Genomic DNA, 52,727 nt, shown 5'->3' with positions numbered 1-52,727 from the left:
TGAAGCTTCCCCTTGATCGTGGACACCTGGAGACTGGGATCTGAGGTTCCAGAGGAAGTAGCACCAGGTGGGAAGCAAGTACACGAAGCGGTACACCGAGGAGTTCAAGCGGGACGCGATCGCGCTCGTCGACTCCTCGGGCAAGACGGTCACCGCCGTCGCCCGGGAACTCGGCATCAGCTCCGAGTCCCTGCGCGGCTGGTACCGCCGGGCCAAGGCCGACCAGGGCGAGGGCGTCCCGGGCGAGCTGACCAGCGCGGAGCGTGAGGAACTCAAGCGGCTGCGGCGGGAGAACCGCGAACAGCAGCAGACGATCGAGATCCTGAAAAAAGCGACGGCCTTCTTCGTGAAGGAGAGCGACCGGTGACCATGTTGTACCGGTTGATCCATGCGGAGAAGGCGAACTACCCGATCGTGCTGTTGTGCCGGGTGCTGCACGTGACCCGCTCCTCCTACTACGCCTGGCGCGAGGGCGAGGCCGCCCGCCGAGAGCGCCAGGCCACCGACGACGCGCTCGCCCACGAGATCACCGTGCTCCACATCGCCTCCCGTCGCACCTACGGCGTCCCGCGCATCCACGCCGAGCTGCGGCGTCTGGGGCGGCGGGTGAACCGCAAGCGCATCGCCCGCGTCATGCGCGAGCGCGACATCCGCGGCGTCACCCGCCGCAAGCACCGCTCACTGACCCGGCCGGACAAGAAGGCGAAGCCGGCCCCGGACCTGATCGGCCGCGACTTCCACGCCGCGCGTCCCGGGATCAAGCTGGTCGGCGACATCACCTACCTGCCGACGGCCGAGGGCTGGCTCTACCTCGCCTGCTGGCTGGACCTGGCCACCCGCGAGGTCGTCGGCTACGCCATGGCCGACCACCACCGCGCCGAGCTCGTCGTCGACGCCCTCGACATGGCCTACGGCCGAGGCGGCCTGGAGCCGGGATGCGTGATCCACAGCGATCGCGGCAGCGAGTACACATCGACGCAATTCAGAGATCGAATACGGGAGTTGGGGCTGCGACAGAGCTGCGGACGCACCGGATCATGTTTCGACAACGCCGCGGCGGAGAGTTTCTGGGCCCTGCTCAAGGAAGAGATCGGAACCCGGACCTGGCCCGACCGGGCCACCGCCCGCGCCGAGGTCTTCACCTTCATCGAGACCTTCTACAACCGCCGCCGCCTACGCAAGCACAAGATCTTCGGCTACCTCACCCCGGCCGAGACCAGACAGCGGCACCAACACGCCCTCGCGGCATAACGAACGAGTGTCCGAGATCACGGGGAAACTTCAATCCCGTGCTTCTCGAATGCTGGCAGCAACGTGAGCTGGACAGATGGGCTCCGACTCGACGCCCACCCAGTTACTGGGATGAGCCTGGCCGCTGGTGACGATCAAGGTCGTTCCCGGCCGGCTGTCGTCGGCAACTTCGACCGCGTAGGTCATCGGTGTCCAGCAGAGTCCCTGCATGAAAGAGGGCTTCCTGCGGATCCGCCAGCGGTACTCGATCCCGTCGACGGTTATGCCCCGGGAACCCTTCTTGTTCAGCGCCATCTTCCCTCCTCCGCTGTCGGACTGTAGCGCCGTGCGACAGATCGATTCGACCTCGCCCGCCAGAGACTGGCGCTCGCCGAGGCTGCGTCCGCCGAACCGAAGCTGCGGCAGTTGTATCCGTTCACCAGCCACTGGTCGCAGCACTTCACGACCTACACCGGGTTCCCGTATTCATGGAACGTGCCGTTCGTCGATCCGCTGGGCGACGGTCGATATCGCGTCTGCGGTCCTTCTCGTGGAACGGTCATAGGTGAAGGCGACACCGCGGCAGCAGCCATCTCCATGGTGGTCGGGGCGCTTCTCGGCGAACTGCGGGCCTGCTGTCGCAGGCATCGCAAACGATCAGCGTCAGGGCTGACTCGCGATCTCAACGGGTGTAGGTTCTCGCTTTCGGTGTCATGCGCCGACGCTGTGCCCTGGGTGTCCCTCTTCAGTCTCACGACGTGTCGGCCAGCGACTGTCTCAGATCGGTGTCATTTCCTCAGGCTGCCCAGCGGGCTGCACCACTGCCAGGGGCGTCACGAACCTGCTTCGACACCCATCCGTTCCACCCACTCACGCACGGACACTGCTCGCTCGATGCGGCCGACGATGTCTTTCTTGGACGCTGTGTCCAGGGTCTCCGGGATCTTCTCGAAGGTGCCGGGAAGGACGTCGAGCAGACCCAAGATCTGCTCTCCGGTGTTGACGGTCAACAGTTGCTGGCACCTCCACTGCAGCGGCATCTCGGGACGGTGCGTAAGCCGCTGCACGATCGTGGGGAACAGGTAGTGCGTCGCCTCCGCGTCGAGGTGCTCCCGGAGCCAGTCGACCGGGAGCCGCTGGCTGAAGCCGTGAATGGCGGCCTCCTGGGCCAGGTCCAGGAGATGAGCTGTGTCGACGGCTCGGACAGTACGGGGAAGCGTCGGAGTCATGTCGCGATGATGCCAAGAAGTCTCCGCGGGGCCGAGAGGTCAGCTGGGCCGGGATGCAATCTGGCGACGGGCAGACCCCCAGACTTCCTCGAACTCCTCGGCGGTGAGTTGTTCGGGATCGTGGCCCTCCCATTCCGAGACGGGCAGCTCGGCTGTGATCCCGAACCTGCTGTCGTACTCGTCGAGGCGCCCTGCGTCGCGGGCCCGCTGCCACTCGGCGAGGGAGGCAGCCGCGATCGGGATCAGCTCAGGCCCTTCGAGTTCGACCTGCCGGATCACCCAGCCTTCGGCGTCGACCTCGACGTAGAACCAGGTGTCTTCCTCGTCCCAGTAGCAGCGCATCCATGTCTTCACGAGCACCCATACGAGTGAGCGACTTGACCTGCCAGTCTCAGATTCGTTTCAGATATGCCATCGTTTGGCCATCGCTCGTGAGATTTGGCCACGAAATCTGAGGCCCTACAGGGCCGGATCACGTCTGGGCCATGTCCACGAAGCGCGAGTAGTGGCCCTGGAAGGCCACCGTGATGGTGGCCGTCGGGCCGTTACGGTGCTTGCCGACGATGATGTCGGCCTCGCCGGCGCGGGGCGACTCCTTCTCGTAGGCGTCCTCGCGGTGGAGCAGGATGACCATGTCCGCGTCCTGCTCGATCGAGCCGGACTCGCGGAGGTCGGAGACCATCGGCTTCTTGTCCGTGCGCTGCTCGGGGCCACGGTTCAGCTGGGAGAGCGCGATGACCGGGAGCTCCAGCTCCTTGGCGAGGAGCTTGAGGTTTCGCGACATGTCGGAGACCTCCTGCTGGCGGCTCTCGGCGCGCTTGGAGCCGCCGGACTGCATCAGCTGGAGGTAGTCGATGATGACGAGCTTGAGGCCGGCGCGCTGCTTCAGGCGGCGGCACTTGGCGCGGATCTCCATCATCGACAGGTTCGGCGAGTCGTCGATGTAGAGCGGGGCCTGCGAGACGTCCGGCATGCGGCGGGCCAGCCGGGTCCAGTCCTCGTCGGTCATGGTGCCGGAGCGCATGTGGTGCAGCGCGACCCTGGCCTCGGCCGAGAGCAGACGCATCGCGATCTCGTTGCGTCCCATCTCGAGGGAGAAGATGACGCTGGGCAGGTTGTGCTTGATGGACGCGGCCCGCGCGAAGTCCAGCGCGAGCGTGGACTTACCCATGGCGGGACGGGCCGCGATGATGATCATCTGACCGGGGTGCAGACCGTTGGTGAGCGCGTCGAGGTCGGTGAAGCCGGTGGGGACACCGGTCATCTCGCCGCTGCGCGAGCCGATCGCCTCGATCTCGTCGAGCGCGCCCTCCATGATGTCGCCGAGCGGCAGGTAGTCCTCGGTCGTGCGCTGCTCGGTGACCTGGTAGATCTCGGCCTGGGCGCGGTTGACGATCTCGTCGACGTCGCCGTCCGCCGCGTATCCCATCTGCGTGATCTTGGTGCCGGCCTCCACGAGGCGGCGCAGCACGGCCCGCTCGTGGACGATCTCCGCGTAGTACGCGGCGTTGGCGGCGGTCGGCACCGACTGCACGAGCGTGTGCAGATAGGAGGCGCCGCCGACCCGGGTGATCTCGCCGCGCTTGGTGAGCTCGGCGCCGACCGTGATGGGGTCGGCGGGCTCGCCCTTGGCGTAGAGGTCGAGGATCGCCGCGTAGACCGTCTCGTGGGCCGGCTTGTAGAAGTCGTGGCCCTTGATGATCTCGACGACGTCGGCGATGGCGTCCTTGGACAGCAGCATGCCGCCGAGGACGGACTGCTCGGCGTCCAGGTCCTGCGGAGGAACCCGCTCGAAGCCGGAGAGGCCGCCGTCCCAGCCGCCCTCACTGCCGCGCTCGTGCTGGTCCTCCCGGCCGCGCCCGCGGCCACGGCCTTCGCGGGTACGCGTCGGGAGCCGGTCACCTGGTCCGCTGTCGGCCCAGGGATCGTCCATGGGCTCGGGCATGCTCACCCAAGCCACCTCCTCCCGTCCGCTCCGCGGACCTCGCCGTGCCCCTCTTTCTTACGCCACGCCTCCGACAAGAAAGGGGCTTTGGCTCCGCTTCTGGCGCGTCGGGCGCCGGACCACGGTAGGCCCCCGGGCACCGTCAGCCAATCTGGTTATCCACAGGCCCTGTGGGTGAAGGCCCAGATGCTGTGGAGAACTCGCCGGAAGCTGTGCACGGACCGGGGGACAGCCATGTGGACAAACTCATAAGCCACCCCATCAGACCCTTCTGACCTGCTGTTTTTACATCCACGGGCTGTGGGGGAGAAAAACTTCTTCGCCCGGGCCAAGATCAGAACAAACGGCGCACACCCGAAGGACCTCTCGCCGTAAAAGTAAGGGTCACACTCCCATTGCATCGCTTACCTGTGGAAGATTAGATTGGGCCCATGCATCAGGCTCCCGCGACCCCCAAGGCCGTCCGACGGCAACACGACCGCGAGATCGTCTCACTCGCCGTCCCGGCCTTCGGCGCGCTCGTCGCCGAGCCCCTGTTCCTCCTTGCCGACAGCGCCATCGTCGGCCATCTCGGCACACCGCAGCTCGCCGGTCTCGCCATCGCCTCCGCGCTGCTGTCCACAGCGGTCAGCGTCTTCGTCTTCCTCGCCTACGCCACCACCGCGGCGGTCGCCCGCCGGGTCGGCGCAGGGGATCTCAAGGCCGCCATCCGCCAGGGCATCGACGGCATCTGGCTCGCCCTGCTGCTCGGCGCTGCCGTGGTCGCGGCCACCCTGCCCACGGCGCCCTGGCTCGTCGACCTCTTCGGGGCCTCCGACACCGCCGCACCCTACGCGGTCACGTATCTGCGGATCTCCATCCTGGGCATCCCCGCCATGCTCGTCGTCCTGGCCGCCACCGGTGTCCTCCGCGGCCTCCAGGACACCCGCACCCCGCTCTACGTCGCCATCGCCGGCTTCACGGTCAACGGCGTCCTGAACGTGGGTCTGGTCTACGGCGCCGGCCTCGGCATCGCCGGATCCGCCTGGGGCACGGTCATCGCCCAGTTCGGCATGGCCGCCGCCTACCTCTTCGTGGTCGTCCGCGGGGCCCGGCGCCACGGTGCCTCGCTCCGCCCCGACGCCGCCGGCATCCGGGACAGCGCCCAGGCGGGCGCCCCGCTCCTGGTCCGCACCCTCTCGCTGCGGGCCGTCCTGATGATCGCCACAGCCGTGGCCGCTCGCCTGGGGGACGCCGACGTCGCCGCCCACCAGATCATCCTGTCCCTGTGGAGCCTGATGGCCTTCGCCCTCGACGCCATCGCCATCGCCGGTCAGGCCATCATCGGGCGCTACCTCGGCGCCGACGACGCGGACGGCGCCCGCCAGGTCTGCCGTCGCATGGTGCAGTGGGGCGTGCTCTCCGGTGTCGCCCTCGGGGCACTGCTCGTGCTCACCCGGCCCCTGTTCATCCCGCTCTTCACCGGCGATCAGGCGGTCCAGGACGCGCTGCTGCCCGCCCTCCTCGTCGTGGCGCTCTCCCAGCCCGTCTCCGGCGTGGTCTTCGTCCTCGACGGCGTCCTGATGGGCGCGGGCGACGGCCCCTACCTCGCCTGGGCCATGCTGCTGACGCTGGCCGTCTTCGCGCCCGTCGCCCTGCTCATCCCGGTGACCGGCGGCGGTCTGACCGCGCTGTGGGGAGCGATGACCTTGATGATGACGGTGCGCATGGCGACGCTGTGGTTCCGCGCCCGTTCCGGTCGCTGGATCGTCACCGGCGCCACTCGCTGAAGGTTTCACGTGAAACGGCCTGTTTCACGTGAAACAGCGGAAGGGCCGCACCCGAGGGGTGCGGCCCTTCCGTACTGCTGAGCGCGAACTGCCCATAGGCAGCGTTACGCGGCGACGACCTCGACGCCGAGCTTCGCGGCAACCTCGGGGTGCAGACGCACGGACACCTGGTGCGAGCCCAGGGTCTTGATCGGCGAACCGAGCTCGACGCGACGCTTGTCGACCTCCGGGCCACCCGCGGTCTTGATCGCGGCAGCGATGTCGGCCGGGGTCACGGAGCCGAAGAGACGGCCGGCGTCGCCGGAGCGAACGGCCAGGCGCACCTTCGTGCCCTCGAGCTGGGCCTTGATCTCGTTGGCCTGCTCGATGGTCGCGATCTCGTGGATCTTGCGGGCGCGGCGGATCTGCGCCACGTCCTTCTCGCCACCCTTGGTCCAGCGGATCGCGAAACCACGCGGGACCAGGTAGTTGCGAGCGTAGCCGTCCTTGACGTCGACGACATCGCCGGCGGCACCGAGGCCGGAGACCTCGTGGGTGAGGATGATCTTCATTGTTCGGTCACCCTTCCCTTATCGCGCGGTGGACGTGTAGGGCAGCAGCGCCATCTCACGGCTGTTCTTGACGGCCGTGGCGACGTCACGCTGGTGCTGCGTGCAGTTGCCGGTCACGCGACGGGCACGGATCTTGCCGCGGTCGGAAATGAACTTCCGCAGCATGTTCGTGTCCTTGTAGTCGACGTACGCGACCTTGTCCTTGCAGAACGCGCAGACCTTCTTCTTAGGCTTGCGCACAGGCGGCTTCGCCATGGTGTTTCTCCTGTGTGATCAAGAAGTGGGGATACGAGCCGCTTCCGGGGCGTGTGCCCTAGAAGGGAGGCTCGTCCGAGTAGCCGCCGCCGGAGTTGCCACCCCAGCCGCCACCGCCGCCGCCCTGCTGGCCGCCGGACGGAGCGCTGGAGCCCCAGGGGTCGTCGGAGGGAGCTCCGCCGCCCTGCTGGCCACCGCCGGAGTTACCACCCCAGCCGCCACCGCCGCCGCCCTGCTGGCCGCCGCCGCCGTAGCCGCCCTGGCCACCGCGACCGGTGGTGCGGGTGACCTTGGCCGTGGCGTTGCGCAGGCTGGGGCCGACTTCCTCGACGTCCAGCTCGTAGACCGTGCGCTTGACGCCCTCGCGGTCCTCGTACGACCGCTGCTTCAGCCGGCCCTGCACGACGACGCGCATGCCCTTCTGAAGCGACTCGGCGACGTTCTCCGCCGCCTGACGCCAGACCGAGCAGGTCAGGAACAGGCTCTCGCCGTCCTTCCACTCGTTGGTCTGACGGTCGAAGGTGCGGGGGGTGGACGCGATGCGGAACTTCGCGACCGCCGCACCGGACGGGGTGAAGCGCAGCTCGGGGTCTTCGACAAGATTGCCGACGACCGTGATGACGGTCTCGCCTGCCATGGGTGAACCTCTCGGCGGGATTGCTTCTGGCTGCTAACTGCTACTCGGACCCGAGTCCCTGTGAGCGAAGGCTCAGTGGGTCTCGGGGCGGAGGACCTTGGTCCGGAGGACCGACTCGTTCAGGTTCATCTGGCGGTCGAGCTCCTTGACGACCGCAGGCTCGGCCTGCAGGTCGATGACCGAGTAGATGCCCTCGGGCTTCTTCTTGATCTCGTAGGCGAGACGACGACGGCCCCAGGTGTCGACCTTCTCGACCTTTCCGTTGCCCTCACGGACGACGGAGAGGAAGTTCTCGATCAGCGGGGAGACAGCGCGCTCCTCGAGATCGGGGTCGAGGATGACCATCACCTCGTAGTGACGCATGTGGAACCCACCTCCTTTGGACTCAGCGGCCACGGTCGTTCCGTGGCAGGAGGGTCGTGATGCGTGAGCAACGGTATCCGCCGCCTCTGACAGTCCCCCTCGGCAAGCGAGGCGGACGCCGTCGGGTCCATGGACGGACCTGGGCAGACACCGGTGCAGACCGTACAGAGTACCCGTACATCGCCCTGCGGTTGAAATCCTGCGGTGAGGGGACGCAATCTGTACACATCGGATGTGGGCGGCGTCACCATGGCGCCGCCCTCCGGACGGCACTCCAGGAGGTGCCCCATGGCACAGGCAATGCGGCCCGACCCCGGTCACTCCCTCTTCGCCACGGACGGCAAGCCCCACCCGCTCCAGGACACCCTGGTCGCCGTCACCCTCGTGCTCGGTCTCCTCTCCTTCGTCACGGGGTTCTTCGACCACCTGCACCTGCTGGCTTCCTGGTCGGGGCTGATCGGCATCCTCAGCGGCGCCTACGGCCAGTTCATCTCCGCGACGACCCGCGAGCGCTTCGCCCTGATCGTCGGGCTCGGGGCCGCGGGCGTCGGCTTCTACCTCGGCATGGCCCACGGTGGCCTCTTCGGCTGAGTGATCGGCCGGCCGCACGCCTGCCACATGGGACGGAAGGGCCCACGCGGCCATCCGGGGCGCTCCACGGTCGCAGTAGGCTTCGGCGCGAGAGCCGGAGCCCCTGAACCGATGGGGACACACCTGCCGAGGAGCGCCCCGCATGAGCCTGACCCTGAGGACCATCAGTCGTGAGCAGCATCTGGCATTCATCCAGAGCCAGCCCGCGGCGAGCCACTGCCAGGTCCCGGCATGGGCTGATGTGAAAACCGAGTGGCGCTCGGAGAACCTCGGCTGGTTCGACAAGTCCGGCGAGCTCGTCGGCGCGGGCCTGGTGCTCTACCGCCAGCTGCCGAAGATCAAGCGCTACCTGGCCTATCTGCCCGAGGGCCCGGTCATCAACTGGTACGCGCCGAACCTCGACGAGTGGCTCCAGCCGATGCTCGCGCACCTCAAGCAGCAGGGCGCCTTCTCCGTGAAGATGGGCCCGCCGGTCGTGATCCGCCGCTGGGACGCCGCCGCGATCAAGTCCGGCATCCAGGACCCGGACGTCAAGCGCCTCAAGGACGTCCAGGCCACCCACGTCGAGCCGCGCGCCTTCGAGGTCGCCGACCGGCTGCGGAAGATGGGCTGGCAGCAGGGCGAGGACGGCGGCGCCGGCTTCGGCGACGTCCAGCCCCGCTACGTCTTCCAGGTGCCGCTCGCGAACCGCTCGCTCGACGACGTCCTCAAGGGCTTCAACCAGCTGTGGCGCCGCAACATCAAGAAGGCCGAGAAGGCCGGCGTCGAGGTCGTCCAGGGCGGCTACGAGGACCTGGCCGAGTGGCAGCGGCTGTACGAGATCACGGCCGTCCGCGACAAGTTCCGCCCGCGCCCGCTCTCGTACTTCCAGCGCATGTGGACCGTCCTCAACAACGAGGACCCCAACCGCATGCGGCTCTACTTCGCGCGCCACAACGGGGTGAACCTGTCCGCCGCGACCATGCTCGTCGTCGGCGGCCACGTCTGGTACTCGTACGGCGCCTCCGACAACATCGGCCGTGAGGTCCGGCCCTCGAACGCGATGCAGTGGCGGATGCTCCGCGACGCCTACGCGATGGGCGCCACCGTCTACGACCTGCGGGGCATCTCGGACTCCCTGGACGAGACCGACCACCTCTTCGGCCTGATCCAGTTCAAGGTCGGCACGGGCGGCGAGGCGGTGGAGTACGTCGGCGAGTGGGACTTCCCGCTGAACAAGCTGCTGCACAAGGCCCTGGACATCTACATGTCGCGTCGCTGACGCGTCCGCGAGGCTTGCGTAGTCTCGTACACATCTCTGACTCACCGCAGCCACCAGAAAGGTTCCGGGCCGGCCATGGCGCTCTCCCTCTATGTCGACACCGCTCGTTGGCGGGCGCGCCAGAAGACCGTGATCGACCAGTTCCCGGGTCTCGTGCCGGTCTGCAAGGGCAACGGCTACGGCTTCGGCCACGAGCGGCTCTCCGACGAGGCCGCGCGGTTCGGCGCCGACATGCTCGCGGTGGGCACCACCTACGAGGCCGCGAAGATCAAGGACTGGTTCGGCGGCGACCTGCTCGTCCTCACCCCGTTCCGGCGCGGTGAGGAGCCGGTGCCGCTGCCCGACCGTGTCATCCGCTCCGTGTCCTCCGTGGACGGCGTGCACGCCCTGGTCGGCGCCCGCGTCGTCATCGAGTGCATGAGCTCGATGAAGCGGCACGGCGTCAAGGAGGCGGAACTCCCGCAGCTGCACGCCGCCATCGAGGACGTACGGCTCGAGGGCTTCGCCCTGCACCTGCCGCTGGACCGCACCGACGGCACCGACGCCGTCGAGGAGGTCATCGGCTGGATGGACCGGCTGCGGGCGGCCCGGCTGCCGCTGCACACCATGTTCGTCAGCCATCTGCGGGCCGAGGAGCAGGCCCGGCTCCAGCAGCAGTTCCCGCAGACCCGCTTCCGTGCCCGGATCGGCACCCGGCTGTGGCTGGGCGACCACGAGGCCACGGAGTACCGCGGCTCGGTCCTGGACGTCACCCGCGTCGCCAAGGGCGACCGCTTCGGCTACCGGCAGCAGAAGGCCGCGTCCGACGGCTGGCTGGTGGTCGTCGCGGGCGGCACCTCGCACGGCGTCGGCCTGGAGGCCCCGAAGGCGATGCACGGCGTGATGCCGCGCGCCAAGGGCGTGGCGCGCGCCGGTCTCGCGACCGTCAACCGGAACCTTTCTCCGTTCGTCTGGGCCGGCAAGCAGCGCTGGTTCGCCGAGCCGCCGCACATGCAGGTGTCGATCCTGTTCGTGCCGGCCGACGCCCAGGAGCCGCGGGTCGGCGACGAGCTCGTCGCGCACCTGCGGCACACCACGACGCAGTACGACCGGCTCGTCGAGCGCTGAGGCGACGGACGGACGAAGCCCCCGGGAGATGTCCCGGGGGCTTCGTCCGTCGCCTCACAGGCGCGACCGGCCTCGTCTCACTCGCGGGGCACGCCCCACTCCACCCGCGGCCCCTCGACGACCGGCGCCGCGTGCCGGGCCGGCCGCGCCGCCCTGCCCAGCACGAAGACGTCCTCCGCACCGTCCAGGACGCCGCCGGCGGGGTCGTCCGAGCCGTCCTTGCGCACCCCGTCCCGGTCGGGCGCCAGGATGTCCCGTACGACGAGCGCGCACAGGTAGAGCGTCCCGAGCAGGTGCAGCACGATCGCGAACTGGTAGCCGTCGGTCGGCAGCCCCTGCTTGTTGCCGCTGCTCGTGTAGGCCAGGTACAGCCAGATGCCCAGGAAGTACATGACCTCGCAGGCCTGCCACACCAGGAAGTCCCGCCACCGCGGCCGGGCGAGCGCGGCCAGCGGGATCAGCCACAGCACGTACTGCGGCGAGTAGACCTTGTTGGTGAGCACGAAGGCGGCCACGATCAGGAAGGCCAGCTGGGCGAGCCGGGGCCTGCGGGGCGCGGTGAGGGCCAGGTAGGTGAGCCCCGCGACCGCCAGCATCATGAGGAACAGGGCCCAGTAGTTCGCCGTCTCGGGCCGGATCTGCTCGCCCGTGGTCTGGCTGATGAGCAGCCAGAAGGAGCCGAAGTCGACGTTCCGTTCGGTGCTGAAGACGTAGAACTGCTTCCAGCCCTCGTTGGCGAGCAGCATGACCGGCAGGTTCACCACGAGCCAGGCACCGGCCGCGCCCAGGACGGCCGTGCCGAACGCCCGCCACCGGCCCGCGCGCCAGCACAGCAGCAGCACGGGCACGAGCAGCAGAGCCGGGTAGAACTTGGCGGCCGTCGCGAGCCCGAGCAGGATGCCGAAGCCGAGCGGCCGGCTCCGCGACCACATCAGCAGCGCGGCGGCCGTCAGCGCCACCGCCAGCAGGTCCCAGTTGATGGTGGCCGTGAGCGCGAAGGCGGGCGCGAGCGCCACGAGCAGACCGTCCCAGGGCCGGTTGCGGTGCGTCCTGGCCACGCAGACGGCGAGGACGGCCGCACAGACCATCAGCAGGCCCGCGTTGACCAGCCAGTACGACTGCTCCTGCGAGGTCAGGTCGCCGCCGGGCGTCAGCCAGGCCGCCACCTGCATGAACAGGCCCGTCAGGACCGGGTACTCCAGGAACGGTATGTCGCCGCCCAGCCGGTCGAAGTAGGGGAGCAGGCCCTCCGCGAAGCCGCGTCCGGCGAAGAGGTGCGGGATGTCGGAGTAGCAGGCGTGGGTGTACTGCGAGGTGCTGCCGCGGAACCACGCCCAGTTGTAGCAGGGGAGCTTCTGCACCATGCCGAGCGCGAACATCCCGATGGCCACCAGTGCGACGACGCGCACCGGAGTCAGCTGACCGGCACCGAGGACCGCCCGGCGGCCGATCGGACCGCCGAGGAACTCGCTGCCCGCGGCGGCCACCTCGTCGCGTCGGGTGGGGCAGACCACCGGGGGATCCTGCGGATCCTGCGGAGGGCTCGTCTTCTGGAGGCTCGGCATGGGGGACATCCTGCCGTACGCCCCTGGGAAAACGGTGAGGGCCGCCGCGCCCGGTCCCGCACACGAGGTACGGACCGGGCACGACGGCCCTCGGGACTCCTGGCGTCCGGGATTCCTGACTCCCGGGACTCCTGGCGTCCGGGATTCCTGACTCCCGGGTTTCCTGGCTCCCGGGCGGGACGACCCGGGTCAGTCGCCCACGCCGCCCCAGGTGGTGCTGCCGCCGGGCCTGCCTCCGCCGCCTCCGCCGCCACCGCTGTCGGTGGGCGTGGCCGTACTCGTCGGATCCGTCGTCGGCGTGCTGGTCGCGCCTCCGTCGGTTCCACCGTTGTCGGATCCGGTGCTGGTGCCGCCGTTGTCCTTGCACGGCCAGTCCCACACGCTGCAGGTCTTGTCGGGTCCCGCCGTCTTGGTCGGCTTCTGCGTGGGCGTCTCCGTCGACGGCGTGGAGGACGGCGTGGGCGACTCCGTGGTCGCGGTCGGCGTCGGGGTCGGGCTGACCTCGCCGCCGCCGAAGACCGCCTCGGCGTCCAGGTCCCCGGGCTCCGGGAAGTCCTTCGCCGCGACGCCCTTGAGCGCGTCGGTCATGTAGTTCTTCCAGATCCGCGACGGGAACGAATTACCGTGGATCTTCGGCTGGTCACCCGTGCCGTACATGGACTCGAACTTGCGGTCCTTCTTCTTCTCGTCGTCCGAGAAGCGGTACATGTCGATCGCGGTCGAATACTGCGGGGTGTAGCCCACGAACCAGGCCGAGTTGTTGCCGTCGGTGGTACCGGTCTTGCCGGCCGCGTCCCGCCCGTCCTCGAGCGCGGCCTTCCGGCCGGTGCCCTTCTTGACGACGCTCTTCAGGACGTCGGTGACGTTGCTGGCGACGGCCGTGGAGAACGCGCGCTTGGGCTTGGCCTCGTGCTTGTAGATGACCTCGCCCCGCTGGAGGACCTTGGTCACCGAGTACGGGTCGTTCTGCTCGCCCTGGTTGCCGAAGGTCGCGTAGGCGCCGGCCATGCGGATCGCGCTCGGCGAGGAGATGCCGAGGGAGAACGACGGCACGTCCGCCTTCACCAGCGACGACTCCAGCAGACCGGCGTCGATCGCCGCCTGGCGCACCTTGTCGATGCCGATGTCCATGCCGAGCTGCACGTACGGCGAGTTCGCCGAGTGCTCCATGGCCTCACGCAGGCTGATGTTCTTGTAGCTCGCGTTGTCGTCGTTGACCTGGCGCCACTCGTTGCCGTTCTCGTCGTGCCAGATCGTGCCGTCGTAGTTCCTGATCGTCAGCTTGTTCTGGCCGCTGTAGCGGCTCTTGTCCGGGTCGACGATCCGACGCGTGGAGGCGTCCTGGACCTTGCCGCCCTTCGGGTCGCGCACGCCGTCGCGCATCGCGGCGGCCAGCACGAAGGGCTTGAACGTCGAACCGACCTGCGCACCGGTCTGGTCGGCGTTGTTGGTGAAGTGCTTGGTGGCGTTCTCACCGCCGTAGATCGCGACGATGGCGCCGGTCTTGACGTCCACGGAGGCACCGCCGAACTGGACGTCGGTGTCCGTATCCGGCCGCTTCTTCGGGTCGATGTACTCGTCGTAGACCGCCTTGACCGACTTCTCGAGCGCCTGGACCTTCTTCTTGTCGAAGGTCGTGTGGATCTCGTAGCCGCCCTTGGCCAGCTGCTTCGTGGTGACTTCGCTGTTGTTCAGGAAGTTCGCCTCGGCGGTCCGCACGAGGTAGCCGATCTGGCCGCCCAGCTGGGCGCCCTGGGTCCGCGGCTTCGTGTCGGGGAGCTTCGTGTACTTGGCCCGCTCGGTCGGGTCGAGCTTCCCGTCGTTGACCATCTCGTCGAGGATCCACGACCAGCGCTTCGTGGCGCGCTCGGTGTTCCCCTTGGCGTCGGCCGCCGGGTCGATCTCGGGGTAGCCGGCCGGGTCGTAGTAGGTCGCACCCTTGAGCACCGCGGCGAGCAGGGCGCATTCACTCGGGTCGAGGTCCGAGGCGTTCTTGCCGAAGTACGCGCGAGAGGCTGCCTGGAGGCCGTACGCGCCCCGTCCGTAGTACGAGGTGTTGAGGTAGCCCGCCATGATCTCGGGCTTTTCCTTCTCGTTGCCGACACGCATCGAGATGAAGAGTTCCTTCACCTTGCGGGTCAGCGTCTGGGACTGGTCGTCGAGGCGGTTGTTCTTGACGTACTGCTGGGTGATGGTCGAGCCGCCCTGGGTCTCGCCGCCCTTCGCCATGTTCCACACGGCGCGGCCGATGCCCATGGGGTCGATGCCCGAGTCGGTCCAGAAGGTCTTGTTCTCCGCCGAGACGACGGCGTTCTGCATCGCCTTCGGGATCTGCCCGTAGGCGATGATCTGGCGGTTGACCTCACCACCGGTCGCGGCCATCTGGGTGCCGTCGGACCAGTAGAAGACGTTGTTCTGCTGCTTGGCGCTGATCGCCTCGTCGGGGACGTCCACCATGGCGTAGCCGATCGTGGCCGCGCCCATGAGGCTGCCGAGGAAGCCGAGGAACAGGCCCGTCACGAGCTTCCACGAGGGCACCCAGCGCCGCCAGCCGTACTTGCCGTAGCGCGGGTAGTCGATGATCCGCTTCTTGCCGGGCGGGCGGCCACCGTTACCGCGTCCGCGCCCGGGACCACCGTTGCCGCGTCCGCCGCCTCCGCCGCCGCGCCGGCCACCGCCCGCTCCGCCCGGGCCCCCGCCGTTCTCGGGCCCGCGCCTCCGGCCGCCCCGTTGCGCGGCGCGCCGGGCCTCGGCGCGGCCGCCGTACGGGCGGTCCTCACCATGGGAGGACGGCGGCCCGTACGAGGCCGACGGGGACCCCGTGGCGGCATCATGACCCTGGGCCGGCCCGCGGCCCATCGGCTGCTGGGCGGCGCGCCGGGCCGCGGCACGGCCGCCGTACGGCGGTTGCTGCTGCGGCATTTTGCGACGGTGCTCGCTCATCGAACGACTACTCCTCGGGCAGGCGCGTACGCCTGGAAGCGGCAGTTGAGTTCCGGTCCCCCCGAATGGCACACGGCCGGACCTCGGAAAAGACCCTTCCGTGACGCAGCCGGTCACCCGTTTCACTGACGCCGTGCGGCATCGCTGGGTTCCCGGTGGTCTGCATGCCGCACAGACTACGCACGGCCAAAACCTGCCTAGGGGTGAAGTTCACCCCAAATCCGGCAACTCCATTGCTGTGAATTGACGATGTGACGCCGGTCACTCGAGTCCCACTTGTCGCGGACATGGGGTCGTTCTATCGTCGGGATGTATCGAGCCGATACATCAGCGCGTCACATCGGCCCGGCATACGAGTTTTCCCACGGTCCACGAGACGAGCCCCGAGAACGGAGGAGGCGGCGGATGAGCAGGCGCTCAGGAATCCTCGAGTTCGCCGTTCTCGGCCTGCTCCGTGAGGCCCCCATGCACGGCTACGAGCTGCGCAAGCGGCTCAACACCTCGCTGGGGATCTTCCGGGCCTTCAGCTACGGCACCCTCTATCCCTGCCTCAAGACGCTGGTCGCCAGCGGCTGGTTGATCGAGGAGCCGGGCAGCGCTCCCGAGGAGGCCGTGGCGGCATCGCTCGCGGGACGCCGTGCCAAGATCGTCTACCGGCTGACGGCCGAAGGTAAGGAGCACTTCGAGGAGCTCCTCTCCCACACCGGCCCCGACGCCTGGGAGGACGAGCACTTCGCCGCCCGCTTCGCCTTCTTCGGTCAGACCGAGCGCGAGGTGCGGATGCGGGTGCTGGAGGGCCGTCGCAGCCGGCTGGAGGAGCGCCTGGAGAAGATGCGCGCCTCTCTGGCCCGCACGCGCGAGCGCCTGGACGACTACACGCTTGAGCTGCAGCGCCACGGAATGGAGTCCGTGGAGCGCGAGGTGCGCTGGCTGAACGAGCTCATCGAGAGCGAGCGGGCGGGGCGGGATCAGCGATCCGGCACCGACGCCCCCGAGGGCGCCGCTCAGCAGAACAGAGAATCTGGAGAAACGGGCGGCCTGCCCCGGCACGGGGGCAGTACCCGGCCGGATCCGTCCGACGACACCGCCAAGTGAAGCCCTGCATCCCGCAGGGCTTCCACGATCACACAGGGAGCAACCGGAAATGGGTTCGGTTCGCGTAGCCATCGTCGGCGTGGGCAACTGCGCCGCCTCGCTGGTGCAGGGCGTCGAGTACTACAAGGACGCCGACCCGGCGACCAAGGTGCCCGGCCTCATGCACGTCCAGTTCGGCGACTACCACGTCGGTGACGTGGAGTTCGTGGCCGCGTTCGACGTGGACGCGAAGAAGGTCGGCCTCGACCTCGCGGACGCCATCGGCGCCAGCGAGAACAACACGATCAAGATCTGTGACGTCCCGAACAAGGGCGTCACGGTCCAGCGCGGTCACACGCTCGACGGTCTCGGCAAGTACTACCGCATGACCATCGAGGAGTCCGCCGAGGAGCCGGTGGACGTCGTCCAGGTCCTCAAGGACAAGCAGGTCGACGTGCTCGTCTGCTACCTGCCCGTCGGTTCCGAGGACGCGGCGAAGTTCTACGCGCAGTGCGCCATCGACGCCAAGGTCGCCTTCGTCAACGCCCTCCCGGTCTTCATCGCCGGCACCAAGGAGTGGGCGGACAAGTTCACCGAGGCCGGTGTCCCGATCGTCGGTGACGACATCAAGTCCCAGGTCGGCGCCACCATCACGCACCGCGTGATGGCCAAGCTGTTCGAGGACCGCGGTGTCCGGCTCGAGCGCACCATGCAGCTCAACGTCGGCGGCAACATGGACTTCAAGAACATGCTCGAGCGTGACCGCCTCGAGTCCAAGAAGATCTCGAAGACCCAGGCCGTCACCTCGCAGATCCCCGACCGCGAGCTCGGCGAGAAGAACGTCCACATCGGCCCCTCGGACTACGTGGCCTGGCTGGACGACCGCAAGTGGGCGTACGTCCGCCTCGAGGGCCGTGCCTTCGGTGACGTTCCGCTGAACCTGGAGTACAAGCTCGAGGTGTGGGACTCCCCGAACTCCGCCGGTGTCATCATCGACGCCCTGCGTGCCGCGAAGATCGCCAAGGACCGCGGCATCGGTGGCCCGATCCTCTCCGCCAGCTCGTACTTCATGAAGTCCCCGCCGGTGCAGTACTTCGACGACGAGGCCTTCGCCAACGTCGAGAAGTTCATCAAGGGCGAGGTCGAGCGCTGACCTGACGGTCACCTCCCGCTCGCCTGACGGCCTGGCGACGGCCGCAGGACGAGCCGGCGGCTCGTCGACGAGGGTCCCCGTGGCACTGCCCGGGGACCCTCGTCGTATGTGAGTCTTGCTCCCATGTCCGCCGTGCGTGATCTGCGCGTCCTGCTGCGACTGCGCGACTTCCGCCGTCTGCTCACCGTCCGCCTGCTCTCCCAGTGCGCCGACGGGGTCTACCAGGTCGCCCTCGCCACGTACGTCGTCTTCTCCCCCGAGAAGGAGACCAGTGCCGCGGCCATCGCCTCCGCGATGGCGGTGCTGCTGCTTCCGTACTCGCTCGTGGGCCCCTTCGCCGGGGTCCTGCTCGACCGCTGGCGACGGCGCCAGGTCTTCCTCTACGGCAACCTGCTGCGGGCCCTGCTGGCCGGCGGCACCGCGGTGCTCATGCTGGCCTCCGTGCCGGAGTGGCTCTTCTACGCCTCGGCCCTCTCGGTCACCGCCGTCAACCGCTTCGTCCTGGCCGGCCTCTCCGCGTCGCTGCCGCGCGTGGTCGACGAGGAGCGGCTCGTCGTCGCCAACTCGCTCTCGCCGACCGCCGGCACCCTGGCCGCGACCCTGGGCGGCGGTCTGGCCTTCGGCGTACGTCTGCTGGCGCACGACTCCGATGCCGCGGTCGTCCTCCTGGGCGCCGTCCTCTACCTCGGCTCCGCGCTCGCCTCGCTGCGGATGTCCCGCGAGCTGCTCGGACCGGACCCGGAACTCGTCCAGCCCCGCCTCACCGCCGCCCTGGCCTCCACCGCACGCGGCCTGAGCAGCGGACTGCGGCATCTCGCCGAGCGGCGCCCGGCCGCCGGGGCGCTGATCGTGGTCACCCTGATGCGGTTCTGCTACGGCGCGCTGTTCGTGACGGTCCTCATGCTCGCCCGCTATGCCTGGAGCACCACGGAGGAGGACGGGCTCGCCGTCCTGGGACTGGCCGTGGCCGCCTCGGGAGCCGGCTTCTTCGCGGCCGCGGTGCTCTCTCCCTGGGCGGTCGGACGGTTCGGGCCGTTCGGATGGATGACTTTGTGCACCGGAACCGCCGCCGTGCTGACCCCTGCGCTGGGGTTGACCTTCGCCCGGACACCGTTCCTCGTGGCCGCCTTCGTGCTCGGTCTGACCACCCAGGGAGCGAAGATCGCCACGGACACCGTCGTACAGACCTCCGTGGACGACGCCTATCGCGGCCGGGTCTTCTCCCTCTATGACGTGCTCTTCAACGTCGCCTTCGTCGGCGCGGCCGGCGTCGCCGCCGCCGTGCTGCCACCGGACGGCCGCTCCCCGGCGATCGTGGCGCTGGTGACCGCGATCTACGTGCTCCTCACGCTGGGCCTGCTCCGCGCCACGACGAAGGGGCGATGTTTCACGTGAAACATCGCCCCTGTCAGGGGAGCCCAGGCCGCTCACGGCGTTTCACGGTCGACGTTTCACGTGAAACATCGATGTGAGCCGACGTGCGTGAGCCGGCGGAAGAGTCAGCCGTTCTGGCCGGCCCACCACTCCTTGAGTGCGGCGACGGCCGCATCGTGCTCCATCGGCCCGTTCTCCAGCCGCAGCTCCAGCAGGAACTTGTAGGCCTGCCCGACGGCCGGCCCGGGACCGATGCCGAGGATCTCCTGGATCTCGTTGCCGTTGAGGTCCGGGCGGATCGAGTCCAGCTCCTCCTGCTCCTGGAGCCTCGCGATGCGCTCCTCGAGGCCGTCGTAGGCGCGGGAGAGAGCCGCGGCCTTGCGCTTGTTGCGCGTGGTGCAGTCGGACCGGGTCAGCTTGTGGAGCCGGGAGAGCAGCGGTCCGGCGTCCCGCACGTAGCGGCGGACGGCCGAGTCGGTCCACTCGCCCGTGCCGTAGCCGTGGAACCGCAGATGCAGCTCCACGAGACGCGAGACGTCCTTGACCATCTCGTTGGAGTACTTGAGCGCGGTCATGCGCTTCTTGGTCATCTTCGCGCCGACCACCTCGTGGTGGTGGAAGGAGACCCGGCCGTCCTTCTCGAAGCGACGGGTGCGCGGCTTGCCGATGTCGTGGAGCAGCGCCGCGAGGCGCAGCACCAGATCGGGACCGTCCTCCTCCAGGTCGATGGCCTGGTCGAGCACCGTGAGCGAGTGCTCGTAGACGTCCTTGTGCCGGTGATGCTCGTCGCTCTCCAGGCGCAGCGAGGGCAGCTCGGGCAGCACGTGGGCGGCGAGCCCGGTGTCGACGAGGAGGCCGAGACCCTTGCGGGGGTGGGCCGAGAGCAGCAGCTTGTTGAACTCCTCGCGGATGCGCTCGGCCGAGACGATCTCCAGCCGTCCGGCCATCTCCGTCATGGCCGTGACGACCTCGGGGGCCACCTCGAAGTCCAGCTGTGCGGCGAAACGCGCGGCCCGCATCATGCGCAGCGGGTCGTCCGAGAAGGACTCCTCGGGCGTTCCCGGCGTGCGCAGCACCTTCTCGGCGAGGTCGTCGAGACCGCCGTGCGGGTCGATGAACTCCTTCTCCGGAAGGGCGACCGCCATGGCGTTGACGGTGAAGTCACGCCTGACGAGGTCCTCCTCGATGGAGTCGCCGTACGAGACCTCGGGCTTGCGGGAGGTGCGGTCGTACGCCTCCGAGCGGTAGGTGGTGACCTCCACCTGGAAGTGCTGGACGGCATCGCCGACACGCGCGCTCTTCTGGCAGCCGACGGTGCCGAAGGCGATCCCGACCTCCCACACGGCGTCGGCCCAGGGCCGGACGATCTTCAGCACGTCCTCGGGGCGGGCGTCCGTGGTGAAGTCCAGGTCGTTGCCGAGACGGCCGAGGAGGGCGTCGCGTACCGAGCCGCCGACCAGCGCGAGGCGGAACCCGGCCTCCTGGAAACGGCGGGCGAGGTCGTCGGCGACAGGGGACACACGCAGTAGTTCACTGACCGCGCGGCGTTGCACCTGGCTCAGGGCGGGCGTGGTGTCTTCGTTGGCGTTCGGCACAACAGAAAAGGGTACGTGCCCCGGCTCACCGCCTCGTCCCCGTTTTCCCGGGACTCCGCACACATCACCTGGAGCAGTCCCCGGCACTTGGCCCCCGCGTGCCTCGTTACCATGCCTGGACACAGCAACCGGGAACCAGCGACACCACTGACACCGCAGACAACGACGAGGACGGGCGACGCGTGGCCGAGGCGGCAGCTATCCAGGGGACCGTTCCCTCACCTGCCCGCCGCTGGCTGCGGCGTACGGCCTCACTCGCCGTCGCCGCCCCGTTGCTGACCGGGTTCCTCCCGGTCCTGCACGCCCCCGCGGCCGCTGCCGCCGAGACCGCCACACACGCCGGGAGCACGAAGCGCGCGGGGACCGTGGACGTGTCACTCGACACGCTGACTCCCAGCGCCCCGGTGGAGAGCGACACCCTCACCATCACGGGAACGGTCACCAACGAGGGCAAGCAGGCTGTGACCGATGCCACGGTCGATTTGCGCGTCGGCCCCCGGATGACCAGCCGCAGCGCGATCGACGAGGTCTCGGGCCGCCGCGCCTACCGGGACGGACGCGACCCCGCTCCCCTCGGAGGGCCCTACACGGTCAAGATCCCCGAGCTGGGTGCCGGACTGAGCAAGGACTTCACGCTCTCCGTGCCGGTCTCCAAGCTCGGCCTGGACGACGCCGGCGTCTACCAGCTCGGAGTCTCCCTCTCCGGTGAGACCCCGAACCAGTCCTATCCGCGCGTGCTGGGCATCGAGCGCACCCTGCTGCCCTACCAGCCCGAGGCCACGGACAAGAAGACCCAGCTCACCTATCTGTGGCCGCTGATCTCCACGGCCCATGTCTCCTCCGAGACGGGCGCGGACCAGCAGCAGACCCCGGTCTTCGAGAACGACGACCTGGCCGCCGAGCTCGCTCCCGGCGGACGACTGCACGAGATGGTCTCGCTCGGCAGGAACCTGCCCGTCACCTGGGTCATCGACCCCGACCTGCTGGCCAGCGTCGCCGCCATGACCGAGCCGTACATGGTGAAGAGCGGGACGGCCGAGGTCCCCGGGAAGAACCAGGCCGTCGCCGAGCGCTGGCTGAACGACCTGGAGAAGGCCGTGCAGGGCCGCAAGGTCGTCGCGCTGCCGTTCGCCGACCCCGACCTGGCCTCGCTGGCCCACCACGGCAAGGACGTGCCGGGCTCACTCACCCACCTCCAGCAGGCGACCGCGCTGGCCTCGTCCACCGTGGAGACCGTCCTCCACGTGAAGCCGTCCACCGACTTCTCCTGGCCCGTCGACGGCGCCGTCGACCCGTCGATCATGGCGGTCGCCACTTCCGCCGGCGCGCACAACGTGATCGCCCGCAGCGACAGCTTCCGCGACGACCTCTCGTACACCCCCACCTCGGCCCGCCCGATCGGCGGCGGCACCACCGCCGTCGTCAGCGACGCCGGCCTGTCCAAGGCCTTCCAGGGCGAGATGATCAGGGCCGAGAACGCGACCCTCGCCGTCCAGGAGTTCCTCGCCCAGTCGCTCGCGATCACCCTGGAGCTGCCCGAGGACCAGCGCAGCGTCGTCGTCGCGCCGCAGCGCATGCCCAGCACCTCCCAGGCGCAGACCATGGCGAAGGCGCTCGAAGGGCTCAACACCAAGCGCTGGACCGAACCGCTCGACCTGACGGCCGCCGCGACGCAGTCCGACCCCGAGGCGTCGAAGCGGGTGCCGGGCAGCGGGTCCTATCCGAAGAAGCTGCGTGAGCAGGAACTCAGCGCGGGCGCGTTCCGGCAGATAAAGGAGACCCGCGACCAGCTGGACGACTTCAAGGTCATCCTGACCGCCGCCGACCGCGTGGTGCCTCCCTTCACCAACGCGATCAGCCGCGAGATGTCGACCTCCTGGCGCGGCGAGCCGGCCTCGGCCGCCCTCTACCGCCAGGAGGTCCAGGACTACCTCCTGAGCCTCACGCAGGAGGTGAAGCTGATCGACAAGTCGGACCTCACCCTGTCCGGCCGCAGCGCCACCATCCCGGTGACCGTGCAGAACCGGCTGCTCCAGGGCGTGGACCACCTGGTCCTCAAGCTGAGGTCCGGCAACAAGACGCGTCTGGAGCTGGACCGCAACGGCGAGGCCACGCGACCGGTGAAGATCGACGGCGGCCACAGCCAGTCCGTGAAGTTCGACGCCTCGGCCAACGCCAACGGTCCGGTCACGATGACGGCCCAGCTCTACACCGAGGACGGCACGCCCTACGGCGAGCCCATGACCTTCACCGTGAAGGTCTCCGAGATCACGCCGACGGTGATGCTCGTCATCGCGGGCGGTGTGCTGCTGCTCGTCCTCGCCGGCGTCCGCATGTACAGCCAGCGCAAGCGCGCCGCCGCCCGGAACGCGGAGGCCGAGGCCGCGTCGGACGCGGCCGCCTCGGCGCCCGACCCGGACGCCGAGGCCGGCGAGGGACCCGCCACGGAACCGGAAGCGGAATCCGAGCAGCCGAGTGACCCGACACCGGACACCGGGGCGGAAAGCGGTGACCCGTCGGGCCCGGGTGAGAAAGTGGACCGTTGAGCGATGTCGTGGCCGGTCGGCCGGGGACGATGAGGTGGGGTAACCATGAACGCGCCGTACGACGGTGACCGCGGGCAGGGCGCGGGCGGTACCGCGCCGTCCGGTGGCACTCCCGCCGCACCGGCATCCGGGCCTGCGCCGGACCCGTACGCACCGGACGAGCAGAATCCGTACGCCCAGGACCCGTACGTCCAGGACGCCTACACTCACGACCCGTACCAAGGGCGTGACCTCTCCGCCCAGGACCCGGTGGGCGAGGCGCTCTACGACCGGGCCGCGCACCCGCCGCCCCCACCGGGCACCTTCGCCGAGCCGCAGCCGCTCTACCAGCAGCCGGCGGCGCCCCAGCACGCCCCGGATCCGCGGGTGTGGGCCCAGACGCCGCCCCCCGAGCCGGACGGCCCCTCGCGCCATCTGCCCTACGGCGACGACGCCCGTACGGTCCAGTTCACCGGCGTCGACGACCTGGTGACCCACGCGAGCGAGGAGCAGCCGGAGCCCGACGCGTTCGCCCACCTCTACCGGGACCAGCAGACGCCCGGTCAGGTGCCGCCGCCCGCCCCGGAGCCGAACCCCATGCCCGCGCCCGCCCCGAAGAAGGCCGGCCGCGCCTCCGGACTGCTCAAGTCGAGCGCCGTGATGGCGGCCGGCACCCTCGTCTCCCGGCTGACCGGCTTCGTCCGCAGCCTGGTGATCACCGGTGCCCTCGGCGCCGCGCTCCTCGGTGACACCTACACCGTCGCCTACACCCTGCCGACGATGATCTACATCCTCACCGTCGGCGGCGGTCTCAACTCGGTCTTCGTGCCGCAGCTGGTCCGCTCCATGAAGAACGACGAGGACGGCGGCGAGGCCTACGCCAACCGCCTGCTGACCCTCGTCATGGTCGCGCTCGGCGCGATCGTCGCCATCGCCGTGTTCGCCGCCCCGCTGCTGATCCGGCTGATGTCCAACACCATCGCCGACGACGCGGCGGCCAACAGCGTCGCCGTCGCCTTCGCCCGCTACTGCCTGCCCACGATCTTCTTCATGGGTGTGCACGTGGTGATGGGTCAGATCCTCAACGCCCGCGGCAAGTTCGGCGCGATGATGTGGACCCCGGTCCTCAACAACATCGTCATGATCGCCACCTTCGGCCTGTTCATCTGGGTCTACGGCACCTCCGCCGAATCCCGCATGGGCGTCCAGACGATCCCCGACGAGGGCATCCGACTGCTCGGCATCGGCACGCTGCTCGGCCTCGTCGTCCAGGCCCTGGCGATGATCCCGTACCTGCGCGAGACCGGTTTCCGCTTCCGTCCCCGCTTCGACTGGAAGGGTCACGGACTCGGCAAGACCGTCAAACTGGCCAAGTGGACCGTGCTGTTCGTGCTCGCCAACCAGGCCGGTGTCCTGGTCGTCACCCAGCTCGCCACCGCCGCGGGTGAGGAGTCCGGCAAGAACGGCGCCGGCTTCCTCGCCTACTCCAACGCCCAGTTGATCTGGGGCATGCCGCAGGCCATCATCACCGTCTCGGTCATGGCCGCGCTGCTGCCGCGCATCTCGCGCGCCGCCTCCGACGACGACCCGGGAGCCGTCCGCGACGACATCTCGCAGGGCCTGCGCAACTCGGCCGTGGCCATCGTGCCCGTGTCCTTCGCGTTCCTGGCCCTCGGCGTCCCCATGAGCACGCTGCTCTACGCCTCCAGCGGCATCGAGGCCGCCCGCGGCATGGGCTTCATCCTGATGGCCTTCGGCCTCGGCCTGATCCCCTACTCCGTCCAGTACGTCGTGCTCCGCGGCTTCTACGCCTACGAGGACACCCGGACGCCGTTCTACAACACCGTCATCGTGGCCGCCGTCAACGCGGCCGCCTCCGCGGTCTGTTACGTGGTGCTGCCCGCCCAGTGGGCCGTCGTCGGCATGGCCGCCTCCTACGGCCTGGCCTACGCGGTCGGCGTCGGCGTCGCCTGGCGCCGGCTGCGCAACCGCCTCGGCGGTGACCTGGACGGCTCCCACGTGCTGCGCACCTACGCCCGGCTGTGCCTGGCCTCGCTTCCCGCGGCGATCGTCGCCGGAGCGGCCGGCTTCGGCCTGCTGAAGCTGCTCGGCGAAGGCGCCCTGGGCTCGCTCGTCGCCCTGCTCGTCGGCGGCGCGGTCCTCCTGGGAGTCTTCTTCGTCGCGGCGAAGCGCCTGCGGATCGCGGAGCTCAACTCGATGGTCGGTATGGTCCGCGGACGACTTGGTCGCTGATCAGGCGCAGGTCGGAGCGGGGCGCGCGGTGTTCGCACAACCATCGCCTGCCGACGCGTGTCGTGCATAGCGCCGGACTGTGGGCACAATTGGCATGGCTGCTGGATGTGGCGCAACGGATGGGGAGGCAGGAACGACGGTGGCGGAACGTAGCACGGCTGCCGTCGACGTGGCCGACAACAGCGGTGACGACCCGCTGACCGCCAAGGCGGACAAGGCCGCGACCGACGGGGTGGCGGAAGCGCAGAAGAAGGCGGCCACGTCCGCCGAGGCCACGGAGAGCAAGGCGGGCGAACGAAAGAACGGCGAACAGCCTTCCATCACGGCACCGGAGCTGCACAGCGGCCACAAGCTGGCGAGGCGGTACCGGCTGGAGGAGTGCGTCACCCGACTGGACGGATTCAGCAGCTGGCGTGCCGTCGACGAGAAACTGCGCCGCGCCGTCGGCGTGCACATCCTGCCCGCCGACCACTCCCGCGCCCGCTCCGTGCTGGCCGCCGCCCGCTCCGCGGCGCTGCTCGGCGACCCCCGCTTCGTCCAGGTCCTCGACGCCGTCGAGGAGAACGACCTCGTGTACGTCGTGCACGAGTGGCTGCCCGACTCCACCGAACTGACCGCGCTGCTCGCGGCCGGTCCCATGGAGCCGCACGACGCCTACCAGCTCGTCAGCCAGGTCTCCCAGGCCATGGCCGCCGCCCACCGCGAGGGCCTCTCCCACCTCCGGCTCACCCCGAGCGCCGTACTGCGCAGTTCGACCGGTCAGTACCGCATCCGCGGGCTCGCCGTGAACGCCGCCCTGCGCGGCATCAGCGCCGAACGTCCGCAGCGCACGGACACCGAGGCGATCGGTGCCCTCCTCTACGCGGCGCTCACCCAGCGCTGGCCCTACGAGAACGACGCCTACGGCCTCTCGGGCCTGCCCAAGGGCGTCGGCCTGCTCGCCCCCGACCAGGTACGCGCGGGCGTCCACCGGGGCCTCTCCGAGATCGCCATGCGCGCCCTCGCCAACGACGGGGCCACCGCCTCCCGCCAGGAACCGCCGTGCACCACACCCGACGAGCTCGCCAAGGCCGTCGCCGCGATGCCGCGCATCCGCCCGCCGGAGCCGGAGTTCCCGCTCCCCACCCCGCCCGAGTTCCAGCGCACCACCTACCAGCAGGGCACCTACGGCCGCCCCCAGCAGCGCCCTGCGGTCACCCAGCCTGTCGTGATCCCGCCGCCTCCGCTGCAGAGCCGGGCCGGCAAGGCGCTCAAGTGGGCCGTCTCCGCCCTGCTGATCGCCGCCCTTGGCCTGGGCAGCTGGCAGATCGCCGACCGGCTCCTCGACCAGAACAAGGGCGCCGACGCTCCTCGGAACACCCAGCAGCAGGAACCGGGCGACGACGACAAGGAGCCGACGGCGGAGGGCAAGCCGGTCCCGGTCGTCGGTGCGTACGACTTCGACCCGGAGGGCGACGGCGTCGAGAACCACGACCAGATAAAGAACGCGTACGACGGCGACCCGAACACCACGTGGAAGACCATGCGGTACGACGGGTACTCGAAGTTCGGCAACCTGAAGAAGGGCGTCGGCATCATCCTCGATCTGGGGAAGGTCCAGCAGGTCGCCAAGGTCGAGGTCTCCTTCCTGGGGACGACGTCGGTCGAGCTGCGGACGGCGCCCGAGGACGCCTCCTCGCGCCCCGACCAGCCCGGCGGCTACGCCACGCAGGCCTCGCAGTCCGGCACCCAGGTGTCCCTGCAGCCCGCGAAGCCGGTGCAGACCCGCTACGTTCTCGTCTGGTTGACCGATCTGCCGAGCGGCGGCGGCGGCTACCGCGGCGAGATCTCGAACATCAAGATCACCAGCTGACGCCACACCCGAGGGGAGGGGCTCACCGTTGGACGACGCCATAGGCGACGAGCGCAGCGACCAGGACCTGCTGGCCTGCCATGTGGCCGGCGACCCTCACGCCTTCGGTGAGCTCGTACGGCGCCACCGCGACCGGCTGTGGGCGGTGGCGCTGAGGACGCTCGGCGACCGCGAGGAGGCGGCTGACGCCGTCCAGGACGCCCTGGTGTCGGCCTTCCGGGCCGCCCACACCTTCCGGGGCCAGTCGGCCGTCACGACCTGGCTCCACCGCATCACCGTGAACGCCTGTCTCGACCGGGCCCGCAAGGCCGCCTCACGCCGGACCTCGCCCGTGGACGACACCGACCGGTTCGAGCAGCTCCTGGAACCGGTCGAGTCGGCCGAGGCGCCCGCCGAGCGCCAGGACCTCCACCGCGAGCTCCTGGCCGCCCTCGCCACGCTGCCTGCGGAACAGCGGGCGGCGCTCGTCCTCGTCGACATGCAGGGATACCCCGTCGCGGAAGCGGCTCGTATCCTCGATGTCCCCACCGGAACCGTGAAGAGCCGCTGTGCACGCGGCCGGGCCAGACTGCTGCCGATGCTCACTCATCTGCGCGGGGACACGGTGGGTAACGAGAGCCCGGACCGGGGAAGGAACCGGACGCCGGGGACATCCGTCCCACCGGTGCCGGGACCGACGGACACCGGACCGAGCAATCCAGCGGCTGTGAAGGGCGGAGGTGGGCGCGCGTGACTTCCACGGCCGACACGACTCAGCACCCGGACGTCTCGGAGATCTCCGACCTCACCGAGGGGCTGCTCTCGCCGTCCCGCAGTGCCGCTGTACGGCTGCACCTCGACGGGTGTCCCCTGTGCGCCGACGTACGAGCCTCCCTGGAGGAGATCCGAGGCCTCCTCGGCACGCTTCCCGGCCCTCCGCGGATGCCCGCCGAGATCGCCGGACGGATCGACGCGGCCCTTGCCGCCGAAGCGCTGCTGAACGCGACCGCTCCGGGAGCCGTGCCCGACGTTTCACGTGAAACATCGCCCGCCCGCCCCGCACCGGCGGCGCCCGCCTCCGCCCGCCCCGCCGGACGGCCCTCCGCCGCCTCCGGCCCCGGCCGGCCCCGCAGGGCCCGCCGCCGTCGCGTCGCCGCCCTCGGTGCCGTGTTCGGCGCCGCCGCACTGGGGCTGAGCCTGTTCTTCGTCCAGTCCGGTGCGCTGAACCTCGGCGGGGCCGGGGACACGGACAAGCGCTCCGACGCCGCCATCAGTGCGGCGGACAGCGCCCGCTTCGACGGCGAGCCGGTGCCGGCCACCGTGCAGGCCCTCCTCCAGCAGAACGCCGGCACCTTCAAGGTCCCCCAGGACCAGCCCGCTCCCGAGTCCCTCACCACCGAGGGCGACGACGGGCAGAAGCGCTCGCTGCCCGTCACCCTGCCCGACTGCGTCAAGGCCGCCACGGGACGCGGTGAGGCGGTCCTCGCCTTCCGGCAGGGCGAATTCCAGGGCATGCCCGCCTATCTCCTCGTCCTCCCCGACACCGCCGACGGCACGCGGGTCCAGGCCTATGTCGTGGACGCCTCCTGCGCCACCGGCGGCGGGAAGACCGAGGGCACAGTCCTCCTGCAGGAGTCCGTTCCGCGCTCCTGAGCGCGTGCCTGACGACGAGCGGCCGTCCCGGGAATGCATGCCCCGTAGGATCGGTTGGGTGGGGTGAGAGTGACCGATCGACCGCCCCCGTAGGCAGTAGGCAGCAGTCTGCAGAGACGAGGAAGAAACCCGTGAGCGACGTCCGTAACGTGATCATCATCGGCTCCGGGCCCGCGGGTTACACCGCTGCCCTCTACACGGCCCGTGCGTCCCTGAAGCCGCTCGTCTTCGAGGGAGCCGTCACCGCCGGTGGCGCCCTGATGAACACGACCGAGGTGGAGAACTTCCCCGGCTTCCGCGACGGCATCATGGGCCCCGACCTGATGGACAACATGCGTGCCCAGGCGGAGCGCTTCGGCGCCGAGCTCGTGCCGGACGACATCGTCGCCGTGGACCTCACCGGTGAGATCAAGACCGTCACGGACACCGCCGGCACCGTGTACCGCGCCAAGGCCGTCATCGTCACCACCGGCTCCCAGCACCGCAAGCTCGGCCTGCCGAACGAGGACACCCTCTCCGGGCGCGGTGTCTCCTGGTGCGCCACCTGCGACGGCTTCTTCTTCCGGGACCAGGACATCGCCGTCGTCGGCGGCGGCGACACCGCGATGGAGGAGGCCACCTTCCTCTCGCGCTTCGCCAAGTCGGTCACCATCGTCCACCGCCGTGACTCGCTGCGCGCCTCCAAGGCGATGCAGGAGCGCGCCTTCGCCGACCCGAAGATCAAGTTCGCCTGGGACAGCGAGGTCGCCGAGATCCACGGCGACACCAAGCTCAGCGGTCTCACCCTGCGCAACACCAAGACGGGCGAGACCAGCGAGCTCCCGGTCACCGGCCTCTTCATCGCCGTAGGCCACGACCCGCGCACCGAGCTCTTCAAGGGCCAGCTGGAGCTGGACGCGGAGGGCTACCTGAAGGTCGACGCCCCGTCCACGCGCACCAACCTCGCGGGTGTCTTCGGCGCCGGCGACGTCGTCGACCACACGTACCGTCAGGCGATCACCGCCGCCGGCACCGGCTGCTCCGCCGCGCTCGACGCCGAGCGCTTCCTGGCCGCCCTCTCCGACAGCGAGAAGCTCGCCGAGACCCCCGCGGTCTGACCCCTACGCCTTCCCACCCCACACCCCACCAACCGAAGGAGGACGCCGTGGCCGGCGCCACCGTTATCGCTACCGACGCTGACTTCGAGGAGAAGGTCCTCAAGAGCGAGAAGCCCGTTCTCGTGGACTTCTGGGCCGAGTGGTGCGGCCCGTGCCGCCAGATCGCCCCGTCGCTCGAGGCCATCGCCACCGAGCACGACGAGATCACCATCGTGAAGCTCAACATCGACGAGAACCCGGCCACCGCCGCCAAGTACGGCGTTATGTCGATCCCGACGCTGAACGTCTACCAGGGCGGCGAGGTCGTGAAGACCATCGTCGGCGCCAAGCCGAAGGCCGCGCTCCTGCGCGACCTGGAGGGCTACATCGAGACGAAGGCCTGAGGCTCCCGCCACACGGCATCCTCTGTTTCACGTGAAACAGCAGCGGCCCGCCCCCTTCCGAGGGGGCGGGCCGCTGTCGTCCCGTCAGAGCGGCCGCAGCACCGGCTCCTTCTGGACCGCTCCCAGAAGCCGGTCGAGCGCCATCTCGACGTCCTCCTTCCAGGAGAGGGTCGTCCTCAGCTCCAGCCGCAACCGGGGAAAACTCGGGTGCGGCCGAACGGTCTTGAAACCCACGGCCGTCAGATGATCGGCGGGCAGCACACAGGCAGGCTCCTTCCACCGGGCATCGCCGAAGGCTTCGATCGCCTTGAAGCCTCGGCGCAACAGATCCTTCGCCACCGTCTGCACCATCGTCCTGCCGAGCCCCTGCCCCTGATATCCCGGCATGATCCACGCCGTCATCAGCTGCACGGCATCAGCGGCGACCGGGCTCGTGGGAAAGGCCGTGGACCGGGGCACATACGCCGGAGGCGCGTAGAGCACGTATCCGACGGGCACCTCGTCGACATAGACCACCCTGCCGCAGGAACCCCACTCAAGGAGCACCGCCGAGATCCAGGCTTCCTTCTCCAGCTCCGGACGGCCGGCCTTCACGGCGGCCTCGCCGCTCACCGGGTCGAGCTCCCAGAAGACACAGGAGCGACAACGCTTGGGGAGATCCGGAAGGTTGTCCAGCGTGAGCGGTACGAGCCGACGCCCCACGGCTGCTCCTCGTTTCCCTCGGCAACGCCGTACGAAGTACGCCTCCCAGAATCGTAACGAGAGGTCGATCGGGGCGGTACCGAGGACAGGCAAAGGGCGGAGCGTGTTCCGGTGAACGCCGGAACACGCTCCGCCCTGGGGACGAAGAAGAGGACCGTCAGCCCTCGGAGCCCTGGCCGTCCTGCTCGTCCTCGGCGTCCTGGGCCGTCGGACCCTGATCCAGGACCCGGCCCTCGCCGGGAGCCAGCGTCGTGAGGATCCGGTTCAGATCCTCCATCGAGGCGAACTCGACGGTGATCTTGCCCTTCTTCTGGCCCAGGTCGACCTTCACCCGCGTCTCGAAGCGGTCGGAGAGCCGGGTCGCCAGATCACGCAGCGCAGGAGAGACCCGGGCACCCGCCCGGGGGCCCTTGGGCTTGACCGGAGACGAGGGCTCCGAACCCATGAGCGTGACGATTTCCTCCACGGCCCGCACCGAGAGCCCCTCGGCCACGATCCGGTAGGCCAGCTTGTCCTGCACCTCCGGGTCCTCCACGGAAAGCAGCGCACGGGCGTGACCGGCCGACAGGACGCCGGCCGCGACCCGACGCTGCACGGGCGGCGAGAGGCGCAGCAGCCGCAGCGTGTTCGAGACCTGCGGGCGCGAGCGACCGATGCGGTCGGCCAGCTGGTCATGGGTGCAGTTGAAGTCCTTCAGGAGCTGGTCGTAGGCCGCGGCCTCTTCCAGCGGGTTCAGCTGCGCCCGGTGCAGGTTCTCCAGGAGGGCGTCGAGCAGCAGCTTCTCGTCCTCGGTGGCACGGACGATGGCGGGGATCCGCTCCAGGCCGGCCTCACGGCAGGCCCGCCAACGCCGCTCGCCCATGATGAGCTCGTAGCGCTCGGGGCCCAGTTGGCGGACGACGACGGGCTGGAGGAGACCCACCTCCTTGATGGAGGTGATCAGCTCGGCCAGGGCGTCCTCGTCGAACACCTCACGCGGCTGGCGCGGGTTCGGAGTGATGGAGTCCAGCGGCAGCTCGGCGAAGTGCGCACCGGCAGCGGTCTCGGGCGCCGACTCGGGCTCGGGCTCGGCCACCGGAACCACGGAGTCCGGGGACTGCGGGCTCGCCGGAAGGGTCGCCAGCTTCGCCGCGGCCACCCCTCGCTCCGAACCGAGAGCGGGAATGGCCCCGCCGGTGGCCGCGGCCGGAACGGAACCCCTTCCGACAGCCGGCGCCGGTCGCTCCTGGGGAGCAGCGGGGATCAGCGCACCGAGCCCGCGCCCCAGCCCCCTACGTCGCTCGCTCACTGGATCCCCTCCGACATTCGCTGGCTGTTCTGGTGACCCGTCGGAGGCTGTCCTCCGTGGGCCTGGGTGGCGTCATAACCGACGGCGACCCCCCGTAGGGCGATCTCGCGCGCCGCTTCGAGATACGACAGGGCACCACTGGAGCCCGGGTCGTAGGTGAGCACGGTCTGCCCGTAGCTCGGTGCCTCCGAGATGCGTACGGACCTCGGAATGCTGGTCCGCAGAACCTCCTCGCCGAAGTGGCTGCGCACCTCGTCGGCGACCTGCGAGGCGAGCCTGGTGCGGCCGTCGTACATGGTGAGGAGGATCGTCGAGACGTGCAGGGTGGGGTTGAGGTGCCCCCGGACCAGGTCGACGTTCCGCAGTAGCTGCCCGAGTCCCTCCAGCGCGTAGTACTCGCACTGGATGGGGATCAGCACCTCGGCACCCGCCACGAGCGCGTTGACCGTCAGCAGGCCCAGCGAGGGCGGGCAGTCGATGAGGATGTAGTCGAGCGGCTGCTCGTAGGCCTGGATCGCCCGCTGGAGCCGGCTCTCGCGCGCCACCAGCGACACCAGCTCGATCTCGGCGCCGGCGAGGTCGATCGTGGCCGGCGCGCAGAAGAGACCCTCGACGTCCCGCACGGGCTGGACGACCTCGGAGAGCGGTCGGCTCTCGACCAGCACGTCGTAGATCGAGGGCACCTCGGCGTGGTGGTCGATGCCGAGTGCCGTGGAGGCATTGCCCTGCGGGTCGAGGTCGACGACCAGGACACGCGCACCGTGCAGGGCCAGGGAGGCGGCAAGGTTGACCGTGGTGGTCGTCTTGCCCACGCCGCCCTTCTGGTTGGCGACCACCATCACGCGGGTCTGGGCAGGCCGAGGAAGGCCCTCACCGGCACGGCCCAGCGCCTCTACGGCCAGCTGGGCAGCACGACCAATGGGGGTGTCGTCCATCGGGGGCGGTGTTTCACGTGAAACATCCATCCCCACCGATTCGGTTCGGGGACCGGGGACCGGATCGGTCATCGGTCCCGCGATGTTGGCGTCGGACCGCAAGGATTCACTCTCCTCGGCTTCAGGCTCGCGATGGACAGAGCCTGCCATGCTTTCGGGGTCGTGAACCAGCGAGGCCCGTGGTTCTGTGGATGAATCCACCTCTGTGGACAACCCCCTCACCCTCACGGGGGGCCTCACGGGCGGTTTGCGGTCCCAGGGCGTGGCAGCCGCGCGGCCGCGGCTGATGATCCCCTGCAGCAGTGAGCGACGTTTCACGTGAAACACGATGCACGCGCCGCAGGGCCGGGACCGCTCGACACTCCGAAATCTGCACGTATCGCAGCTTGTACGGATCAGTGGGCAGGCCTGCCCACCGAGGACCGGAACGGGTCGGTCGGGTCGGGTCGGGTCGGGTCCGAAGACGCTCAGCGGCGTCGGCGGGGCCTGGCGGACCGGGCCGCCTTGGCGCGCTTGGCGGCGAACCTCACACCGCCGGGGCTCTCGCCCACCTCGACCCGGACGACCGTGGTCATCGGATCGACGATGCCCTCGCCGACGTGCAGCACCGAGGCCTCCACCACACCGAGCTTGGAGAGCGCGGCACGAGCACCGTCGATTTCCTCCTCGGCCGTGTCGCCCTTGAGCGCGAGCATCTCGCCGTACGGACGGAGCAGCGGCACGCCCCAGCCGGCGAGCCGGTCGAGCGGCGCCACGGCGCGGGCGGTCACGACGTGTACGGGCTGGAGCTTGCCCAGCATCTCCTCGGCGCGACCGCGGACCACGGTCACGTGGTCGAGACCGAGAAGCTCGACCGCCTCCTGGAGGAAGGTGGTCCGGCGCAGCAGCGGCTCGAGCAGCGTGATCTTCAGATCCCGGCGGACCAGGGCCAGCGGGATGCCCGGCAGGCCGGCGCCCGAGCCCACGTCGCACACGGTGACGCCCTCGGGAACGGCCTCGGAGAGCACGGCGCAGTTCAGGAGATGGCGCTCCCACAACCGGGGAACCTCACGGGGGCCGATGAGACCGCGCTTGACCCCGGCGTCCGCCAGGAGCTCCGCGTACCGGACCGCCTCGGGGAAGTACTCACCGAAGACTGTCCGCGCCTGCTCCGGCGCCTGGGGAAGCTCCGCTGCCTCCGTCACGGGGAACCGTCCTTCCGTACCGCACGCATCCGCGCGAGAGCACTGTGTGGCTGACTATCAGGCTGACAAAATTCGGCCCCGCCTGCGAACAGACGGGGCCGACTCTACGTGAGGGTTCAGGCAGGGAGCACGACGACGAAGCGCTGCGGCTCCTCGCCCTCGGACTCGCTGCGCAGACCGGCGGCGGCGACCGCGTCGTGCACGACCTTGCGCTCGAACGGCGTCATCGGGTCGAGCTTCATCGGTTCGCCGGAGGCCTTGACGTCCGCCGCGGCCTTGGCGCCCAGCTCGGCGAGCTCGGAGCGCTTCTGGGCACGGAAGCCGGCGATGTCCAGCATCAGACGGCTGCGGTCACCGGTCTCGCGGTGCACGGCGAGCCGGGTGAGCTCCTGAAGGGCCTCCAGCACCTCTCCGTCGCGGCCGACCAGCTTCTGCAGGTCGCGGCTGCCGGAGTCACTGATGATCGAGACCGAGGCCCGGTCCGCCTCGACGTCCATGTCGATGTCGCCGTCGAGGTCGGCGATGTCGAGCAGGCCCTCGAGGTAGTCGGCCGCGATCTCACCCTCCTGCTCCAGGCGGGTCAGGGTGTCGCCACCCTCGGCGGCGGCGGAGGTGGTGCCTTCCGTCACGGATGGACTCCTTCTTACTTCGTGGAGGCTTACTTCTTGGAGGAGGGGTGCTTGGGCCGCTGCTGGCCCTTGCGCTGCCCGGACTTGGCCTGGCCCTGGCGGGAGCCACCGGAGTTCGCCCGGCTCGGCCGCGCGGGCTGGTCGCCCTGGCCCTGCGAACCGGCTGTCTTGGCACTCTTCGCCGACGACTGCGGCTTCTTCTCCAGCGAGGGAGCCGTCGGAGCATCGGAGACCGTGTCGGCGGACTCGTCGGACGCCTCGGCGTCCTTCGCGTGCTGCTGGGCGGCGGCCTGCCGCTGGGCCTTGGTCTGACGCTTGGGCTGCTGGCGCCGGGCGGTGGCGGCGCCCTCCGCCTCGGCGGTCACGGTGTCGCTCTTGACCACGGTGCCGTCGGCCTGGGGCGCGAAGCCGGCCTTGGCCAGGCCCGTGAAGAAGCGGCGCTCGTTGTCGTTCCGGTCGCTGCTGCTCTTGGCGACGATGATCTTGACGATGTTCTTCCGGCGACGGCCGCGGACCTCACCCCGGTGGGTGATGCTCTTGAGCAGTCGCTGCAGGTAGGCGTCCTGGGCCTTGCTGCCCGGCGTCGGGTTCTGGTTGATCACGTACATCTGCTGGCCCATGGTCCACACGTTGGTGGTCAGCCAGTAGACGAGGACACCGACGGGGAAGTTGATGCCCATGACGGCGAAGATCACCGGGAAGATGTACATGAGCATCTTCTGCTGCTGCATGTACGGGGTCTTCACGGAGAGGTCGACGTTCTTCATCATCAGCTGGCGCTGGGTGAAGAACTGCGAGGCCGACATCATGACGATCATGACCGCGGTGACGATGCGCACATCGGTGATCGAGGCGTTGAGCGCAGCGACCTTCTCCGCGCTGTCCGTGAACTTGGCGGCCAGCGGGGCGCCGAAGATGTGGGCCTGACGGGCGCTGTCCAGCAGGGACTGGTTGATGACGCCGATCGTCTTGCCCTCGGCGATGTGCGAGAGCACCGAGTACAGGGCGAAGAAGAACGGCGACTGCGCCAGGATGGGAAGGCACGAGGAGAGCGGGTTGGTGCCCGTCTCCTTGTACAGCTTCATCATCTCTTCGGACTGACGCTGCTTGTCGCTCTTGTAGCGCTCCTGGATCGCCTTCATCTTCGGCTGGAGCGCCTGCATGTTCCGCGTCGCCTTGATCTGCTTCACGAAGAGCGGGATCAGACAGATGCGGATCAGCACCACGAGGGACACGATCGACAGGCCCCAGGCCCAGCCCGTGTCAGGGCCGAAGATCGCCCCGAACAGCTTGTGGAACTGGACGATCACCCATGAGACAGGTGTGGTGATGAAGCTGAAAAAATTGGCAATCGTGTCCACTAATCAGGCTCCTTGAGCATTGGGCGAGGTCTCTGCAGCCGGGCTCGTCTCGGCGGTGGACCCGCCCTTGTCTCCGCGCAGCGCGTCCCGCAGCATCTCGTGCCAACGCGGCCGCTTGCGCGGGGGAACATGGTCCACGCCGCCGGGCGACCACGGGTTGCACCGCAGGATGCGCCAGGCGGTCAGGGCAGTGCCCTTGATCGCGCCATGCCGGTCGATGGCCGTGAATCCGTAGTGGGAACACGACGGGTAGTACCGGCAGACGGGACCCAGGAGCGGGCTGATCGTCCACTGGTACAGCTTGATGAGAGCCAGCAGCGGGTACTTCATCGCGTGCCCCTTCCCAGCAACCGCTGGAGAGCGGCGTCCAGGTCTCGGGCCAGCTGAACGTGGTCGGCGTCACCGGCTCCGGGCAACGCCCGTACGACCACCAGGCTACCGGGGGGAAGCTCGGTGAGCCGATCGCGGACGAGATGGCGGAGGCGACGCTTCACCTGGTTGCGGACGACCGCGCCGCCTACGGCCTTGCTCACGACGAAACCCGCACGCGTCGGGGGAGCGCTCTCCCCAGGCGCGTGCGGGTCCGTTGCACCGCTGCGTAGATGGACGACGAGGAGCGGGCGTCCGGCCCGGCGTCCTCTGCGTACCGCGGTCGCGAAGTCCTCGCGCCGCCTCAGCCGATTCTCGGTAGGCAGCACGTCATGACCTGTGCGCGGATCAGGCGGACAGGCGGGCGCGACCCTTGCCACGGCGAGCGGCCAGGATGGCGCGGCCGGCACGGGTACGCATGCGCAGGCGGAAACCGTGGGTCTTCGCGCGACGACGGTTGTTCGGCTGGAAGGTGCGCTTGCTCACTCGGGGGCTCCAGTAATGATTCGTTGGTGGCGGGACATCGCCTGGCTGTCACCGTGCGCCCACGAGTAGCTCGCATACGCCCGAGTGCACCGCTTCGCGATCACCTAAGGTGATCTTCGCCCATCGGTAGGCAGGCGGCAGCAGCCATCGACAACTCGACCTGGTTACGGTACGCGCGGCTACGCCATCCGGTCAAACCGACCGGTCATCGGGGTCCTCTGTACACAGGCTGTGGACAACAACTTGAACCACGTCAGCCGCCACGACTACCGTGGCTGGACTCCACAGTCTTTTCCGTTCTGTCCTTTCCTGTCCTTCCGGACTTCGACCCACCGTCCCGCAGAACCACACCTTCGTGGGACCAATGAGGAAGCGTGCCCCGTGGCTGACGTACCTGCCGATCTTGCCGCAGTGTGGCCGCGTGTGCTGGATCAGCTCCTCGGCGAAGGCCAGGGCATCGAGTCCAAGGACAAGCAGTGGATCGAGCGCTGCCAGCCGCTCGCACTGGTCGCCGACACCGCACTGCTTGCCGTCCCCAACGAGTACGGCAAGCAGGTCCTCGAGGGCCGGCTCGCTCCGCTGATCAGCGAGGCCCTCAGCCGCGCGTGCGGCCGGCCGATCCGGATCGCGATCACCGTCGACGACTCCGCGGGCGAGCCGACGCCGCCCGCGCCGCCCGCCCGGCCGGCCCCGCAGCCGTACGGCACGTACGACGGCTACGAGAACTACGACGACTACGGGCGCCCCATGCCGGACGACGGTCTGCCGACCGCCCGGCCCGCCTACCCCGAGTACCAGCAGCAGCGCCCTGACCCGGGCGCCTGGCCGCGCGCCCAGGAGGACGTGACCTGGCAGCAGCAGCGGCTCGGCGGCTTCCAGGAGCGCGACCCGTACGCCACGCCCCGACCGCAGCAGCCCCAGCAGCCGCGGTACGACGAGCGCCCCCCGTACGAGCAGGCGCCGCAGCGCCCCGAGCGGGCCGAGCTGCCGGACAACGACGGCCCCGGCCCCGGCGGACGCGGGCCGCGCCCCGGTGCCGGCACGACCGGCATGGGTGGCTCCGCGTCCGGCCAGGGCGCCGGCTCGGGCGCGCCGGGCGAGCAGCACGCGCGGCTGAACCCGCGCTACCTCTTCGACACCTTCGTGATCGGTTCCTCGAACCGCTTCGCGCACGCCGCCGCGGTCGCGGTGGCCGAGGCGCCGGCGAAGGCGTACAACCCGCTCTTCATCTACGGGGAGTCGGGGCTCGGCAAGACGCACCTGCTGCACGCCATCGGGCACTACGCGAGGAACCTCTACCCCGGCACGCGCGTGCGGTACGTGAGCTCGGAGGAGTTCACGAACGAGTTCATCAACTCGATCCGCGACGGCAAGGGCGACGCGTTCCGCAAGCGCTACCGCGACGTGGACATCCTGCTGGTCGACGACATCCAGTTCCTCGCGAGCAAGGAGTCGACGCAGGAGGAGTTCTTCCACACCTTCAACACGCTCCACAACGCGAACAAGCAGATCGTGCTCTCCTCCGACCGGCCGCCCCGGCAGCTGGTGACCCTGGAGGACCGGCTCCGCAACCGCTTCGAGTGGGGCCTCACCACCGACGTGCAGCCGCCGGAGCTGGAGACCCGCATCGCGATCCTGCGCAAGAAGGCCGTCCAGGAGCAGCTGAACGCCCCGCCGGAGGTGCTGGAGTTCATCGCCTCCCGGATCTCGCGGAACATCCGCGAGCTGGAGGGCGCGCTGATCCGCGTCACCGCCTTCGCGAGCCTCAACCGCCAGCCGGTGGACCTCGGGCTCACCGAGATCGTCCTCAAGGACCTGATCCCGGGCGGCGAGGACTCGTCGCCGGAGATCACGGCGCCGGCCATCATGGCGGCGACCGCCGACTACTTCGGTCTGACGGTGGAGGACCTGTGCGGCTCCTCGCGCAGCCGCGTGCTGGTCACCGCGCGCCAGATCGCCATGTACCTGTGCCGTGAGCTCACGGACCTGTCGCTGCCGAAGATCGGCGCGCAGTTCGGCGGGCGGGACCACACGACCGTCATGCACGCGGACCGCAAGATCCGTGCGCTGATGGCGGAGCGGCGCTCCATCTACAACCAGGTCACGGAGCTGACCAACCGCATCAAGAACGGCTGACGACCGCTTCCAGGGCCTTCCGCGGCGTCCGCGGATTCCGTGGCCTTTGCGCGGCCTTCCGCAGCCTTTGCACGGCCTTCCGCCGCCTTCCGCGGCCCTCCGAGGGCGCTCCGGGGTACTTCCCGGGGCGCCCTTCGGCGTTCCCGGCACCGCCTCGAGTGCCCTTCGGCGCTCCCGGGCCGAGGACCGCTGTTCGATTACTGCGTTCCGGTGGCGGGTTCTCCACAGATTGGGGGATGATCTCCCGTCCACAGGGTGGGGACTGTCGAGTTATCCGGATTGCGTCCACAGGTCCCCCTGGTGACAGATCATCACACCAGGTCAGAGCCCTGTGGAATTGTTGGCAAACGATCTCCACAGGCTGTGGACGAAAGATCCGTCCACAGGGGCGCCTAGGAGTTGTCCACCGGCCGCCCACAGGTGCCAGGCGGTTGCCCACAGCTTCTCCACACCCCTGTCCACTGTTCGGCAACGAAACACCCGCGCTCACCGGGGCGAGTGAAAGCCGTCACACCAAGGGAGACGTTTGGGCTGTGGGGAACCTGGGGAAAACTGGGGACAGCACTGGGGAGAACTCCCCCTGCCCTGTGAATCGGGTGTGCAGAACTTTCGTGTGTCCACAGAGCACCCCGGTTGTCCACCGGTTCCACCCACAGGGGCAGTGGACAAAAAACGGGCCTTGACCTGCGCGGACGACGTTATCCACGGTTTCCACAGGCCCTACTACTACTCCCACTCATAGTTAGCTCGGAATCTGCTTTGAAGCGGGGCCTGTGCACAACTCGAGCCGGGAGCCTCGGCGACCTCTTGTCGCGACTTGACCCCGAGCCGCACCGAGTGTCGGTGGCGTACGTCAGACTGGTTCCCGCAGTCGACGAAGAGCCAGCAACAAGCAGGAGGCGGTTCCGGTGAAGATCCGGGTGGAGCGCGATGTACTCGCGGAGGCGGTGGCGTGGGTGGCCCGCAGCCTTCCGGCCCGTCCGCCGGCGCCCGTACTCGCGGGCCTTCTGCTGAAGGCCGAGGACGGCGCGCTGAGCTTCTCCAGCTTCGACTACGAGGTCTCGGCCCGGGTCTCCGTCGAGGCGGAGGTCGAGGAGGACGGCACCGTCCTGGTCTCCGGCCGCCTGCTCGCCGACATCTGCCGCGCCCTCCCCAACCGTCCGGTGGAGATCTCCACAGACGGTGTACGGGCGACCGTGGTCTGCGGCTCCTCGCGCTTCACCCTCCACACCCTGCCTGTGGAGGAGTACCCGGCACTGCCGGAGATGCCGACCGCGACCGGCACCGTCCCCGGCGAGGTCTTCGCCGCCGCGGCCGCCCAGGTGGCCATTGCCGCCGGCCGTGACGACACGCTGCCCGTCCTCACCGGTGTGCGCATCGAGATCGAGGGCGACACCGTCACCCTGGCCTCCACCGACCGCTACCGCTTCGCGGTCCGCGAGTTCCTGTGGAAGCCGGAGTCCCCGGACACCTCCGCCGTCGCGCTGGTGCCCGCGAAGACCCTTCTGGACACGGCCAAGTCCCTCACCAGCGGCGACTCTGTCACCCTGGCGCTCTCCGGCTCCGGCAAGGGCGAGGGCCTGATCGGCTTCGAGGGCGCGGGCCGCCGCACCACCACCCGACTGCTCGAGGGCGACCTGCCGAAGTACCGGACCCTCTTCCCCACCGAGTTCAACTCGGTCGCGGTGATCGAGACCGCCCCCTTCGTCGAGGCCGTCAAGCGCGTGGCCCTGGTGGCCGAGCGCAACACCCCGGTGCGCCTCAGCTTCGAGCAGGGCGTGCTCATCCTGGAGGCCGGCTCCAGCGACGACGCACAGGCTGTGGAGCGTGTGGACGCGCAGCTGGAGGGCGACGACATCTCGATCGCCTTCAACCCGACCTTCCTGCTGGACGGTCTGAGCGCGATCGACTCCCCGGTCGCCCAGCTCTCCTTCACGACCTCCACCAAGCCGGCCCTGCTGAGCGGCAAGCCGGCGGTCGACGCGGAGGCGGACGAGGCCTACAAGTACCTGATCATGCCGGTGCGGCTGAGCGGCTGACGGCCACTGCCGGGGTCGCCCCACGCCATCCGTCCGAGCGGCTGATTCACGGGCTCACGCACGGTCGACTGAGCGGCTGACCCCACAGGTGTGCACGCGGGTCCGGGCGTAGGCTCGGACCCGGGTACGAACCGCACACGACGCTTAAGGAATCTCTGATGGAGCTCGGTCTCGTCGGTCTCGGCAAGATGGGCGGCAACATGCGCGAGCGCATTCGCCGCGCCGGCCACACCGTTGTCGGATACGACCGCAACCCGGACCTCGCCGATGTCCACAGCCTCGAGGAGCTTGTGGGCAAGCTCAAGGGTCCGCGCGTCGTGTGGGTCATGGTCCCCGCGGGTGCCGCCACCCAGTCGACCATCGACGAGCTGGCCCGGCTGCTTTCGCCCGGCGACGTCGTCGTGGACGGCGGCAACTCCCGCTGGACCGACGACGAGAAGCACGCCGAGGAGCTCGCGGCCAAGGGCATCGGGTTCGTCGACTGCGGCGTCTCCGGCGGCGTCTGGGGCCTGGAGAACGGCTACGCCCTGATGTACGGCGGCGACGCCGAGCACGTGGCCCGCGTCCAGCCGATCTTCGACGCGCTGAAGCCCGAGGGCGAGTTCGGCTCCGTGCACGCGGGCAAGGTGGGCGCCGGCCATTTCGCGAAGATGGTCCACAACGGCATCGAGTACGCGATGATGCAGGCCTACGCCGAGGGCTGGGAGCTCCTGGAGAAGGTCGACTCCGTCACCGACGTCCGCGAGGTCTTCCGCTCCTGGCAGGAGGGCACCGTCATCCGCTCGTGGCTGCTCGACCTCGCGGTCAACGCCCTCGACGAGGACGAGCACCTGGACAAGCTGCGCGGCTACGCGTCGGACTCCGGCGAGGGCCGGTGGACCGTCGAGGCCGCCATCGACAACGCCGTTCCGCTTCCGGCGATCACCGCGTCGCTGTTCGCGCGGTTCGCGTCGCGTCAGGACGACTCGCCGCAGATGAAGATGATCGCCGCGCTGCGCAACCAGTTCGGCGGCCACGCGGTCGAGACGAAGAAGTAGTCCACAGGCTGTGCACCCGGCGGTGCACAGCCCGCCGCGGGAAGGTCGGCGCCCACCATGCACGTCACGCATCTGTCGCTGGCCGACTTCCGCTCGTACGCCCGGGTCGAGGTTCCGCTCGATCCGGGCGTCACCGCGTTCGTGGGGGCGAACGGCCAGGGCAAGACCAATCTCGTCGAGGCGGTCGGCTATCTCGCGACCCTCGGCAGCCATCGCGTCGCCTCCGACGCCCCGCTGGTGCGGATGGGCGCGGAGCGGGCGGTCATCCGCGCGGCCGTCACCCAGGGCGAGCGCTCCCAGCTGGTCGAGCTGGAGCTCAACCCGGGCCGGGCGAACCGCGCCCGTATCAACAGGTCCTCGCAGGTCAGACCCCGTGACGTGCTGGGCATCATCCGCACCGTGCTGTTCGCGCCCGAGGACCTGGCGCTGATCAAGGGCGACCCCGGCGAGCGCCGGCGCTTCCTGGACGAGCTGATCACGGCGCGCGCGCCGCGCATGGCGGGCGTGCGCTCCGACTACGAACGGGTGCTCAAGCAGCGCAACACGCTCCTGAAGTCCGCCGCCATGGCCCGGCGGCACGGCGGCCGCTCCATGGACATGTCCACCCTGGACGTCTGGGACCAGCACCTGGCCCGGGCCGGCGCCGAGCTGCTCGCCCAGCGGCTGGACCTCATCGGGATGCTCCGGCCGCTCGCCGACAAGGCGTACGAGCAGCTGGCGCCCGGCGGCGGGCCGGTCCAGCTGGAGTACAAGCCGTCCGCGCCCGGCGCCGGGCACACCCGCGAGGAGCTGTACGGACAGCTGATCGCCGCGCTCGCCGACGTGCGCAAGCAGGAGATCGAGCGGGGCGTCACGCTGGTCGGGCCGCACCGCGACGACCTGCTGCTCAAGCTCGGCGACCTGCCGGCCAAGGGGTACGCGAGCCACGGCGAGTCCTGGTCGTACGCACTGGCGCTGCGCCTCGCCTCGTACGACCTGCTGCGGGCCGAGGGCAACGAGCCGGTGCTCGTCCTCGACGACGTCTTCGCCGAGCTCGACGCGCGCCGGCGCGAGCGGCTCGCGGAACTGGTCGCCCCGGGCGAGCAGGTGCTCGTCACGGCGGCGGTGGACGACGACGTGCCGGGCGTGCTGGCGGGGGCGAGGTACGCGGTGTCCGGCGGGACGGTGGAGCGCGTATGACCGAGAACACTTCCCCACAGCCTGTGGACAAGTCCGCGCCCCCGGTCGCCGCGGCGGCTCCCGAGCCGTCCGGTGTGGATCTCGCCCGGGTCGCGCTGCGCGCCGCCAAGGAGCAGGCGCGGGCGCGGGGCGCGGCGGCGGCCCAGAAGAAGCAGGCCCGGCGCGGTGGCGGCCTGCGCTCCGGCGCGCACGCCGACGGACGCGACCCGATGGCACTCGGCGCCGCGATCAACCGGCTGATCACCGAGCGGGGCTGGGAGACGCCCGCGGCCGTCGGCGGCGTCATGGGCCGCTGGCCGCAGATCGTCGGCGAGGACCTGGCCAAGCACTGCGTACCGCTGAAGTACGACGAGGACCCGGAGGAGCGGGTGCTCACCGTGCAGTGCGACTCCACGGCGTGGGCGACGCAGCTGCGGCTGCTCGCCCCGCGGCTGGTGGCGCGGCTGAACGAGGACCTCGGCCACGGGACCGTACGGATCATCAGGGTCCTGGGCCCCGGCGGCCCCCGCCGCGGGTACGGGCCGCTGCGGGCCCCCGGCTCCATGGGCCCGGGCGACACGTACGGGTAGCGGAGCTCCGGCGGTCGGCCGGCAGGTTCGTACGGGCACGCCGGCGGTCGGCCGTCAGGCTCGTACGGGCACGCCGGCGGTCGCCCGGCAGGTTCGTACAGGCACGCCGGCGGGCGGCCGTCAGGCCCGTACGGGCACCGCGTCACCGCACCGCCCCGCCCGCCCCCGTGCCCTCCATACCGGCCGGTCGGCCCGCTCCGCCCCCGCCCCGCCACAACGCGCTACGACCCGAAGCGCTAGGTGGCCGTCAGAGGCCTCTGGAGCCCCTCTCCAGATATGGGGAGTCGTCTCGCGCCCGTCGAGGGCGGCACATGAGCATTCAGGTACCGGCAAACCCCCATGAGTGTCAGTGGTACCGGTAGACTGGAAGACAATCCCGCCACCCTGCGGAACAAGTCGAACGACGCAGCCGCTCCCGTATGCCCGGAGAACGGCCTGTGCTGTGCCAGAAAGGGCGCTTCGTGGCCGATTCCGGCAACCCCAACGAGAACAACCAGTACACCGCCAGCAACATCCAGGTCCTCGAGGGCTTGGATGCCGTGCGCAAGCGCCCTGGCATGTACATCGGCTCGACCGGTGAGCGCGGCCTGCACCACATGGTGCAGGAGGTCGTCGACAACTCGGTCGACGAGGCCCTTGCCGGCCACGCGGACACCATCGACGTGACGATCCTGGCCGACGGCGGCGTCCGCGTCGTCGACAACGGCCGCGGCATCCCCGTCGGCATCGTCGAGTCCGAGGGCAAGCCGGCCGTCGAGGTCGTGCTGACCGTCCTCCACGCGGGCGGCAAGTTCGGCGGCGGCGGCTACGCCGTCTCCGGCGGTCTGCACGGTGTCGGCGTCTCCGTCGTCAACGCCCTCTCCACCAAGGTCTCGGTGGAGATCAAGACCGACGGCCACCGCTGGACGCAGGACTACAAGATGGGCGCCCCGACCGCGCCCCTCGCCAAGCACGAGGCGACCGACGAGACCGGCACCTCCGTCACGTTCTGGTCCGACCCGGACATCTTCGAGACGGTCGAGTACTCCTTCGAGACGCTCTCGCGCCGCTTCCAGGAGATGGCCTTCCTCAACAAGGGCCTGACGATCACGCTCACCGACGAGCGCGAGTCCGCGAAGGCCACCGTCGGTGCCGACGACCCCGACGCCGAGGCGGCCGCCGAGTCCGCCGCGCGCACGGTGAAGTACCACTACGAGGGCGGCATCGTCGACTTCGTGAAGTACCTCAACTCGCGCAAGGGCGAGCTGATCCACCCCACCGTCATCGACATCGAGGCCGAGGACAAGGAGCGCCTCCTCTCGGTCGAGATCGCGATGCAGTGGAACTCCTCGTACAGCGAGGGCGTGTACTCGTTCGCGAACACGATCCACACGCACGAGGGCGGTACGCACGAGGAGGGCTTCCGCGCCGCGCTGACGACGCTCGTCAACAAGTACGCGCGCGAGAAGAAGCTGCTCCGCGAGAAGGACGACAACCTCACGGGTGACGACATCCGCGAGGGTCTGACCGCGATCATCTCGGTCAAGATCGGCGAGCCGCAGTTCGAGGGCCAGACCAAGACCAAGCTGGGCAACACCGAGGCGAAGACCTTCGTCCAGAAGGTCGTCTTCGAGCACCTCACGGACTGGTTCGACCGCAACCCCAACGAGGCCGCGGACATCGTCCGCAAGGGCATCACCGCCGCCACCGCGCGCGTGGCCGCCCGCAAGGCCCGCGACCTGACCCGCCGCAAGGGTCTCCTGGAGTCGGCGTCCCTGCCGGGCAAGCTCTCCGACTGCCAGTCGAACGACCCCACCAAGTGCGAGATCTTCATCGTCGAGGGTGACTCCGCCGGCGGCTCGGCCAAGTCCGGCCGCAACCCGATGTACCAGGCCATCCTGCCGATCCGCGGCAAGATCCTGAACGTCGAGAAGGCCCGGGTCGACAAGATCCTGCAGAACACCGAGGTCCAGGCGCTGATCTCCGCCTTCGGCACCGGTGTGCACGAGGACTTCGACATCGAGAAGCTCCGCTATCACAAGATCATCCTGATGGCGGACGCCGACGTCGACGGCCAGCACATCAACACCCTGCTGCTGACCTTCCTCTTCCGCTTCATGCGCCCGCTGGTCGAGGCCGGGCACGTCTACCTCTCCCGCCCGCCGCTGTACAAGATCAAGTGGGGCCGGGACGACTTCGAGTACGCGTACTCGGACCGCGAGCGCGACGCGCTCGTCGAGCTGGGCAAGCAGAACGGCAAGCGGATCAGGGAAGACTCGATCCAGCGCTTCAAGGGTCTCGGCGAGATGAACGCCGAGGAGCTGCGCGTCACCACCATGGACGTCGAGCACCGCGTGCTCGGCCAGGTCACCCTGGACGACGCCGCCCAGGCCGACGACCTGTTCTCGGTGCTGATGGGCGAGGACGTCGAGGCACGGCGCTCGTTCATCCAGCGCAACGCCAAGGACGTTCGCTTCCTCGACATCTGAGTCGGTCTCAGCTGACCGTACGAAAGGACTGACGACCAGCAATGGCCGACGAAACCACTCCTGTGAACACCGAGACCCCCGAGACTCCCGAAGAGCCCCAGCTGCGGATCGAGCCCGTCGGTCTCGAGACCGAGATGCAGCGCTCGTACCTCGACTACGCGATGTCCGTCATCGTGTCGCGTGCGCTGCCCGACGTCCGTGACGGCCTCAAGCCGGTGCACCGCCGCGTGCTGTACGCGATGTACGACGGCGGCTACCGGCCCGAGAAGGGCTTCTACAAGTGCGCCCGCGTCGTCGGCGACGTCATGGGCAACTACCACCCGCACGGCGACTCCTCGATCTACGACGCGCTGGTCCGTCTCGCGCAGCCCTGGTCGATGCGGCTGCCGCTGGTCGACTCCAACGGCAACTTCGGCTCCCCGGGCAACGACCCGGCGGCCGCCATGCGCTACACCGAGTGCAAGTTGATGCCGCTGTCGATGGAGATGGTCCGCGACATCGACGAGGAGACCGTCGACTTCACGGACAACTACGACGGCCGCTCCCAGGAGCCGACCGTCCTGCCCGCCCGCTTCCCGAACCTGCTGATCAACGGCTCCGCCGGCATCGCGGTCGGCATGGCGACCAACATCCCGCCGCACAACCTGCGCGAGGTCGCCTCCGGCGCCCAGTGGTACCTGGAGCACCCCGAGGCCACCCACGAGGAGCTGCTCGACGCCCTCATCGAGCGCATCAAGGGTCCCGACTTCCCGACTGGCGCGCTCGTCGTCGGCCGCAAGGGCATCGAGGAGGCGTACCGCACCGGCCGCGGCTCCATCACCATGCGCGCGGTCGTCGAGGTCGAGGAGATCCAGAACCGCCAGTGCCTGGTGGTCACCGAGCTGCCCTACCAGGTCAACCCGGACAACCTCGCGCAGAAGATCGCCGACCTCGTCAAGGACGGCAAGATCGGCGGCATCGCCGACGTCCGCGACGAGACCTCCTCGCGCACCGGCCAGCGCCTGGTCATCGTGCTCAAGCGGGACGCCGTCGCCAAGGTCGTCCTCAACAACCTGTACAAGCACACCGACCTGCAGACGAACTTCGGCGCCAACATGCTGGCGCTCGTCGACGGCGTGCCGCGCACCCTCTCGATCGACGCGTTCATCCGCCACTGGGTGACGCACCAGATCGAGGTCATCGTCCGCCGCACGAAGTTCCGGCTGCGCAAGGCCGAGGAGCGCGCCCACATCCTGCGCGGTCTGCTCAAGGCGCTCGACGCGATCGACGAGGTCATCGCCCTCATCCGGCGCAGCGAGACCGTCGAGATCGCCCGCGGCGGCCTCATGGACCTCCTCCGGATCGACGAGATCCAGGCCAACGCCATCCTCGAGATGCAGCTGCGCCGGCTCGCCGCCCTGGAGCGCCAGAAGATCGTCGCCGAGCACGACGAGCTCCAGGCGAAGATCAACGAGTACAACGCGATCCTGGCCTCGCCCGAGAGGCAGCGGGCGATCGTCAGCGAGGAGCTCGCGGCGCTGGTCGAGAAGTACGGCGACGACCGCCGCAGCCAGCTGGTGCCCTTCGACGGCGACATGTCCATCGAGGACCTGATCGCCGAGGAGGACATCGTCGTCACCATCACGCGTGGCGGCTACGTGAAGCGGACCAAGACCGAGGACTACCGCTCGCAGAAGCGCGGCGGCAAGGGCGTGCGCGGCACGAAGCTGAAGCAGGACGACATCGTCGACCACTTCTTCGTCACCACCACCCACAACTGGCTGCTGTTCTTCACCAACAAGGGCCGGGTCTACCGGGCCAAGGCGTACGAGCTGCCGGACGCCGGCCGGGACGCCCGCGGCCAGCACGTGGCCAACCTGCTGGCCTTCCAGCCGGACGAGCAGATCGCCCAGATCCTCGCCGTCCGCGACTACGAGGCCGCGCCGTACCTGGTGCTCGCCACCAAGGCCGGCCTGGTGAAGAAGACCGCGCTGAAGGACTACGACTCGCCGCGCTCCGGCGGTGTCATCGCCATCAACCTGCGGGAGCGGGAGGACGGCAGCGACGACGAGCTCATCGGCGCCGAGCTGGTGTCCGCCGAGGACGACCTGCTGCTGATCTCCAGGAAGGCGCAGTCGATCCGCTTCACCGCCACGGACGAGGCGCTGCGCCCGATGGGCCGCGCGACCTCCGGTGTGAAGGGCATGAGTTTCCGCGCGGACGACGAACTGCTCTCGATGAATGTCGTCCGGCCCGGTACGTTCGTCTTCACCGCGACCGACGGCGGTTACGCCAAGCGCACCGCCGTCGACGAGTACCGCGTCCAGGGCCGCGGCGGCCTCGGCATCAAGGCCGCCAAGATCGTGGAGGACCGCGGCTCGCTCGTGGGCGCGCTGGTGGTCGAGGAGACCGACGAGATCCTCGCCATCACGCTGTCCGGCGGTGTGATTCGCACGCGAGTCAACGAAGTCAGGGAGACCGGCCGTGACACCATGGGCGTCCAGCTGATCAACCTGGGCAAGCGCGATGCCGTCGTCGGCATCGCCCGCAACGCCGAGGCGGGCGGCGATGACGACGAGGACATCGATGGAGTGGCCGAGGCAGCCGAGGCCGTCGAGGCGGCCGAGGGCACGGAGCCCGCGGCCGGGGAGCACGAGGAGTAGAGCGTGAGTGGAGCCACGGGCGCCGGTCCGGCCGAGGGCCGGTCCGCAGGATCGAGCGGTGCCCGTGGCTCCGCCACGGACTCCCAGGGGGTTACGGTGACGGACACGCGGGGGCAGGGCCCCTCGTACGACACGTACAACGGGCCGCTGCCCGGCGAGCGGACGGGGGCGCAGCAGAGCGGCCCCTACCACCCGCCGCAGGCCTACGGGGCGGCCGGTGGCACGCAGGGCGGTCAGGGTGGCCAGGGCGGGACCCTGGGCGGCCAGAACGCCGCCGCCATGCGCAAGGCCCGTACGGGGGCGCGCACGACGCCGCGGACCCGCAAGGCGCGGCTGCGGGTGGCCAAGGCCGATCCGTGGTCGGTGATGAAGGTGAGCTTCCTGCTCTCCATCGCGCTCGGCATCTGCACGGTGGTGGCCGCGGCGGTGCTGTGGATGGTCATGGACGCCATGGGCGTCTTCTCGACCGTGGGCGGCACGATCAGCGAGGCGACCGGCTCCAACGAGTCGAACGGCTTCGACCTGCAGTCCTTCCTGTCGCTGCCGCGCGTCCTGATGTTCACCTCGGTGATCGCCGTGATCGACGTGGTCCTGATGACGGCCCTGGCGACGCTGGGCGCGTTCATCTACAACCTGTCGGCCGGCTTCGTGGGCGGTGTCGAGCTCACGCTCGCCGAGGACGAGTGACCTGCGCCTGCTGACGTGCGGGGGCCTGCTCGCCGTGCCGACAGGAGCCTCTGGCTCCGGGCGATTTTGGGACTGGCCCCCACGTGCGCTAATCTTCAGGAGTCAGCGCGCGGGACACACCCCGCAAGGCGCGGCGGGGCTATAGCTCAGTTGGTTAGAGCGCATCCCTGATAAGGATGAGGCCACAGGTTCAAATCCTGTTAGCCCCACAGCGAAGATCGGCCCGGACGGTTCACCCGTCCGGGCCGATTGGTTTTGCGCGCGCGTTGTCGGCCTAGGTCACTGATCGGTATCGACCGGTGTGTAGAGTGGGCGTCAGAAGTCTCCTACGTCAACGAAAGACGAGGTCGCGCGGTGAAGAAGCTTCTCCTGGTCGCACTGGCCGCCATCGGCGGGCTCCTCGTGTACCGCCAGATCCAGGCGGATCGCGCCGAGCAGGATCTGTGGACGGAGGCGACCGACTCCGTGCCCGCAGGTTCGGGTGTGTGAGACGAAAGCATCGTCTGTGAGTGAGGCCCCGGCCGCTTCGAGCGGCCGGGGCCTCATTCTGTTCGCCTCGGCGAACGAAGTGCTTGCTCACGCGAATTTGTAGGGTGTCGGCCGTACGGGCGGGCAGGATGGGCCGGCACGGACACGACGAGGGGATGAGCGTGAAGAGGCAACGGGCCACCGGCCGTACGGCGGGAGGGCGTACGACAGGAGTGCGCGCGGCGCGGACGCGGGTGGCCGGGGCGCTGGCCGCGGCGGCGTGCGCGGCCGCCCTGCTGCCGGGCACGGCGTGGGCGGCCGGGGACGGCGGCGGGTACGCCTTCGAGGACGGCGCGCAGCCGGTGCAGGGCGCCGTCTCCCACCTGGACGCCGAGCAGCTGCGGCCCGGGAAGACCTACCGCGACACCATCAAGAAGGACGGCAAGCTCTACTACCGCGTCGACCTCGACGCGAAGCAGAACGCGTACGTCTCCGTCGTCGCCGTCCCGAAGACGGGCGGCAAGGTCGCGTACGGCGACGGCATCAAGGTGAGCATGCGGGACGGCTCGAACAACCGGTGCGGCTCCCAGGAAGCCGACTTCGGCTCCGCCGAGTTCGCCCGTCCGATCACCGCGTACGCCGACCGGACCATCGACCCGGACTCCAGCACGTGCCGGGAGCAGGGCGCCTACTACGTGCTCGTCGAGCGGGACTCGGCGAAGGAGTCCGATCCGGCGGACTGGGAGCTGGAGATCCGTTTCCGCACCGAGCCGGGACTCACGAAGGCGGGACCGACGGCGCTGCCGTCGAACTGGCCCTCGGCCACGCCCGCGCCGCCCACGGGCGGGCCGCAGCGGCGCGACGGCGGCGCCGGCTTCGGCGCGGCGACCTCCCTGAAGCAGGGCGAGTGGCGCACCGACATCAGGCCCGGCCAGACGCTGATCTACCGGGTGCCGGTCGACTGGGGCCAGCAGCTGTTCGTCCGCGCCGAGCTCGGCAGCAGCCCCGCGTCGGACGAGTACCTCTCCCACGCGCTCGCGCTGTCCCTGGAGAACCAGGTGCTCGGCCACGTCAGCCGCGACACGATGACGTACAGCGGCGACCCGGCGACGATGGCCCTCCAGCCCGAGCGGCCGGTGGCCTACGAGAACCGCTTCTCCGGCAACTACTCGACCAGCGCCGTGCGCTTCGCGGGCTGGTACTACGTCTCGGCCACCCTCAGCCCGGCGGTCGCCAAGGAGTACGGGGACAAGCCGCTGCCGCTGACCCTGCGGGTGAACCTCACCGGGCAGCCGAAGGACGGGCCGGCGTACGACGGACCCGCCGGGTCCTTCGCCGTGACCGACGACGACCGGGACGCGGCTGCGAGCGGGCAGAGCGGCCCGCAGGCCGCCAGGAGCGACACGATGAAGGTCGTCGGCGTGGCCGGGATCGGCGCGGGCGGCGTCCTGCTGCTCGGCCTGGGCGCCTGGTGGCTGCTGGCCCGGCGGTCGACGGCCTGATCCGACCGGTCCGGCCTGATCCGACCGGTCCGGCCTGATCCGACCGGTCCGGCCTGATCGTGGTCCGGGTCCGGGGCCGGTCCGGCCGGGGCGCCGGGCGGACCGACCGAGCGCCGACCGGGGTCCGGCGGGGAGCCGGCAGGGAGCCGACCGGGTCCGGCAGGGGCCCGACCGGGATCCGGCAGGGAGCCGGCCGGGTCCGGCAGGGGTAGGGGTCCGGCAGGGGTGTGCCCTATGCCTGGAGGAGTGCCCAGACGCCCACGGCGAAGCAGAGCAGCGCCGTGATGAGGACGGGGACCGCCACCTTCGCCGGCGGTCCCGGCCGGCGGGCGGGAACCGGCACCGGCCGATCGGAGGCCTCACGCGTGGGTGGGACCCCGTGCTCGTACGGCACGGCGGCGGTGGGGGCCTGGGCGAAGGCGGCGGGGGCGGTGTAGGGACCCGGGGCCGTCTGCGCGGGGGCCGGCAGGGAGCCCGGGCCCGGCACGGGTGCCGGAGCGGGCGCGTAGCCGGGGGGCGGCGGGCTCGCGACGGCCTGCGTGGGCGTCGGGACCGGCGTCCGCTGCGGCGGTGGCGGCAGAGGGAAGCTGCCCGTCTCCGACGGGCTCGGCGCGGGCGGCGCCGACTGCCCGCCCGGGTGCGGTACGGCGGGCTGCCGTCCG

At 69.6% G+C, this 52,727-nt stretch carries 46 protein-coding genes, 1 tRNA gene and 2 pseudogenes; 28 read left to right on the top strand and 21 right to left on the bottom strand.

What is annotated here, in order from left to right:
* The first annotated feature begins 67 nt into the window (after window positions 1-67).
* Complete coding sequence (locus ESG85_RS25835; RefSeq protein WP_128977975.1) at window positions 68-367, top strand: transposase; 300 nt, start codon at window positions 68-70, stop codon at window positions 365-367.
* A gap of 2 nt (window positions 368-369) precedes the next feature.
* On the top strand, window positions 370-1,251 hold the full coding sequence (locus ESG85_RS25830) for an IS3 family transposase (protein ID WP_246094928.1): 882 nt from the start codon (window positions 370-372) through the stop codon (window positions 1,249-1,251).
* Between the two features lie 30 nt (window positions 1,252-1,281).
* Here ESG85_RS25830 and ESG85_RS25825 read toward each other — a convergent pair whose 3' ends face one another.
* On the bottom strand, window positions 1,282-1,545 hold the full coding sequence (locus ESG85_RS25825) for a hypothetical protein (RefSeq protein ID WP_128983246.1): 264 nt from the start codon (window positions 1,543-1,545) through the stop codon (window positions 1,282-1,284).
* Window positions 1,546-1,656: 111 nt separating this feature from the next.
* Here ESG85_RS25825 and ESG85_RS36250 point away from each other — a divergent pair.
* Window positions 1,657-1,785, top strand: a pseudogene (locus ESG85_RS36250) (DUF6193 family natural product biosynthesis protein); the annotation flags it as partial.
* A gap of 278 nt (window positions 1,786-2,063) precedes the next feature.
* Here ESG85_RS36250 and ESG85_RS25815 read toward each other — a convergent pair.
* The 3 genes from ESG85_RS25815 to dnaB all read right to left on the bottom strand — a co-directional run bounded on the left by ESG85_RS25815 (window position 2,064) and on the right by dnaB (window position 4,392).
* Window positions 2,064-2,459: a hypothetical protein gene (locus ESG85_RS25815; RefSeq protein ID WP_128983244.1), complete on the bottom strand. Its 396-nt coding sequence runs from the start codon at window positions 2,457-2,459 to the stop codon at window positions 2,064-2,066.
* Window positions 2,460-2,498: 39 nt separating this feature from the next.
* On the bottom strand, window positions 2,499-2,801 hold the full coding sequence (locus ESG85_RS25810) for a hypothetical protein (RefSeq protein WP_128983253.1): 303 nt from the start codon (window positions 2,799-2,801) through the stop codon (window positions 2,499-2,501).
* Between the two features lie 130 nt (window positions 2,802-2,931).
* Complete coding sequence (dnaB, locus tag ESG85_RS25805; RefSeq protein WP_181019112.1) at window positions 2,932-4,392, bottom strand: replicative DNA helicase; 1,461 nt, start codon at window positions 4,390-4,392, stop codon at window positions 2,932-2,934.
* A 443-nt stretch (window positions 4,393-4,835) separates the two neighbouring features.
* On the opposite strand from dnaB, the gene ESG85_RS25795 reads away from it, so the two are divergent.
* Window positions 4,836-6,173 carry an MATE family efflux transporter gene (locus ESG85_RS25795; RefSeq protein WP_128983240.1) on the top strand — a complete coding sequence of 446 codons (1,338 nt, stop codon included), beginning with the start codon at window positions 4,836-4,838 and terminating at the stop codon, window positions 6,171-6,173.
* Window positions 6,174-6,277: 104 nt separating this feature from the next.
* Here the strand turns inward: ESG85_RS25795 and rplI are convergent, their stop codons facing one another.
* From rplI to rpsF, 4 genes are all read right to left on the bottom strand, one after another.
* Entirely contained in the window at window positions 6,278-6,724 is a 447-nt protein-coding gene (gene rplI, locus ESG85_RS25790; RefSeq protein ID WP_128983238.1) for a 50S ribosomal protein L9, read from the bottom strand.
* 18 nt (window positions 6,725-6,742) lie between these two features.
* Window positions 6,743-6,979 carry a 30S ribosomal protein S18 gene (gene rpsR, locus ESG85_RS25785; RefSeq protein WP_128983236.1) on the bottom strand — a complete coding sequence of 79 codons (237 nt, stop codon included), beginning with the start codon at window positions 6,977-6,979 and terminating at the stop codon, window positions 6,743-6,745.
* Window positions 6,980-7,037: 58 nt separating this feature from the next.
* Window positions 7,038-7,616: a single-stranded DNA-binding protein gene (locus ESG85_RS25780; protein ID WP_128983234.1), complete on the bottom strand. Its 579-nt coding sequence runs from the start codon at window positions 7,614-7,616 to the stop codon at window positions 7,038-7,040.
* Between the two features lie 72 nt (window positions 7,617-7,688).
* Window positions 7,689-7,979, bottom strand: coding sequence for a 30S ribosomal protein S6 (gene rpsF, locus ESG85_RS25775; protein WP_004950685.1), 291 nt, complete (start codon window positions 7,977-7,979; stop codon window positions 7,689-7,691).
* Between the two features lie 288 nt (window positions 7,980-8,267).
* On the opposite strand from rpsF, the gene ESG85_RS25770 reads away from it, so the two are divergent.
* The 3 genes from ESG85_RS25770 to ESG85_RS25760 all read left to right on the top strand — a co-directional run bounded on the left by ESG85_RS25770 (window position 8,268) and on the right by ESG85_RS25760 (window position 10,938).
* Window positions 8,268-8,570, top strand: coding sequence for a hypothetical protein (locus ESG85_RS25770; RefSeq protein ID WP_128983232.1), 303 nt, complete (start codon window positions 8,268-8,270; stop codon window positions 8,568-8,570).
* 142 nt (window positions 8,571-8,712) lie between these two features.
* Complete coding sequence (locus ESG85_RS25765) at window positions 8,713-9,831, top strand: lipid II:glycine glycyltransferase FemX (protein ID WP_128983230.1); 1,119 nt, start codon at window positions 8,713-8,715, stop codon at window positions 9,829-9,831.
* A 75-nt stretch (window positions 9,832-9,906) separates the two neighbouring features.
* Entirely contained in the window at window positions 9,907-10,938 is a 1,032-nt protein-coding gene (locus ESG85_RS25760) for an alanine racemase (RefSeq protein WP_128983228.1), read from the top strand.
* A 77-nt stretch (window positions 10,939-11,015) separates the two neighbouring features.
* Here the strand turns inward: ESG85_RS25760 and ESG85_RS25755 are convergent, their stop codons facing one another.
* Together ESG85_RS25755 and ESG85_RS25750 are read right to left on the bottom strand one after the other, a co-directional pair.
* Window positions 11,016-12,503: a glycosyltransferase family 87 protein gene (locus ESG85_RS25755; RefSeq protein WP_128983226.1), complete on the bottom strand. Its 1,488-nt coding sequence runs from the start codon at window positions 12,501-12,503 to the stop codon at window positions 11,016-11,018.
* Window positions 12,504-12,692: 189 nt separating this feature from the next.
* Window positions 12,693-15,446: a transglycosylase domain-containing protein gene (locus ESG85_RS25750; RefSeq protein WP_128983225.1), complete on the bottom strand. Its 2,754-nt coding sequence runs from the start codon at window positions 15,444-15,446 to the stop codon at window positions 12,693-12,695.
* Between the two features lie 405 nt (window positions 15,447-15,851).
* Here ESG85_RS25750 and ESG85_RS25745 point away from each other — a divergent pair, with 405 nt between their 5' ends.
* The 3 genes from ESG85_RS25745 to ESG85_RS25735 all read left to right on the top strand — a co-directional run bounded on the left by ESG85_RS25745 (window position 15,852) and on the right by ESG85_RS25735 (window position 19,068).
* Complete coding sequence (locus ESG85_RS25745; protein ID WP_128983223.1) at window positions 15,852-16,541, top strand: PadR family transcriptional regulator; 690 nt, start codon at window positions 15,852-15,854, stop codon at window positions 16,539-16,541.
* Between the two features lie 49 nt (window positions 16,542-16,590).
* Entirely contained in the window at window positions 16,591-17,673 is a 1,083-nt protein-coding gene (locus ESG85_RS25740) for an inositol-3-phosphate synthase (protein ID WP_128983222.1), read from the top strand.
* A 123-nt stretch (window positions 17,674-17,796) separates the two neighbouring features.
* A complete protein-coding gene (locus tag ESG85_RS25735; protein ID WP_128983220.1) occupies window positions 17,797-19,068 on the top strand; it encodes an MFS transporter in 1,272 nt (423 codons plus the stop codon).
* 104 nt (window positions 19,069-19,172) lie between these two features.
* On the opposite strand, the gene ESG85_RS25730 is transcribed toward ESG85_RS25735, so the two are convergent.
* Window positions 19,173-20,642 (bottom strand): CCA tRNA nucleotidyltransferase, encoded by a 1,470-nt coding sequence (locus ESG85_RS25730; RefSeq protein ID WP_181019110.1) that lies wholly within the window; start codon window positions 20,640-20,642, stop codon window positions 19,173-19,175.
* A 182-nt stretch (window positions 20,643-20,824) separates the two neighbouring features.
* Between ESG85_RS25730 and ESG85_RS25725 the strand changes: the two genes are divergently transcribed.
* From ESG85_RS25725 to trxA, 7 genes are all read left to right on the top strand, one after another.
* Window positions 20,825-23,188, top strand: coding sequence for a DUF6049 family protein (locus tag ESG85_RS25725; RefSeq protein ID WP_164986317.1), 2,364 nt, complete (start codon window positions 20,825-20,827; stop codon window positions 23,186-23,188).
* 45 nt (window positions 23,189-23,233) lie between these two features.
* The gene (gene murJ / locus ESG85_RS25720) at window positions 23,234-25,420 is read left to right on the top strand and encodes a murein biosynthesis integral membrane protein MurJ (RefSeq protein WP_128983218.1); all 2,187 of its coding nucleotides are present in this window, start codon (window positions 23,234-23,236) and stop codon (window positions 25,418-25,420) included.
* Window positions 25,421-25,559: 139 nt separating this feature from the next.
* Window positions 25,560-27,272 carry a protein kinase family protein gene (locus tag ESG85_RS25715; protein ID WP_128983216.1) on the top strand — a complete coding sequence of 571 codons (1,713 nt, stop codon included), beginning with the start codon at window positions 25,560-25,562 and terminating at the stop codon, window positions 27,270-27,272.
* A gap of 28 nt (window positions 27,273-27,300) precedes the next feature.
* Window positions 27,301-28,005: an RNA polymerase sigma factor SigM gene (gene sigM, locus ESG85_RS25710; RefSeq protein ID WP_128983214.1), complete on the top strand. Its 705-nt coding sequence runs from the start codon at window positions 27,301-27,303 to the stop codon at window positions 28,003-28,005.
* Window positions 28,002-28,904 (top strand): anti-sigma factor, encoded by a 903-nt coding sequence (locus ESG85_RS35120; protein WP_164986316.1) that lies wholly within the window; start codon window positions 28,002-28,004, stop codon window positions 28,902-28,904. The genes sigM and ESG85_RS35120 overlap by 4 nt, the downstream gene beginning before the upstream one ends.
* A 131-nt stretch (window positions 28,905-29,035) precedes the next feature.
* Complete coding sequence (gene trxB, locus ESG85_RS25700; protein ID WP_128983210.1) at window positions 29,036-30,001, top strand: thioredoxin-disulfide reductase; 966 nt, start codon at window positions 29,036-29,038, stop codon at window positions 29,999-30,001.
* 47 nt (window positions 30,002-30,048) lie between these two features.
* On the top strand, window positions 30,049-30,384 hold the full coding sequence (gene trxA, locus ESG85_RS25695) for a thioredoxin (RefSeq protein WP_128983208.1): 336 nt from the start codon (window positions 30,049-30,051) through the stop codon (window positions 30,382-30,384).
* Window positions 30,385-30,468: 84 nt separating this feature from the next.
* On the opposite strand, the gene ESG85_RS25690 is transcribed toward trxA, so the two are convergent.
* From ESG85_RS25690 to rpmH, 9 genes are all read right to left on the bottom strand, one after another.
* Window positions 30,469-31,086 (bottom strand): GNAT family N-acetyltransferase, encoded by a 618-nt coding sequence (locus tag ESG85_RS25690; RefSeq protein ID WP_128983206.1) that lies wholly within the window; start codon window positions 31,084-31,086, stop codon window positions 30,469-30,471.
* A 157-nt stretch (window positions 31,087-31,243) separates the two neighbouring features.
* Window positions 31,244-32,374, bottom strand: a complete 1,131-nt coding sequence (locus ESG85_RS25685) for a ParB/RepB/Spo0J family partition protein (protein WP_128983204.1) — start codon at window positions 32,372-32,374, stop codon at window positions 31,244-31,246.
* Window positions 32,371-33,459, bottom strand: coding sequence for a ParA family protein (locus ESG85_RS25680; protein ID WP_128983202.1), 1,089 nt, complete (start codon window positions 33,457-33,459; stop codon window positions 32,371-32,373). The genes ESG85_RS25685 and ESG85_RS25680 overlap by 4 nt, the downstream gene beginning before the upstream one ends.
* A gap of 317 nt (window positions 33,460-33,776) precedes the next feature.
* Window positions 33,777-34,493 carry a 16S rRNA (guanine(527)-N(7))-methyltransferase RsmG gene (gene rsmG, locus ESG85_RS25675; protein ID WP_128983200.1) on the bottom strand — a complete coding sequence of 239 codons (717 nt, stop codon included), beginning with the start codon at window positions 34,491-34,493 and terminating at the stop codon, window positions 33,777-33,779.
* 116 nt (window positions 34,494-34,609) lie between these two features.
* Window positions 34,610-35,122: a Jag family protein gene (locus ESG85_RS25670; protein ID WP_128983198.1), complete on the bottom strand. Its 513-nt coding sequence runs from the start codon at window positions 35,120-35,122 to the stop codon at window positions 34,610-34,612.
* 29 nt (window positions 35,123-35,151) lie between these two features.
* Entirely contained in the window at window positions 35,152-36,483 is a 1,332-nt protein-coding gene (gene yidC, locus ESG85_RS25665) for a membrane protein insertase YidC (protein ID WP_128983196.1), read from the bottom strand.
* Between the two features lie 3 nt (window positions 36,484-36,486).
* Entirely contained in the window at window positions 36,487-36,813 is a 327-nt protein-coding gene (gene yidD / locus ESG85_RS25660) for a membrane protein insertion efficiency factor YidD (RefSeq protein ID WP_128983195.1), read from the bottom strand.
* Entirely contained in the window at window positions 36,810-37,181 is a 372-nt protein-coding gene (gene rnpA / locus ESG85_RS25655) for a ribonuclease P protein component (RefSeq protein WP_128983192.1), read from the bottom strand. The genes yidD and rnpA overlap by 4 nt, the downstream gene beginning before the upstream one ends.
* A 19-nt stretch (window positions 37,182-37,200) precedes the next feature.
* Window positions 37,201-37,338 carry a 50S ribosomal protein L34 gene (rpmH, locus tag ESG85_RS25650; protein WP_125638610.1) on the bottom strand — a complete coding sequence of 46 codons (138 nt, stop codon included), beginning with the start codon at window positions 37,336-37,338 and terminating at the stop codon, window positions 37,201-37,203.
* A 381-nt stretch (window positions 37,339-37,719) separates the two neighbouring features.
* Between rpmH and dnaA the strand changes: the two genes are divergently transcribed.
* The 11 genes from dnaA (at window position 37,720) to ESG85_RS25590 (ending at window position 52,065) form a co-directional block, all read left to right on the top strand.
* Window positions 37,720-39,474 (top strand): chromosomal replication initiator protein DnaA, encoded by a 1,755-nt coding sequence (gene dnaA, locus ESG85_RS25645; RefSeq protein WP_128983190.1) that lies wholly within the window; start codon window positions 37,720-37,722, stop codon window positions 39,472-39,474.
* A 908-nt stretch (window positions 39,475-40,382) separates the two neighbouring features.
* Window positions 40,383-41,513 (top strand): DNA polymerase III subunit beta, encoded by a 1,131-nt coding sequence (gene dnaN, locus ESG85_RS25635; protein WP_128983188.1) that lies wholly within the window; start codon window positions 40,383-40,385, stop codon window positions 41,511-41,513.
* 158 nt (window positions 41,514-41,671) lie between these two features.
* The gene (gene gnd / locus ESG85_RS25630; RefSeq protein ID WP_128983186.1) at window positions 41,672-42,550 is read left to right on the top strand and encodes a phosphogluconate dehydrogenase (NAD(+)-dependent, decarboxylating); all 879 of its coding nucleotides are present in this window, start codon (window positions 41,672-41,674) and stop codon (window positions 42,548-42,550) included.
* A gap of 57 nt (window positions 42,551-42,607) precedes the next feature.
* Window positions 42,608-43,729 carry a DNA replication/repair protein RecF gene (gene recF, locus ESG85_RS25625; protein ID WP_128983167.1) on the top strand — a complete coding sequence of 374 codons (1,122 nt, stop codon included), beginning with the start codon at window positions 42,608-42,610 and terminating at the stop codon, window positions 43,727-43,729.
* The gene (locus ESG85_RS25620) at window positions 43,726-44,298 is read left to right on the top strand and encodes a DciA family protein (RefSeq protein WP_128983165.1); all 573 of its coding nucleotides are present in this window, start codon (window positions 43,726-43,728) and stop codon (window positions 44,296-44,298) included. Before recF ends, ESG85_RS25620 begins: the two co-directional genes overlap by 4 nt.
* A gap of 437 nt (window positions 44,299-44,735) precedes the next feature.
* Entirely contained in the window at window positions 44,736-46,766 is a 2,031-nt protein-coding gene (gyrB, locus tag ESG85_RS25615) for a DNA topoisomerase (ATP-hydrolyzing) subunit B (protein WP_128983163.1), read from the top strand.
* A gap of 41 nt (window positions 46,767-46,807) precedes the next feature.
* Window positions 46,808-49,408, top strand: coding sequence for a DNA gyrase subunit A (gene gyrA / locus ESG85_RS25610; protein ID WP_128983161.1), 2,601 nt, complete (start codon window positions 46,808-46,810; stop codon window positions 49,406-49,408).
* A gap of 96 nt (window positions 49,409-49,504) precedes the next feature.
* Complete coding sequence (locus ESG85_RS25605) at window positions 49,505-50,095, top strand: DUF3566 domain-containing protein (protein WP_128983159.1); 591 nt, start codon at window positions 49,505-49,507, stop codon at window positions 50,093-50,095.
* A gap of 135 nt (window positions 50,096-50,230) precedes the next feature.
* Window positions 50,231-50,304 (top strand) — tRNA-Ile (locus tag ESG85_RS25600).
* Window positions 50,305-50,449: 145 nt separating this feature from the next.
* Window positions 50,450-50,584, top strand: a complete 135-nt coding sequence (locus ESG85_RS25595; protein WP_003958712.1) for a DLW-39 family protein — start codon at window positions 50,450-50,452, stop codon at window positions 50,582-50,584.
* A gap of 155 nt (window positions 50,585-50,739) precedes the next feature.
* Window positions 50,740-52,065, top strand: coding sequence for a hypothetical protein (locus ESG85_RS25590; protein ID WP_128983157.1), 1,326 nt, complete (start codon window positions 50,740-50,742; stop codon window positions 52,063-52,065).
* 232 nt (window positions 52,066-52,297) lie between these two features.
* On the opposite strand, the pseudogene ESG85_RS25585 reads toward ESG85_RS25590, so the two are convergent.
* Window positions 52,298-52,727 (bottom strand): annotated as a pseudogene (locus ESG85_RS25585) (serine/threonine protein kinase); the annotation flags it as partial.

It is taken from the genome of Streptomyces roseicoloratus (genome assembly GCF_004117935.1).
Taxonomy (GTDB): domain Bacteria; phylum Actinomycetota; class Actinomycetes; order Streptomycetales; family Streptomycetaceae; genus Streptomyces; species Streptomyces roseicoloratus.
This window is presented reverse-complemented; position numbering and strand designations above follow the sequence as displayed.

Excerpts from the sequence above, each read along its gene's own strand:
- ESG85_RS25830 (WP_246094928.1), top strand. The coding sequence starts at position 370 with ATGTTGTACCGGTTGATCCATGCGGAGAAGGCGAACTACCCGATCGTG.
- ESG85_RS25825 (WP_128983246.1), bottom strand. The coding sequence starts at position 1,545 with ATGGCGCTGAACAAGAAGGGTTCCCGGGGCATAACCGTCGACGGGATC.
- ESG85_RS25815 (WP_128983244.1), bottom strand. The coding sequence starts at position 2,459 with ATGACTCCGACGCTTCCCCGTACTGTCCGAGCCGTCGACACAGCTCAT.
- ESG85_RS25810 (WP_128983253.1), bottom strand. The coding sequence starts at position 2,801 with ATGCGCTGCTACTGGGACGAGGAAGACACCTGGTTCTACGTCGAGGTC.
- dnaB (WP_181019112.1), bottom strand. The coding sequence starts at position 4,392 with ATGGACGATCCCTGGGCCGACAGCGGACCAGGTGACCGGCTCCCGACG.
- ESG85_RS25795 (WP_128983240.1), top strand. The coding sequence starts at position 4,836 with ATGCATCAGGCTCCCGCGACCCCCAAGGCCGTCCGACGGCAACACGAC.
- rplI (WP_128983238.1), bottom strand. The coding sequence starts at position 6,724 with ATGAAGATCATCCTCACCCACGAGGTCTCCGGCCTCGGTGCCGCCGGC.
- rpsR (WP_128983236.1), bottom strand. The coding sequence starts at position 6,979 with ATGGCGAAGCCGCCTGTGCGCAAGCCTAAGAAGAAGGTCTGCGCGTTC.
- ESG85_RS25780 (WP_128983234.1), bottom strand. The coding sequence starts at position 7,616 with ATGGCAGGCGAGACCGTCATCACGGTCGTCGGCAATCTTGTCGAAGAC.
- rpsF (WP_004950685.1), bottom strand. The coding sequence starts at position 7,979 with ATGCGTCACTACGAGGTGATGGTCATCCTCGACCCCGATCTCGAGGAG.
- ESG85_RS25770 (WP_128983232.1), top strand. The coding sequence starts at position 8,268 with ATGGCACAGGCAATGCGGCCCGACCCCGGTCACTCCCTCTTCGCCACG.
- ESG85_RS25765 (WP_128983230.1), top strand. The coding sequence starts at position 8,713 with ATGAGCCTGACCCTGAGGACCATCAGTCGTGAGCAGCATCTGGCATTC.
- ESG85_RS25760 (WP_128983228.1), top strand. The coding sequence starts at position 9,907 with ATGGCGCTCTCCCTCTATGTCGACACCGCTCGTTGGCGGGCGCGCCAG.
- ESG85_RS25755 (WP_128983226.1), bottom strand. The coding sequence starts at position 12,503 with ATGCCGAGCCTCCAGAAGACGAGCCCTCCGCAGGATCCGCAGGATCCC.
- ESG85_RS25750 (WP_128983225.1), bottom strand. The coding sequence starts at position 15,446 with ATGAGCGAGCACCGTCGCAAAATGCCGCAGCAGCAACCGCCGTACGGC.
- ESG85_RS25745 (WP_128983223.1), top strand. The coding sequence starts at position 15,852 with ATGAGCAGGCGCTCAGGAATCCTCGAGTTCGCCGTTCTCGGCCTGCTC.
- ESG85_RS25740 (WP_128983222.1), top strand. The coding sequence starts at position 16,591 with ATGGGTTCGGTTCGCGTAGCCATCGTCGGCGTGGGCAACTGCGCCGCC.
- ESG85_RS25735 (WP_128983220.1), top strand. The coding sequence starts at position 17,797 with ATGTCCGCCGTGCGTGATCTGCGCGTCCTGCTGCGACTGCGCGACTTC.
- murJ (WP_128983218.1), top strand. The coding sequence starts at position 23,234 with ATGAACGCGCCGTACGACGGTGACCGCGGGCAGGGCGCGGGCGGTACC.
- ESG85_RS25680 (WP_128983202.1), bottom strand. The coding sequence starts at position 33,459 with ATGGCAGGCTCTGTCCATCGCGAGCCTGAAGCCGAGGAGAGTGAATCC.
- yidD (WP_128983195.1), bottom strand. The coding sequence starts at position 36,813 with ATGAAGTACCCGCTGCTGGCTCTCATCAAGCTGTACCAGTGGACGATC.
- gnd (WP_128983186.1), top strand. The coding sequence starts at position 41,672 with ATGGAGCTCGGTCTCGTCGGTCTCGGCAAGATGGGCGGCAACATGCGC.
- recF (WP_128983167.1), top strand. The coding sequence starts at position 42,608 with ATGCACGTCACGCATCTGTCGCTGGCCGACTTCCGCTCGTACGCCCGG.
- ESG85_RS25620 (WP_128983165.1), top strand. The coding sequence starts at position 43,726 with ATGACCGAGAACACTTCCCCACAGCCTGTGGACAAGTCCGCGCCCCCG.
- gyrA (WP_128983161.1), top strand. The coding sequence starts at position 46,808 with ATGGCCGACGAAACCACTCCTGTGAACACCGAGACCCCCGAGACTCCC.
- ESG85_RS25590 (WP_128983157.1), top strand. The coding sequence starts at position 50,740 with ATGAGCGTGAAGAGGCAACGGGCCACCGGCCGTACGGCGGGAGGGCGT.